This window comes from Enterobacter cloacae complex sp. IR5412 (genome assembly GCF_049237385.1).
In the GTDB taxonomy this organism is placed as follows: domain Bacteria; phylum Pseudomonadota; class Gammaproteobacteria; order Enterobacterales; family Enterobacteriaceae; genus Enterobacter; species Enterobacter intestinihominis.
Window position 1 is genome coordinate 1 of sequence record NZ_JBMKHQ010000002.1, and the last position, 55966, is coordinate 55966.

Below are 55966 nucleotides of genomic sequence, written 5' to 3' on the forward strand. Positions count from 1 at the left end.
ACCAAGTGCGACGGCTGCCACAGCCGCGTGGCGGACGGCAAAAAGCCCATCTGCGTCGAGTCCTGCCCGCTGCGCGCGCTGGACTTTGGCCCGATTGAAGAGCTGCGCAAAAAACACAGTCAGCTTGCTGCGGTCGCGCCGCTGCCGTCTGCGCACTTCACGAAGCCGAGTATTGTGATTAAACCTAACGCCAACAGCCGTCCGACGGGTGACACCACCGGCTACCTGGCAAACCCGAAGGAGGTGTGAGATGGGAAGTGGATGGCATGAATGGCCGCTGGTGATCTTCACCGTTTTCGGGCAGTGCGTGGCTGGCGCATTAATCGTGATGGGCTTCGCCTGGCTGAATGAACGTGATGACAAGGCCAGAATACGCATCGTGCGCAGCCTGTTTTTTCTCTGGCTGGTAATGGGTATTGGGTTTATGGCCTCGGTACTGCATCTTGGCTCCCCGCTGCGCGCCTTCAACTCGCTTAACCGCGTGGGAGCGTCAGCGCTGAGTAATGAGATCGCGGCGGGTTCGATCTTCTTTGCCGTGGGCGGTTTCTGGTGGCTGGTGTCGGTTATCGGTAAAATGCCCCCAGCTTTAGGCAAAATCTGGCTGGTTGTCAGCCAGCTCCTGGGTGTCGTTTTTGTCTGGGCGATGACCCGGGTCTATCAGATCGATACCGTTCCGACCTGGTATACGGGCTACACCACGTTGGCCTTCTTCCTGACGATGGCTCTTACTGGCCCGATGCTGGCCGCGCTGCTGCTGCGGGTCGCAAACGTGACATACAAAGGTACCCTTGCCGCGTCTGTCAGCGTACTGGCACTCATCGCCTGCGTGGCGGTCGTCGTGTTGCAAAGCAATACGCTGGGGACGATCCAGAGTTCTATCCAGCAGGCTAACGCCCTGCTGCCGGATTATGGTTCGCTTCAGGTATGGCGCATCGCGCTGCTGGCGGCGGGTTTAGGCTGCTGGATCTGTCCGCTTATTCGTCGTCAGGAACCGAAAACGCTCGGCCTGTTTGCAGGTTTCGTGCTGGTGGCGGTGGGTGAACTGATTGGCCGTGGGCTATTTTATGGTTTGCATATGACCGCAGGGTTAGCAATTGCAGGTTAACACAGGTGCGCGGGCTACCCCCGCGCACAAGTAAGGAAAGTTGTAATGAATGACGTCTCACACCGCGAATCGTTCGCGTTCAGCGCCCGGGTACTGGGCGCGCTGTTTTATTTTGCCCCTGACAGCGAGCAGACCGCACCGCTGGTGAGTGCCCTGACCGCAGGTGACTGGATGCAGGACTGGCCGCTGGCGCAGGAAAGCCTGCAGCCCGTGGCCAGTATGTTTAAGAACCCGTCGGACGAAGCGTTGAAAGACGCCTGGCAGCGTCTGTTTATTGGCCCGTATGCCCTGCCCGCCCCCCCGTGGGGCTCCGTCTGGCTCGATCGCGAGTCCGTGCTGTTTGGCGATTCGACCCTTGCATTGCGCCAGTGGATGCGTGAAAACCATATCGCCTTTGAGATACAGCAGAATGAGCCGGAAGATCACTTCGGAACGTTGCTGATGCTGGCGGCATGGCTTGCCGAGAACGGTCGCGACACAGAACGCGACCAGCTTATGGCCTGGCATCTGCTGCCGTGGAGCACGCGTTTCCTTAGCGTATTCGTTGAAAACGCGGCCCATCCGTTCTACACGGCGCTGGGTAAACTTGCCCAGCTGACGCTGGCAGAATGGCAGTCCACTTTGCTGATCCCGATTGCAGAAAAAACGCTGTACCGATAACAGCTCCTGGCTTGTACATCCGTTGTGTAAGCCAGGTTCGGACATTTTTGCTGCAACGCAGATCCGGAACTGCTATACTGTATATAATTACAGTATTGGAGGTGCAAAATGGCTGTTGAAACAAAATTCGTGGTCGTAAGAAAAGGTGAAGAGAAAATGACTTTTGCCAGTAAGAAAGAGGCTGACGCTCACGACAAACTGCTCGACATGGCAGAAGCGTTCACCGACTGGCTGCTGCAAAGCGGAATGCAGATGGATGAAACGCAGGCGGAAAACCTTGGTCTGTATCTTGCCGAGCAGAAAGAGTCCGTGCAGCATATCCTGCGTACCAGCAAGCTTCCCGAGCTCAATGCTGCAACGGATAAAACAGCGCCAGAGGCGGATAGCAGCAAAAAAATCCGGGCCGTCAAAGCCGCCTGATCGTCAGAACGACTCATCACCTGTCCTGCTGCCGCGGGCCGGAAACGGCTCGCGGCTTAATAGTGCGGTAAATTATCACACAACTCTTGCAACTCGTTGATTAGTCTGGCCACATGGAAACCATCACAGACAGAATGATGAACCTGAACGGCGAAAGGCAACAAGACTTTTCCATCCTGGTTAAAGTATTTTCCAAACGTGAACATGGGCGCAAAAAAGTTCTGCATGTTAGCCACGTTGATATTAAAACTGGTAAAACTGACCCACGGAATATCCGATATGAAGAATATATTTTCCCGGTACTCTTCTTTGGGCCAGTAGGCAAGATTATCACCATAGCGAGAAACGTCTTCTGCATAAACGTTCTGAAAGTGATGAATATTCCCGTCGAAGTGACTCCATAATGATGAAAACGTCTCCGTCTCTTTATGGAAAAGGGTATAGCTGGGATGCACCTCATTCCATATTACAAGCTCATTATTCTTCATAGCCATACGGAACTCAGAATGGCGGTTAACGACTGTCGAAATAAGGGAAATAATCGAAGGATAAAATTTCCAGCCAACCTGTTTGATATGCTTCAGCAGCGCAGTGATATCCAGCTGAACCGTTTGGTTAATCGTGCATTGAGCAAAGCTCTGAAAGACTTCAAAATGTTCTTTCCTTGCCCAACTCGATAAGTCTACAGCCGTATATTCTGGCGTTATTTTTGTCATTTCTTTGCCTTAATTAAGCAGCGCTATATAAAATAGTAGCGTACCACAAACCCAGGAGCTGTATAGACCGTCGAGCAGAGGCTGCCTTAAATTTTCAACGTATCAATAACCGCTCTCAGCGCCGGGGACACGTTGCGGTGCGGGTAATAGAGGTAAAGCCCGTCCATCCGCAGGCTGTAGCGCTGTAAGACGCGTATAAGCGTGCCACGCTCCAGATCGTCAGACACCAGCTCAACCGGGACATAGGCCAGCCCGAGTTCCAGCCGGGCCGCTTCGGCCTCCATGTAGCTGTCGGAAAAGGCCCATTGCCCCTCAGGCCGGTGCGTAACTCGTTTCCCGTCCTGAACAAGCTCCCATTGATAGTGGTTACCGTCTGCAAACTGGTAGGCAATGCAGGGATGAGCGTCCAGATCGGCGGGCGTCTGCGGGAAACCATAGCGCCGAAAATGCGCCGGGGCGGCAACCACAGCCATCTCCATATCGGGCGTGATGCGCACCGCAATCATTCCTTGTCCCACCTCCGGCCCCAGCCGGACGCCCGCGTCGAATCGCTCCGCAATGATATCCACGAACCGGCTCTCATTCATCAATTCCAGACGGATATCCGGGTAACGCTGTTTGAAGATAGCGAGCTTTGGCAGCAGACATTTCTCGATGGCGTGCTGGCTGGCATTAATGCGCACCGTGCCGGACGGCGTCTGGCGATAATGCGCCAGTCTGGTCAACCCGGTATCAAGCGCATCAAAGGCGGAGCCGGCGGTCTGGTAAAGCTGTTCCCCGGCGTGTGTCAGCGACAGCTTGCGCGTAGTGCGCACCAGAAGCTGAACGCCCAGCCGCTCCTCCAGCTCGCGAACCGATCGGCTGATCCCGGATTGCGCCAGCCCGAGCCGCTGTGCGGCTGCCGTGAAGCTTCCCTCCCGCACCACCTGGATAAAGAGATACAGCTCATTATAGTTTTCCCGCTTCGCCATCATGCCTCGTCAATTCATAACAAAATGATATTAATCCTAGCAGCTTTTGGCCTCTAATCAGCACTATTTCTGCTAACTATAATGGCCTCATTACAACAACACACGGTACCTCTTATGAAAACATTCACCCAAAAACTGCCCGTTGCGCTGCTGTTATGCGCATCATTAAGTGGAGTGACAACAATGAGTTATGCAGAAACGCTAAATCCTAACGCCCCCGTTTCGATGGTGACAACCTGGGATAAAACCTTCGCCGAGAGCAATAAAGTCAACCACCGCAAAGTGACGTTCCAGAACCGGTACGGGATCACTCTGGTGGGCGATCTGTACATTCCCAGGAACCACGGCGACCAGAAACTGGCGGCGATAGCCGTCAGTGGGCCGTTCGGTGCGGTTAAAGAACAATCCAGCGGTCTGTACGCCCAGACTCTGGCTGAGCAGGGGTTCGTGGCCCTGGCCTTCGACCCATCCTACACGGGGGAAAGTGGCGGCCAGCCGCGTAACGTTGCCTCCCCTGACATCAACACCGAAGACTTTAGCGCCGCTGTGGATTTCCTGGGGTTACAGAAAGAAGTCGACCGTAACCGTATCGGCATTCTTGGTATCTGCGGCTGGGGCGGTATGGCGCTGAACGCGGCATCCATGGATACCCGCGTGAAGGCGGTCGCCACCAGCGTAATGTACGATATGAGCCGCGCGATGGGTCACGGCGTGGGCAACGGGAAAGATCGCTATTCAGCGGCCGATCGTCGGGCCGTGTTGCAGTATTTGAACGCGCAGCGCTGGAAAGATGCTGAAAGCGGCACTTTCGCCCATGGCGGCCACGATATTAATGTCGATGAGAATGGCAAGGTGACGGCGGCCGAGCGCATTCTGCCGGAAGCACTGCCCACCGATCCGCATCCGGTACTGAAAGAGTTCTATGATTACTACCGTATGCCGCGCGGTTTCCATGCCCGTTCCGTAAACTCCACCGGCGCGTGGACTGCGACCATGCCGTTATCCTTTATGAATATGCCGCTGCTGAGCTATGCCGGGGAGATCACTATCCCAACGCTGATTGTGACCGGTGAAAACGCACACTCTCGTTATTTTGCGGAGGATGCGTTCAAGGCCGTCGGCAGCAAAGAGAAAGAGCTGGTGATTGTTCCCGGTGCAAACCATGTTGATCTCTACGATAACGTCGCAGGAAAAATCCCGTTCGCGCAGTTTGAGCAGTTCTTCAAAACCAGTCTGAAATAACACTTTAAGCCCCCGGAAATCACGGGGGCATCTCTTCTCATCGTCGTGAATGACACCTATGTCTACACTGAATCAAATCCCATCCCGCTACAGCGGGCGTGCACATTGGGACGGTATTTTTGCCCGTCAGTCTGCTCGTGGCATCTACAATAAGGCATTATATTAACAGGGTTATTTTATTTAATTACAAAACCTCGAATATCTCCCGTTGAAATAATAATTAAGCAATATCCTGGTCAGTCGGCGACATCGCTTTGTTAGCTTGAGAAGTCAGGCAAAGCTCAAACTGGAGGTATTCTTTGCTGATTAAATTAAAGAAAGAACGAACGCATCAGGAGGATCGTCGTCTTGCACTCTGGCTGGCGACCTCCGCGGGACTGCTGAATGCCATTGCGCTGGGCGCGTTCGGCTTTTTCCCCTCTCATATGACGGGTAATACATCGCAGTTATCCAGCGAAGTTTCCTCCACCGATCTCAGTGATATTCTTTTTTTTGGCGCCATTATTCTGTCGTTTGTCACTGGCGCCATTGTTGCGCGGATTATTGTTATCTGGGGAATTATCCATAACGTCAGGCTGATATTCAGCCAGGTTTTATTTGTTGAAGGGCTATTACTTGCCGGGGTATCCCTTTATGAAATGTATTTTCACTCCTTCGCCACGAATCAGGAGATTATTCTTTTCCTGTGCGGTTTGATGGGAATTCATAACTCCACCTCAACTCAGCTTTCCGGCGGTCGGGTGAGATCCACGCACATTACCGGCACGCTGACCGATGCCGGCATTTCGCTGGCCTCCGTTATGGTCGCCATGCTGCGCCGGGATTATTCCAAAGACACGGCCGCGCAAAAAAGCCAGCTCAAAACCCATTTAACCACCCTTTTCTCGTTTATTACCGGCGGGATTGCGGGGCTGATCCTCTTCAGAGAGTTTGGATTCCACGCGATGCTGGCACTGGGCCTGATGCTGGTGTTTATCGCCGCCTTTTCAATCGTTCGTATCTCGTGGCGCGTTCGAAAGGTACGCGCCGCGCTTAGTCGATAGGGTGATCAGCACGCCTCAAGTGACGTTGTCACTTGAGGCGTGCTTCTTTAAGACTATTCTGCCTTCCCACTGACAGCCCTTACGCCATAAGGCTTAACTCAGGTTGTCACTAATTTCATAGGGTTACTGTTTTACCCCCTTTGCTGGAACCCTTCCGTTTCGCTTGCTATAGGTGAAGTACCCCTGCCGAAACATGGCATAACAACAGGCAACCGCAACAGGTGGTTGCTATAACGCATGCGCACAGGGAGACACACCGCAATGCACCCATTACTTAAACGTTCGCTGCTTTTTGTCGGCGCGATTATCGTGGTCCTCGCTCTCCTCACCTGGGGAATTGGACTGGAGACGATTAAGGCGCGCCAGGTTGACCTGCTCTACCTCGGTCAACAGCACCTGATTCTGGTCTTTTCATCAATGTTCTTTGCCCTGCTGGTGGGCATTCCAAGCGGTATTCTGCTGAGCCGTCCGGCGGCACGGGGTATCGCCGAATACGTGATGCAAATCTTTAACGTGGGCAACACCCTGCCGCCGCTGGCCGTTCTGGCGCTGGCGATGGTGGTGATTGGCATCGGTGATAAACCGGCCATTATCGCCCTCTTTCTCGCTTCTTTGCTGCCAATTGTGCGTAACACCTATGCCGGGCTGTGCTCTGTTCCCGCGTCGTTGCTGGAAGCGGCAAACGGCATCGGCATGACCAAATGGCAGCGCCTGCATCAGGTCGAAATTCCTAACGCCTGGCCGGTGATGCTTTCCGGTATTCGCATTGCCACTGCGATTAACGTCGGTACCGCACCGCTGGCATTCCTGATTGGCGCCAGCAGCTACGGCGAGCTGATTTTCCCGGGGATCTATCTGAATGACTTCCCGACACTGATCCTGGGCGCGGCGGCCACCGCCCTGTTCGCCCTGATTCTGGATACGCTGCTGGCGGCACTGGGTCGACTACTGAGCCCGCATCTCGCGCGATAATTATAACAAGGAGCTTCTATGAGACTGTTTTCCGGCCTGACGGCGCTGTGCGCCGCCGCGCTCTTCACCAGCCAGGCGCTCGCCGCGCCGCTGATCCTGGCAACAAAGAGCTTTACCGAGCAGCACATTCTCTCGGCCATGACCGTACAGTATCTGCAAAAGAAAGGATTTCAGGTGCAGCCGCAGACTAATATTGCGACGGTGATTTCCCGTAACGCGATGATTAACAAGCAGATTGATATGACCTGGGAGTACACCGGCACGTCGCTGATCATCTTCAACCATATCAACAAACGCATGTCGCCGCAGGAGTCATACGAGACGGTGAAACGCCTCGACGCAAAGCACGGTCTGGTGTGGCTTAAACCTGCCGATATGAACAATACCTATGCCTTTGCCATGCAGCGCAAGCGCGCCGAGGCTGAACATATCAATACCATGTCTGAGATGGTGGCAAAGATTGAGCAGATCCGTAAAACCGATCCAGATAACAACTGGCTGCTGGGCCTTGACCTGGAATTTGCCGGGCGTAGCGACGGGATGAAACCGTTGCAGGCGGCCTACAACATGGAGCTGGACCGCCCGCAGATCCGCCAGATGGATCCGGGGCTGGTCTATAACGCGGTGCGCGACGGGTTTGTCGATGCCGGGCTGATCTACACCACCGATGGGCGCGTGAAGGGCTTCGATCTTAAAGTGCTGGAAGACGATAAAGGCTTCTTCCCGAGTTACGCCGTGACGCCAGTTGTTCGAAAAGACACGCTGGAGGCTAACCCGGGGCTGGAGGAGGCGCTGAACACCCTCTCAGCCCAGCTCAACAACGACGTTATCACCGAACTGAATAAAAAGGTGGATATCGACCATCAGTCACCGCAGCAGGTCGCCCGTGATTTCCTGCGTAGCAAACAGTTGCTGTAGGAGGCGCTATGGAGACGATTCACTATATTCTCGACAACTGGGACTATCTCTTAACCCTGACGCTGCAACACCTCTGGCTGGTGGCACTCGCCGTGGGCATGGCGATTGTTATTGGCGTGCCGCTGGGTATTTTAATTGTCCGCCATAAATGGCTGGCAACGCCGGTGCTGGGGATTGCCACCATTGTGCTCACCATCCCGTCAATTGCGCTTTTCGGCCTGATGATCCCGCTCTTTTCGCTGATCGGTCAGGGCATTGGCGCCCTGCCCGCGATTACGGCGGTGTTCCTCTATTCACTGCTGCCGATTGTGCGCAACACCCACACGGCGCTCGACAGCCTGCCACCCGGCCTGCGCGAAGCGGGACGCGGCATCGGCATGACCTTCTGGCAGCGTCTGCGCTGGGTGGAAATCCCAATGGCGCTGCCGGTGATTTTTGGCGGCATCCGCACCGCCGTGGTGATGAACATCGGCGTCATGGCGATTGCTGCCGTGATTGGCGCGGGCGGTCTGGGCCTGCTGCTGCTTAACGGTATTGGCGGGAGTGATATTCGTATGTTAATTGCGGGCGCGCTGATGATTTGTCTTTTAGCGATTGTGCTCGACTGGTTGCTGCACCGTTTGCAGGTGGTACTGACTCCGAAGGGGATTCGATAATGATAAAACTGGAAAACCTCACCAAACAATTTTCACAGAAGCACGGCCAGACGTTTAAGGCCGTCGACAACGTCAATCTGAACGTGCCTGAAGGGGAAATGTGCGTGCTGCTCGGCCCGTCCGGCTGCGGGAAAACCACTACCCTGAAGATGATTAACCGTCTCATTACGCCAAGCAGCGGGACGATCCTGATTAACGGCGAAGACACCAGCGGGATGGACACCGTGACCCTGCGCCGCAACATTGGCTACGTGATCCAACAGATTGGCCTGTTCCCGAACATGACTATCGAAGAGAACATTACCGTCGTGCCGCGCATGCTGGGCTGGGACAAAGCGCGCTGTAAATCCCGTGCCGAGGAGCTGATGGATATGGTGGCAATGGATCCACATAAATTCCTTCACCGCTATCCGCGCGAAATGTCCGGCGGTCAGCAGCAGCGTATCGGCGTCATCCGCGCGCTGGCAGCGGATCCTCCGGTCCTGCTGATGGACGAACCATTCGGCGCGGTTGACCCGATTAACCGTGAGGTGATCCAGAACCAGTTCCTGGAGATGCAGCGCAAGCTGAAAAAGACCGTGATGCTGGTGAGCCACGATATTGACGAAGCGCTGAAGCTGGGCGACCGTATTGCCGTCTTCCGCCAGGGGCGTATTGTTCAGTGCGCCAGCCCGGACGAGCTGCTGGCGAAACCCGCCAATGAGTTTGTCGGCTCGTTTGTTGGTCAGGACCGGACGTTGAAACGCCTGCTGCTGGTATCCGCGGGCGACGTCACCGACCAGCAGCCGACGATTACGGTACGCGAATCGACGCCGCTGCCAGAGGCCTTCGCCACCATGGATGACAACGATATTCGCGCCATTACCGTGGTTGATGATCTCGGCAAACCGCTGGGCTTTGTGAAGCGCCGCGAAGCGCGTAATGCCAGCGGCAGCTGCGGTGATATTCTGCATCCGTTCCGCATGACAGGTAAGGCCGAGGATAACCTGCGCGTGGTGCTTTCTCGCCTGTATGAGAGCAACACCAGCTGGATGCCGATTGTGGACGAGGACGGACGCTATAACGGCGAGATATCCCAGGATTATATTGCGGAGTATTTGAGTTCCGGGCGTACGCGCCGGGCATTGAATATTCATAGCGAGAGTTAAGCATTCAGGCCGGGTACTGCCCGGCCTTTTTCCGCACGCATACCTTTTGCTAACCTCACGTTTTCCCGCCACAATATCGTATTGTCCCCGTTAATCACGACTTCATGCAACGTCTTCACGCTTACCCCGACATCCGCGCGATGTTTCGCCGTCTCCTGATTGCTACCGTCACCGGCGTGCTGGCAGCGCTGGCCGTTGCGGTGTTCCGCCACAGCATGTATCTGCTGGAGTGGTTGTTTCTCAGCAACGAAAGCGGAAGCCTGGTGAACGCCGCTGCCGCGTTATCGCCCTGGCGGCGGGCGCTGACGCCTGCGCTGGGTGGTCTGGCCGCGGGAGTGCTACTGTGGGGATGGCAGCGCATGACGGCACAACGTCCCCACGCCCCGACCGATTATATGGAGGCGCTGGAGACGGGTGATGGCCAGTTTGATTACGGCGCCAGCCTGGTGAAATCCCTCGCCTCGTTGCTGGTGGTCGCCAGCGGCAGCGCCATCGGCCGGGAAGGCGCCATGATCCTGCTTGCCGCCCTCGCTGCCTCCTTTTTTGCACAACGTTGTACGCCGAAATCCGAATGGAAACTGTGGATCGCCTGCGGTGCCGCCGCCGGGATGGCCAGCGCCTATCATGCGCCGCTGGCGGGCAGCCTGTTTATCGCAGAGATCCTGTTTGGCACGCTGATGCTGGCCTCCCTCGGCCCGGTGGTGATTGCCGCTGTGGTGGCCCTGCTGACCACGCGCCTGTTAAGTCCCGGCGCGAATACACTTTATGATGTCCATCTCAGCGAGATGCTTACGGCGGTGGATTATTTCCTGATCGTTGGCGTGGGTCTGCTGGCTGGGCTGTGCGGCCCGCTTTTGATGTGGCTAATGGCTTTCAGCCATTCTCTGTTTCTGCGCCTCAAACTTTCACCGCCTTGGCAGCTGGCGCTGGGTGGTCTGATCGTCGGGCTGCTGTCGCTGCTGACGCCGAAGGTATGGGGGAATGGCTATAGCGTGGTTCAGGCGTTTTTGCAGTCGCCGCCGTTGCTGTCGGTAATTGCCGGCGTCTTTATCTGCAAGCTCCTGGCGGTGCTGGCAAGCAGCGGGTCCGGCGCACCGGGAGGCGTGTTTACGCCAACCTTGTTCGTTGGTATGGCAACGGGAATGCTGTTTGCGCAGATCTTTGCGCTGTGGTTTCCTGGCTCTGAGACGGCGCTCCTGCTTGGGCTGGCAGGAATGGCGACGCTGCTCGCCGCCACAACGCATGCGCCAATCATGTCGGCCTTGATGGTATGTGAGATGACCGGGCAGTATTTTTTACTTCCCGGTTTGCTGGTTGCCTGTGTTGTGGCGTCGGTATTGTCGAGAACGCTACGCCACGACTCGATCTACGGCCAGCATACCGCCGAAAGCCGAGAGATCGATATAGTGCGCTAATTCGCGCTGCTCGGCGCGGGGCAGATAAGGCAGTTCGCCTGCCAACGGGCCAGGCAGCTTTTTGCTCAGCACGTCGATGATTTCTGCGTAGTGCGCAAGGCCCGGGTTAATACGGTTCGCCACCCAACCAATCAGTGGCAGGCCGTCATTAGCGATAGCCTGCGCCGTCAGCAAGGCATGGTTGATGCACCCTTCCTGAATGCCCACGACCATAATCACCGGCAGCTGCTCCTGCACCACCCACTCGGAAAGGGGACGTAAATCGTTCATCAGGCTGCGCCAGCCACCGGTCCCTTCAACGACAACGTGGTCAACCTTTTCACTCAGATTTGCCAGGCCATCAGAGAGCAGACTGTAGTTGATAAGCCCACTGTGAGCGACGCTGCTTTCCTCTTCGCTTAACGCGATGGGATTGACGGCATCATAAGGCAGTTCCAGAGACGAGACGCTTTGCAGAACCAGGGCGTCCTTATTGCGCAGCCCTTCTGGCGTCTCTTTACTGCCTTTTGCTACCGGCTTGTATCCTGCAACGCGTTTACCGCTTGCCGCCAGGGCCTGAAGTAACGCGCGGGATACGACGGTCTTCCCGACAGACGTATCCGTACCAGTAATAAAGAAACGCTTAAGCATGACTCATTCCACCTCTTGGGTATGCTTCAAAAAATATAAACCAGGTAAATAATTCAGTGGGGAAAGTCTACGGGAAGCGTGCGCTACCCGGCTTGAGATAGCGCAATTTTTCGTACATCTATGGAAAAGAGTTAGCCCTGAAGCAAACGAATCAGTAACGAGCCGTTGTACATCGCATCTTTTACCAGCGCGGCGCCAGCCATCGTACCCTGGTTGGAAAATTGCGTACTTTCCACCACGATGTTTTTACTGTACGCGGGAAGCGCCTGCTGGTTGATGCAGGCGGAAATCGCCGGGAAGAGGATATCCGCCGCCTGGCTGAGCGGGGAGCCGATCAGTATTTTTTGCGGGTTAAACAGGTTCACCATAATGGCCAGAATGCGTCCGACATTATTGCCCACGCCGGTAATGATGTCCTTCGCCAGCAGATCGCCCTGCCTTGCCGCAGTGCACAATGCCTCGACGCTCAACGGTTGACCGTGCAGCGTGGAGCTCATTGACTGGCTGAGCCGCACCTGCGCCAGCTCCAGCACGCTTTCGACGCTGGCAATCGTCTCCAGACAACCATGATTACCGCAGTAGCAGCGTTTTCCGTACGGATCGACCTGCGTATGGCCAATCTCCACCAGGCTACTGCTGCCAGCATGCAACAGACGCCCGTCGGTGATCACACCTGCGCCAACGTTGTGATCAATCACCACCTGAATCACGTCGCGCGCGCCCCGGGAAGCGCCAAACAACGCCTCCGCCATCGTCCAGGCGCTGATATCATGCTGAATGTAGACCGGCACACCGGTGTGGTTTTCCAGCACGTCGCCCAGCGGCATCTCTTTGACGTTTTCATAAAACGGCATGCGGTGCACAATGCCATTTTCGGTATCAATAATTCCCGGCAGGGTGATCGCAATCGCCGTTAAACGTTCAAGGCGCTGCTGGTGACGAATAAAGAACTGGTCGATGTGGGTCAGAATGGCATCGAGGAGTGGTTGCTCTGCATCGAGCGGGAGTTCCAGCCGGTCTTCCACCACCAGCTTGCTGCTGAGGTCGCGCAGCGCGAGGAAGATTTCCCCGCGGCTAATTCGCAGCGACAGGTAGTGCCAGGCTTCCGTTTCCACCACCAGCCCTACCGCCGGACGGCCACGGCTGCCCGGCTCCTGAATTTCTGTCTCCTGAACCAGATGGGCTTCCAGCATTTCGCGGACAATCTTGGTAATACTGGCGGGTGCCAGTTGTGCCAGGCGCGAAAGATCGATACGCGAAACCGGACCCAGCTGATCAATCAGGCGATAAACGGCGCCCGCGTTGGTCTGCTTGATCTGATCGATATGCCCTGGCTGACTATCAGCAACCACCTCGTACTCCCTTATTTTCGAGCTTCGAAATAAACTGAGGGCTATGGTGAAGCACTTCAATGGCTGACGTCAAATTTTTACTTAGCCATGTGATTTACTGCACATTTTCGCCCGCTTTTCCCTATAAATAACGCCCGTGAGAAGCGGTAATTAATTGTTCTTTGAAACGCTGTGCCGCATGGCTCTGTTCATGATGTTTAGACCACACCAGCCACATCTCCGAGACCGCATCCTGCTCGGCTATCTTCACCCAGCGCATTTCCGGCAGTTGTACCCGTTTAAACGAGGCCGGAAGAATCGACACGCCAAGCCCTGCGGCAACGAGACCAATGATCGTCATGGCTTCCCCCACTTCCTGCGCGATAGTCGGGACAAGGCCATATCGCCGCATCAGACCAAGAATATCGTCATACAATCCGGTACCCACCTGTGGGTCAAAAAAGACAAAGGGTTCTTTCGCCAGTTCAGCCAGCGTGACGCTATGCTGCGCGGCGAGCGGGTGATCCCGGGGGATCATCGCCATCAGCGGTTCGCGGAGGATCACCTGCCACGCCAGGGTATCAGGCAACTGCGTGTTACGCATTAGCCCCAGGTCGAGCGATCCTTCATTAAGCGGCGATATTTGCTCCCGGGTATTTATTTCGCGCGTCTGAATATGCACATCCGGAAAGTTACTGCGAAACGAGGATAGCGTTTGTGAAACAGCGCTGATGAAGGGGGCCGACGAGGTAAACCCGATGCGCAGCTCTCCCGTCTCCCCGAGATGAAGCCGTTCCGCTCTGGCGGCGGCGTCCACCACCATACTCAGGATCTGTCGGCTATCGGCGAGAAACTGTTTTCCCGCCGCCGTCAGGCTCACGCTGCGGTTGGTTCGCGCCAGCAAACGCGCCCCAACCTGCTGCTCAAGGATCTGGATCTGTTGGCTTAGCGGTGGCTGGGAGATATTCAGCCTTGCCGCAGCACGACCAAAATGGAGCTCTTCGGCGACGGCGACAAAATAGCGCAGATGGCGCAGCTCGATATTCATATTTTTAAAGTATCATTTGAGATTATTAATATATTAGACAGATTATTTACATTTTCCTACCCTAATCTTGTGGTCATACCCGTCACCAGAAACCACGGGGAAGTTTAAGCAAGGATTATGTGTGAGCCGTACAACGACCGTTGATATCGCGCCGGCCAGCGACATTGATGATTTACCCGCAGTACCGCAGCCGGTTCAGTTTATAAAACGTGGTACCCCCCAGTTTATGCGCGTCACGCTGGCGCTCTTTTCAGCGGGTCTCGCCACTTTCGCCCTGCTCTACTGCGTTCAGCCGATCCTGCCGGTCCTGTCGCATGAATTTGGCGTGTCGCCAGCCAGCAGCAGTATTTCGCTCTCCATTTCAACCGGGATGCTGGCGATCGGTCTGCTGTTCACCGGGCCACTTTCAGATGCCATCGGGCGTAAGCAGGTCATGGTAACGGCGTTAATGCTGGCCTCCGTGTGTACCTTGCTGTCCACCATGATGACCAGCTGGCACGGCATTCTGGTCATGCGCGCGCTGATTGGGTTATCCCTCAGCGGCGTGGCGGCGGTCGGGATGACCTATCTCAGCGAGGAGATCCACCCGAGTTTCGTGGCCTTCTCCATGGGGCTGTACATTAGCGGGAACTCTATCGGCGGGATGAGCGGACGCCTGCTCAGCGGTGTGTTTACCGATTTCTTTAACTGGCGCATTGCGCTGGCCGTAATCGGCTGCTTCGCCCTCGCTTCGGCGCTGATGTTCTGGAAAATCCTGCCGGAATCGCGCCATTTCCGCCCGACTTCCCTGCGTCCGAAAACACTGTTTATCAACTTCCGTCTGCACTGGCGCGACAAAGGTTTGCCGCGACTGTTTCTGATGGGATTCCTGCTGATGGGGTCATTTGTCACGCTGTTTAACTATATTGGCTACCGGCTGATGCTCTCGCCGTGGCATCTTAGCCAGGCATTGGTGGGTTTGCTCTCTGTGGCGTATCTCACCGGGACGTGGAGTTCGCCAAAAGCGGGCGCCATGACCGCGCGCTTCGGCCGTGGTCCGGTGATGCTGGTGTCCACCGCTGTGATGTTGTTCGGACTGCTGATGACGCTTGTCTCTTCCCTGTGGCTGATTTTTGCCGGAATGCTGCTCTTCTCTGCGGGATTCTTTGCCGCGCATTCTGTTGCCAGCAGCTGGATTGGCCCACGCGCGCGCCGCGCTAAAGGTCAGGCTTCGTCTCTGTATCTGTTCAGTTACTATCTCGGTTCCAGCATTGCCGGGACTCTCGGCGGGGTGTTCTGGCATAACTACGGCTGGAACGGCGTGGGCGGATTTATCGCGCTGATGCTGTGCGCGGCACTGCTGGTGGGCGCGAGCCTGCATAAACGACTGCATTAACATTCAGCCCTCTTCGTGTTTAAATCGAGCCGATGCTAATTTTTGTCATCGGCTGATTCAGACACGAGGACTTCATGAAAAACAATAACTATCAACAACTCACCCGCACCTTCCAGCGTCTCTCCCGCTTCTCTCACCTCTCCTCCATCGCCAGCTGGGACATGTTTACCATGATGCCGCCCGGCGGCAGCGCCGCGCGCGGTGAAGCGCTGGCGGAGATGAGCGTCCTGCAACATCAGATCCTGACCGATAAAAAAGTGGGTGAATGGCTGGCGGCGGCGGCAGAAGAAGATCTGAACGACGTTGAGCAGGCCAACCTGCGTGAAATGACGCGCCACTACCAGCAGGCCACTTTACTTCCGGAATCGCTGGTGGAGGCCAAATCGCTGGCGGGCAGCAGGTGTGAACACGCGTGGCGCACTCAGCGTCCGGCCAACGACTGGCAGGGCTTTTCAGCCAACCTGAAAGAGGTGGTGAAACTCAGTCGTGAAGAAGCCCGCCTGCGCGCTGAGGCTAAAGACTGCACGCCTTACGACGCGCTGCTGGATATCTTTGAACCCGACATGACCAGCGCTCGCCTGGATGTGCTGTTCGGCGATCTGAAGTCCTGGCTGCCGGAGCTGCTGGCAAAGGTTGTGGAAAAACAGGCTCAACGATCGTTCGTTCCGCCACAGGGTCCCTTCCCGACCGCCACCCAGCGCGAGCTGGGCCTGGAAGCGATGAAAATGCTTGGCTTCGATTTTAACGGCGGTCGTCTGGACGTTAGCGCCCACCCGTTCTGCGGCGGCGTGCCGGAAGATGTGCGTATCACCACGCGTTACGATGAAGATGAACTGCTCAGCGCGCTTTTCGGCGTGATCCACGAAACCGGACATGCCCGCTACGAGCAAAACCTTCCGCGAGCGTGGGCCGGCCAGCCCGTTGCGCTGGCGCGCTCTACGGCGATCCATGAATCCCAGAGTCTGTTTTTTGAAATGCAGCTGGGCCGCAGTGAGGCTTTCCTGAAGCATCTGCTTCCGGCGGTCCATGCCCGTTTCGGCAGCCAGGCGGCATTCAGTGAAGATAATTTTATTGCCTGGAATCAGCGCGTGAAACCGGGCTACATCCGCGTTGATGCAGATGAAGTGAGCTATCCGGCGCATGTGGTATTGCGCTATGAGATTGAGCGCGCGCTGATCAATGGCGAAATTGAAGTGGATGATATCCCCGCGTTATGGGATGAGAAAATGCAGGCCTGGCTTGGATTATCCACCAAAGATAACTACCGCAACGGCTGTATGCAGGACATCCACTGGACCGACGGCGGTTTTGGCTACTTCCCGTCTTACACGCTGGGGGCAATGTATGCGGCACAGCTGTTTCATGCCGCCAAAACTGCGCTGCCCGGGTTGCAGGCATCCATTGCCGGGGGCGATTTCTCGGCGCTGTTTGACTGGCTGCGTCAGAATATCTGGCAGCACGGCAGCCGTTTCAGCACGTCGCAGCTCATCACCCAGGCCACGGGTGAAGATCTGAATATCCGCTACTTCCGCGAACACCTGACGTCCCGCTACCTGTAACCAAACGCGCCGGGGGCCACCCCGGCGTTGTACATATGGTTACACGCCGATACCAATCACTCACGGAAACCCCGAATTTACAGGGATATAGTTATTTCAACGGCCCCGCAGTGGGGTTAAATGAAAAACCAAATTCGAGGGTATGAAAATGAAAAAAGTATTAGCTCTGGTTGTTGCCGCTGCTATGGGTCTTTCTTCCGCTGCATTCGCGGCTGAAACTACCGCCACCGCAGCGCCTGCGGCATCCACCGCTGCTCCGGCCAAAACGGTTCACCATAAAAAACATCACAAAGCGGCTAAACCAGCGGCAGAACAGAAAGCCCAGGCCGCGAAAAAGCATCACAAAAAAGCGGCAAAACCTGCGGTAGAGCAGAAAGCCCAGGCGGCTAAAAAGCATCACAAAAAAGCGGCAAAACACGAAGCGGCTAAACCTGCTGCACAGCCAGCAGCGTAAGAGTACAAGCTTAACCGTGCCCTTCGGGGCACGTTGGTAAACCGGCGCTGAACGGGATTGCGGTCAGCGCCGGTTTTTTATCCGGAGGGCGTATGCTGCGGCGCTATCGGTTTGAGTTCATTCTTATCCTGCTAATTTTATGCGCGCTCATCGCCAGCCACTTTTATCTTTACTGAATGTAGCACGCTGATTTCACTCCCACTTTCTCGCCGTCGCGTCTATAGTATTTTCATAGGGTTCACTTTTAATAATCATAATTACCCCCACCAGAGTGTGATATGCGTAAATCTGTTGTGTTGTTACTGGGAACGTTTAGCCTTTTTGCAGGCTTTTCACATGCGGATGAGGGCGACGATGACGCCATCAGCGCCAAAGAGGTAAAGACGCTGTTTTTTGGTCATGACGATCGTACGCGTGTCACCGATCCTACCGAAGCGCCCTGGGATGCCATCGGGCAACTGGAAACCGCCAGCGGCAATCTATGTACCGCAACTCTCATAACGCCACGCCTTGCGCTGACGGCGGGTCATTGCCTGTTAATGCCGCCCGAAGGCAAACCGGATAAAGCGATCGCCCTGCGCTTTGTCTCGCAGAAAGGGATTTGGCGCTACGAAATTCACGGTATTGAGGGGCGGGTGGATCCGTCGCTCGGGAAACGCCTGAAACCGGATGGCGATGGATGGATTGTGCCGCCCGGGGCGGCATCCTGGGATTTCGGTCTGATCGTTTTACGTTATCCGCCGTCCGGGATCGCTCCGCTACCGCTCTTTGATGGTGACAAAGATGCGCTTACCGCCGCCCTGAAAGCCGCCGATCGAAAAGTGACGCAGTCAGGCTACCCTGTTGATCACCTCGATTCGCTGTACACCCATACGGACTGCGTGGTGACGGGCTGGGCGCAAAACAGCGTGCTTTCGCATCAGTGCGATACGCTACCGGGTGATAGCGGATCGCCCCTGATGTTAAAAACCGTTAATGGCTGGCAACTGATTGGCGTTCAGAGTTCTGCTCCGGCAGCGAAAGACCGCTGGCGCGCCGATAACCGAGCGTTAGCGGTGACCGGTTTTCGCGACCGGCTGGAAGCCCTGGCGCAGCAGTAGGTCACTCAGGCCAGTTTAATCATGATCATGCCAGCGAGCAGTAATACCAGCCCTATCCAGCCTTTATGGTTTAAACGCTGCCCGAACATAATCCAGCCTGCCGCCAGGGTGGCGGCAATACCGAAGCCGCCCCACAGCGCGTAGGCCACGGAAAGATCGATGCCTTTCACCGCCTGCGACAGGGCGCTAAACGCCCCCAGAACCGCGGCAATCGATAACAAGCCGTAGGCTTTGCGACGAAAGCCGTCGGAGAACTTCAGAAAGACGTTCGCAATAATTTCCAGAACGATGGCGAAAGCCAGCCAGGCCGCGTGGATCCATTCAAACTGCTGCATGGGTCTGCTCCTTCTGCTGTTTGGCTGGTTTGCGCGTACCCGATTTAATCAGCACGATACCTGCGACCAGGGTCGTCAGCCCGGCAATTTTCATTGTCGTCAGGGTTTCATCAAATATCATGACGCTGAACAGCGTAATCAATAAAATACCAACACCTTCCCACAAAGCGTATGCCACGCCCAGCGCGATTTTTTTAACCGCGAAAGAGAGGAATATATAGGAAAGCGTAATCATGACCAGCATCAAAATAAATCCGGTGCTGCCGTCACTCACGCTCGCCCATTTCATCGACAAGGTGCCGGTAATTTCAGCAACGATAGCCAGAGCTAATAAAATCCAGTAAAACATGTTTTTCTCCTGCTTGAGAATATAATCCATCGAGGCTCGCTGCGAACAGCAAACCAAATAAGTGGGAATTAAATCAGTTAGCTAAGCGCATAGCGCCAGCTCAGGCAGAAGACGTGACTATAGCGCGGAACGCCAGTGTTGTTCACCGGAAAGCGTGCAGAGGGAGGTAGAAAACAGAGCAGAGTTGTTTGAAAAATACGTCCTGAACAAATTGTCCATAAAATTACAATTATCCGCGGTGTTGCTTCTCGTCTTTGCGGATGAAAATTGTCCTCAGTAGTTGAACACGCCTGATTTGTATCATAAGCCAGGAATTTACTCAAAGCCTTTTCATTTCTTTACCCAGTCTGTTTGATTTTGGTTAGTTTTTTTAATCCGCTTTCCCCTCTATTATAAATAAAAAACTGTTCAGGAACGTCCATGGCCAAACCCATTATCACCCTCAACGGGCTTAAGATCGTCATCATGCTGGGCATGCTGGTGATCATTCTGACCGGCGTTCGTTTTGCGGCCGATATCATCGTGCCTTTTATCCTGGCGCTTTTTATCGCGGTGATCCTCAATCCACTGGTGCAGCGAATGGTGCGGCTGCGCATCCCGCGTGTGCTGGCGATAAGCCTGCTTATCAGTATTATTATCGTTGCGATGGTGCTGTTAGTCGCCTATCTGGGAACCTCCCTGAACGAGCTGGCGCGGACGCTGCCGACATACCGCTCTTCCCTGGCGACCCCGCTGCTGCAAATTGAACCCTGGCTGCAACGCGCGGGTATCGAAGTCTCGGTTGAGGAACTGCTTAAATACATCGATCCGAATGCCGCCATGACGATTGTCACCAGCCTGCTGGCACAGCTCTCCAACGCCATGACCTCGATTTTCCTGCTGTTCCTGACGGTTGTGTTTATGCTGCTGGAAGTTCCACAGCTGCCTGCAAAACTCCAGCACATCATGGTGCGTCCGGTAGAGGGAATGGGTGCTATTCAGCGCGCGCTCGACAGCGTTTCACGCTATCTGGTGCTGAAAACGGCCATCAGCCTGGTGACGGGATTAGTGGTCTGGGGGATGCTCGCCGCGCTGGATGTGCGTTTTGCCTTCGTCTGGGGACTGCTGGCCTTTGCGCTCAACTATATTCCTAACATCGGCTCCGTGCTGGCGGCGATCCCCCCTATCCTTCAGGTGCTGGTTTTCAGCGGTTTGTATGATGCCCTGATTCTGCTGGCAGGTTATCTGGTGATTAACCTTGTCTTCGGGAACATTCTCGAACCACGGATAATGGGACGCGGGCTGGGGCTTTCAACTCTTGTTGTGTTCCTGTCCCTGATTTTCTGGGGCTGGCTGCTCGGGCCTGTCGGCATGCTGCTTTCCGTTCCGCTGACAATTATTGTCAAAATTGGCCTGGAGCAGACCGCCGGTGGACAAAGTATCGCTGTACTGCTGAGCGACATGAGCCATAAGGCCGATTAATTGTCCATCGACAGCATAGGCTTGCCCGTTCTTCCCGCTTCGCGGTAGTTGCCCACTGCCCGCTGCCATTCCGACAGCGGGTAGAGGGTAACATCGCTGCACTGGCTGGCGCGCAGTTTAGGCCAGATGCGCCGAAACTCCGCCTGCCACGCCTCAGCGCTCAGCGCGTCCAGATAGTTACGAATGTGAAACCACGCCACGCGCGGCAACGGCCGCTGCTGCCGGAAGGTCTGCCCGGAGAGTAGCCCGTAGCAGACAAAGGTACCGGTTTCGGGCATCACGCTCAGGATCGCCTCCGCCAGGCTGCCGCCCGTGGCGTCGTACACCACCTCCGCTTGCGCGGCGGCAGCGTTGACGGCGGCCGTATCATCTTGCGCAATCGGGACGATCCCCATTTCAGCCAGACGTTGAGCGTGCACGGGCGAGCGATGGATCCCGTAAACCGCCCCTGCACCCGCCTGGCGTGCCCATTGCCCGAGCAAAACGGCGCAGTCAGAACCGGCAGCGGTGAGCAGCACCGTTTTCCCGACCGGAGGATAACGGTCCAGCATCATCTGAGCGGCAAGCGGGTTGATATACGCCCGCGCGGCAAGAAGCGAGTCGACGTAGTCCGGGACGGGAACCGCATACGCCACCGGGCAGTCGACATAGCGCTGCCAGGTTCCCTGCCCCCGTAACGGCAGGACCCGCTTGCCCAGCAGCGCCGGGTAAGCGGCGGGCGTTTCGGTCACTATTCCGACCCCTTCATAACCGGCTATTGCGGGCAGCGGCGTGCGATGGCGATATGCCCCGGTGATGGGGATGAGATCGGAGGCGTTCACCGGAGAAAAAAGCATGCGCACACGTATCTCTCCCGGCTGTCGCGGTGACAATGGTGTGGTTTCCGCTTGCAGTACCGATTCAGGCTCACCAAACCGGCGATACCAGAGGGCCAGATTACGCATTGCGATCGCGCCATCCCATTTCCGGTGCGACATGTTTCAGGATGGACTCGATCACATGTGCGTTGTATTCCACGCCCAGCTGATTCGGCACGGTAAGCAACAGCGTATCCGCTTCCGCGATCGCTTCATCCTTTTTCAACTGTTCAATCAGCTTGTCTGGCTCTGCGGCATAGCTGCGTCCGAAAATGGCCCGCGTTTTCGCATCCAGATAGCCAACGCTGTCGCTCTCATTGCGGCTTGAACCGAAATACATCCGGTCGCGATCGTCCATCAGGGCAAAAATACTGCGGCTGACCGAAACGCGTGGCTGACGGGTATGCCCTGCCTCGGCCCAGGCCTGTCGGTAGGCACGGATCTGTTTTGCCTGCTGAATATGGAACGGCTCGCCGGTTTCATCATCTTTCAGCGTTGAGCTTTGCAGGTTCATCCCCAGTTTTGCCGCCCATACTGCCGTTGCATTGGAGCCAGCCCCCCACCAGATACGATCGCGTAAGCCCTCTGAATGCGGCTCCAGACGCAACAATCCCGGCGGGTTTGGGAACATCGGCTGTGGGTTAGGCTTCGCAAACCCTTCACCGCGTAATACATCAAGCAGTACCTCAGTGTGACGGCGCGCCATATCAGATTCGTTTTCCCCGTCCTGCGGCACGTAACCAAAATAACGCCAGCCATCAATCACCTGCTCCGGGGAGCCCCGGCTGATACCAAGCTGTAATCGTCCACCGGAGATGAGATCTGCCGCGCCAGCATCTTCCGCCATATACAGCGGATTTTCATACCGCATGTCGATCACGCCCGTACCGATTTCGATGCGTTTGGTTTTCGCGCCTATCGCAGCCAGCAAGGGGAATGGCGAACTGAGCTGGCGGGCAAAGTGGTGCACGCGGAAATAAGCCCCGTCCGCGCCCAGCTCTTCAGCGGCGACAGCCAGATCGATGGACTGTAGCAGCGTGTCAGCTGCGGTTTGCGTGCCGGACTGGGAAGACGGCGTCCAGTGACCAAACGACAAAAATCCGATCTTTTTCATAGTGGAGTATCCTGATAAAGCATTGCGTTATCCCTACTCTACGCATTAACCGATGAGAATAAATGGTGATTATTTAACGGAATGCTTCAAATAAACTGACAGAAATACGCAAATCGCACGCTGCCTTCCCGCAGAGGAGGCATTCTCCTGGCATCTCAAAATGGGATATAGTGTGAACTATTCTCTTTTTTAACAGGTAACATCAGCAATGGCTCTGATCCCCAAAAACTACGCACGGCTGGAAAGCGGCTACCGTGAAAAAGCGCTAAAAATTTACCCGTGGGTCTGTGGACGCTGCTCGCGGGAGTTTGTGTATTCGAATCTTCGTGAACTCACGGTCCACCATATCGACCACGATCACACCAATAATCCGGAAGATGGCAGTAACTGGGAGTTGTTGTGCCTGTTTTGCCATGACCACGAACACTCAAAGTACACCGAAGCGGATCAGTATGGCACCACCGTTGTCGCAGGTGAGGATGCGCAAAAAGACGTGGGTGTCGCCACGTTTAACCCCTTTGCCGATCTCAAGGCGATGATGAACAAGAAGACGTAATATCGGCGGCTTTACTGCCCATACCTGCCGTATGGGCAGTCAGAAAGATAAAGGTAATGTATTCCAGTCACAGATTGAACAAGGAGACGGCCTTAATATCGGCTTCAGGATTCACGCGTTTTACAGCCTCTAAAAACGCAGCAAAGTTTTGATTAAACACCGTCAGATTATTATAAAATTGCACCTGTTTTTCACGGGTTCCCTCAAGATAGCTCACAGACCAGATCCGCCTGTTATTTACCACTGTCGAGCCCGGCTTAATTTTTACGATAGCCGCCAGCTCAATTTTACGGGTGACGCTATTTATGACCTCGTATAAATACTGCTCATCATAAAAGTAGGTTTTACCTGACGATCCGCCAAACCAGGAAGGATGGGTAGAGATTTTTTTCATTCCCCGGCTGTCGGCAACGATGCGCGTTGGATGCCGAATACGCCTGATGAAAAAGCGCATCAGCATAATCAGTGCCGTGAAAGACAGCACCACGAAAAGAAAATTAATGCTCTCCCGCATATTTCGTTACCTGCCACGCATAACTCAAAGTGGCGAAGTATAGCGTAGCCCGGTAGCTCAGGGAACGTACGCGATGCAATCGCAGATGGAACGGGAAATGCTCTTATCTCGCCACGCAACATGATGTGCGGATTTCCTCAGGGTTAAGTGATATTAACAATTGCTGCTAAGTTGTAAGTTTCTCCTTGCCGGACCGGACAAATCGGTTATCGTGCCAGGCAACTTTTTCAGCAATAAAAAACAGTGGGATGCGCTATGGCGATTTTTGATGGTCACAATGACCTGTTGCTTAATTTATGGCTTCACCATCGCCAGGATCCGGTAACGGCCTTCTTCTCCGGCATTGAGAACGGACACCTCGATTATCCGCGCATGCAGCAAGGCGGATTTTCCGGCGGGCTGTTCGCGCTGTTCGTGCCGCCGCAGGAGTATATCGCCCGCATGGCGCCGCACTACGCCAGCGAGCCGTGGCAACCGATCGACATTCTCTGGCAGCAGTTGACGATCCTCAAGCAGCTTGTCGCACACTCCGATGGGCGGGCGCGATTGTGCCTGAGCGCGGCAGATATCGAACGCTGCCGTCAGGATAAGGTGCTGGCGATGGTGGCGCATATTGAGGGTGCGGGCGGTTTTGACGGCGAGGGTGGCGATCTACAGGCTTTCTATGCCGCTGGCGTGCGCAGCATTGGGCCTTTCTGGAACATTGCTAACCGTTTTGGCACCGGCGTTAACGGGGCGTTTCCCGGCAGCCCGGACAGCGGCCCAGGGCTTACCGCAGAGGGTATCGCCCTCATTAAGCACGCTAACGCCCTGAACATGCTGATTGACGTTTCTCATATGAATGAAAAGGCGTTCTGGGATACTGCTCGTCATTCCTCTTCACCGCTGGTCGCCACCCATTCCAACGCCCATACGCTGTGCCCGCAACCGCGTAATCTGACCGATCGGCAACTGCTGGCTATCCGCGACAGCGGCGGCGTGGCAGGGGTCAATTTCGGCAACGCCTTTCTGCGCACCGACGGTAAACGCGATAGCGATACCCCACTGAGCACAATCGTTCGCCATATCGACTATCTTATTAACATCATGGGCGACGATCATGTTGCGCTGGGCTCCGATTTTGACGGCATCACGTTACCTGATGATTTGCATGATGTGAGTGGTTTACCGCGGCTAATCAGCGCGTTGCGTGACAGCGGCTATGATCAATTTGTGCTGAATAAGCTGCTGTGGGGCAACTGGCAAAAGGTATTGCAAAATGTTTGGCAACAATAGGTTACGTTGTAAACATTACGTTAATTCCTTACATCTTTCGGGTTGAGCTTTGCCCCACTGTGACGCATTATTTGATGACCATCACAAAACTGGCACAAACAATGGTGTTGGTGCTGCATTTTTAAAGAGGAAAAAACGATGTGGAAGAAACCTGCTTTTATTGATTTACGTCTTGGCCTGGAAGTGACGCTGTACATTTCCAACCGCTAATCGCTCAGCCCGCCATCCGTGCGGGCATTTTTGTTTTACTACCTGGCCTATCTTCATGTTTATTAAAGTCCTCGGTTCCGCCGCCGGCGGCGGTTTCCCTCAGTGGAACTGTAATTGCGCCAACTGTCAGGGTTTGCGCAACGGTACCCTTCAGGCGACCCCCCGCACCCAGTCGTCGATCATCGTCAGCGATAACGGCGAAGAGTGGATACTGTGTAACGCCTCGCCCGATATCAGCCAGCAGATTGCCCATACGCCAGAATTGAATAAGAAAGAGGTTCTGCGCGGCACGCATATTGGCGGCATTATTCTCACCGACAGCCAGATTGACCACACCACCGGGCTGCTCAGCCTGCGCGAGGGGTGTCCGCATCAGGTATGGTGTACGCCGGAGGTGCATGAAGATCTTTCCAGCGGATTCCCGATTTTTACCATGCTCCGGCACTGGAACGGCGGCCTGGTTCATCATCCGATTGCGCCGCTCACCGCCTTTAGCGTGGAAGCCTGCCCTGATTTGCAGTTTACCGCTGTCCCCATCGCCAGTAACGCACCGCCCTATTCGCCGTGGCGCGACCGCCCGCTACCGGGGCATAACGTGGCGCTGTTTATCGAAAACCGCCGCAACGGTCAGACGCTGTTCTACGCGCCGGGTCTCGGTGAACCCGATGACACTATCCTGCCGTGGCTTAAAAAAGCGGACTGTCTGCTGATTGACGGCACCGTCTGGCAGGACGATGAACTGCAGGCCGCTGGCGTCGGGCGCAATACCGGCCGCGATATGGGCCATCTGGCGCTCGGCGATGAACACGGCATGATGGCGCTGCTGGCCTCGCTGCCGGCAAAGCGCAAGATTCTGATTCACATTAATAACACTAACCCGATCCTTAACGAGCAGTCGCCGCAGCGTCACGCCCTCACGCAGCAGGGAATTGAAGTGAGCTGGGACGGGATGACCATCACGCTTCAGGACTAACTATGCACATTCGTGAAACGCTCTCGCCGCAAGAGTTTGAACACGCCCTCCGGGCGAAAGGCGCCTACTATCATATTCACCATCCGTACCATATCGCGATGCATAACGGCGAGGCCAGCCGCGAGCAGATCCAGGGCTGGGTGGCGAACCGGTTTTACTACCAGACGACGATCCCGCTGAAAGACGCGGCCATTATGGCGAACTGCCCGGATCCGCACACGCGTCGCAAATGGGTGCAGCGGATCCTCGATCACGACGGCAGCAACGGTCATGACGGCGGGATCGAAGCCTGGCTACAGCTGGGCGAAGCCGTAGGGCTTAGCCGCGACGACTTAATCAGCGAACGCCACGTGCTGCCCGGCGTTCGTTTTGCCGTGGACGCTTACGTTAACTTCGCCCGCCGCGCCAACTGGCAGGAGGCGGCATGCAGTTCGCTCACCGAACTGTTTGCCCCGCAAATTCATCAGTCGCGTCTCGACAGCTGGCCGCAGCACTATCCGTGGATCAAAGAGGAAGGCTATTTTTATTTTCGTAGCCGCCTCAGCCAGGCCAGCCGCGACGTTGAACACGGTCTGGAGCTGGCGAAGAGTTACTGCGATAGCGCAGAAAAGCAGAATCGGATGCTGGAGATCCTTCAGTTCAAACTCGATATCCTGTGGTCGATGCTCGACGCGATGACCATGGCCTACGCGCTACAGCGTCCGCCTTATCACACGGTCACCGACAAAGCGGCCTGGCACACAACCCGACTGGTATAAGCATGCAAAAAAACTCCATCGTCGCCTTTCGTCGCGGCTATCGCCTGCAATGGGAAGCCGCTCAGGACAGCCATGTCATCCTTTATCCGGAAGGCATGGCTAAACTCAATGAGACCGCGGCCGCAATCCTCGAACTGGTCGATGGCCAACGCGACGCGGCGGCCATCATTGCCATACTCAACGAACGGTTCCCGGAAGCCGGCGGCGTGGATGACGACGTCGTAGAATTCCTGCAAATCGCTTATCAACAGAAGTGGATTATTTTCCGTGAGCCAGAATAAACCCGCCGTCAATCCACCGCTGTGGCTGCTGGCGGAGCTGACCTATCGCTGTCCGCTACAGTGTCCTTACTGCTCTAACCCGCTGGACTTTGCCCGGCAGGATCAGGAGCTGACCACTGAACAGTGGATTGAGGTTTTCCGCCAGGCGCGGGCGATGGGCAGCGTGCAGATAGGTTTTTCCGGCGGCGAACCGTTGACGCGTAAAGATCTGCCGGAGCTGATCCGCGCCGCCCGCGATCTCGGTTTTTATACCAACCTGATCACCTCGGGAATTGGCCTGACGGAAAGCAAGCTCGACGCGTTCAGCGAGGCCGGTCTGGACCATATCCAGATTAGCTTCCAGGCTAGCGATGAAGTGCTCAACGCCGCGCTGGCGGGGAATAAAAAAGCCTTCCAGCAGAAGCTGGCGATGGCCAAAGCGGTCAAAGCGCGCGATTACCCGATGGTGCTGAATTTCGTCCTGCACCGGCACAACATCGACCAGATCGATAAAATCATCGAGCTGTGCATTGAACTGGACGCCGACGACGTCGAACTTGCCACCTGCCAGTTCTACGGTTGGGCGTTCCTTAATCGTCAGGGCCTTTTGCCGACGCGAGAACAGATCGCCCGCGCGGAACGCGTGGTTGCCGACTATCGGCAAAAAATGGCCGCCAGCGGCAATCTGACCAACCTGCTGTTCGTCACCCCTGATTATTACGAAGAGCGACCAAAAGGCTGTATGGGCGGCTGGGGGTCGATTTTCCTCAGCGTGACCCCGGAAGGCACGGCGCTGCCCTGCCACAGCGCGCGCCAGCTACCGGTGGAGTTCCCCTCGGTGCTTGATCAGAGTCTGGAATCCATCTGGTATGACTCTTTCGGCTTCAACCGCTATCGCGGGTTTGACTGGATGCCGGAGCCGTGCCGCTCCTGCGATGAAAAGGAGAAGGACTTCGGCGGCTGCCGCTGTCAGGCCTTTATGCTCACCGGGAATGCTGATAACGCCGATCCGGTGTGCAGCAAATCGCCGCATCATCATAAAATTCTGGACGCGCGACGCGAAGCAGCCTGTAACGACATGAAAATCGGCCAGCTTCAGTTCCGCAACCGTACCCGTTCGCAGCTTATCTATAAAACCCGGGAACTGTAGCGATAATGACCACCCGCATCGTGGAGCTGGCAGGCGGTTTACGCGCAACGCTGGTGCATCAGCCGCAGGCGACACGCGCGGCGGCGCTGGCGCGCGTGAGTGCCGGAAGCCATCACGAGCCACCGCGCTTCGCCGGTCTTGCGCATTTACTTGAGCACCTGCTGTTCCGCGGTAGCCAGCGCTATCAGGGCGACGATCGACTCATGGCCTGGGTCCAACGTCAGGGCGGTAGCGTCAATGCCACCACGCTGGCTCGCCACAGCGCATTTTTCTTCGATGTGGCCGCCGATAACTTGTCCGACGGCATCGCACGACTGCGGGATATGTTGCAGGCGCCGCTGCTTTCATGTGATGACATACAGCGCGAAGTGGCGGTCATTGATGCGGAAAACCGGCTCATCCAGCAGCATGATTCCGCCAGGCGCGAAGCGGCGGCACGCCACGCGATGGAAGAACCCACAGTTTTTCGCCGTTTTCAGGTAGGTAGCCAGGATTCTCTGGGGCAGGACACGGGATCGCTGCAAACCGCGTTGCGCGACTTTCATCGGCGCTATTATGTGGCCGGACACCTGCAATTGTGGCTGCAAGGGCCGCAAACGCTGGATGCGCTGGCCGAGCTTGCCCATACGTTTGCGTCCGGTTTTGCTTCTGGTGGCATGCCTGAAACCGCTCCCCCGTTGCGTCTTAGCGCTGAGGGAGATTTTCAGCTGGCAGTGACAGAGCGACCCGCACTGTGGCGTTGTCCGTTAATTCGAAAAAGTGACAACGTCACCTTATTTCGGGAGTTTTTACTGGACGACGCCCCCGGAAGCCTGATTGCCGGGCTGCGGGCGCGCGGGCTGGCAGAAGATGTCGCCCTGAACTGGCTTTATCAGGATAACGATAACGGCTGGCTGGCGCTAACGGTTGATAGCGAACGACCCGAGGAGGTTGACCCGCATATTACCCACTGGCTACGGGCGCTACAGCAAACGACGGATGAGCAGCAGCGGCATTATTATCGGCTGGCACAGCAGCGTTTCAGCGCCCTGCCGACGCTGGAGCAGCTGCGCCAGCGGGCGTTCGGTTTTGCGCCCGGTGCGGCGCCCGTAAGTTTTTCCGCCTTTTGTGCCGATTTACTGGCGGCGCCCACCTCGTATCTGGCCTGCAAAAAAATTGAAACCGCTGAAATTATCGCCAGCCAGGGGTTTGCTCTGCCGCTTAGCCATTGGCGTCGCCAGCCGGTTGCAGATGATAGCCCCATCGCGTTCTCCTTCTACCCGCAGACTGCCAGGTATGTTACGCCAGCCCCGACGTCAGAAGCCGCTCCGCTGCTGCATTTGTCGGCGCAGACACAACCGCCAACGCTGATCCTGCGCAGGCCTTTTTATTCGTGCGTGGAACGGGCGCAGGGGGTGGCGATGGGCAAACAGTTACGCCCTCTCCTTGCTGAACTGCGCCATATTGACGGCAGCGGCGAGTGGCAAACGGTTGACGGTAGCTGGCAGCTCACCCTGCGGCTTCCTGACGCCGTGGTGACGGCGGAACACATCATCGGGGCGATAATCGATCGCCTCTCCCACCCCGCCCCGGCTCTTACGCCAGTGCCAGAAGGCATTGCCATCCGTGAGCTGCTTCAGCAATTGCCTGAACGTCTGGCATCGGATCCGCCACGAGACGGCTGGCTGGCGGCGCTAGTTGGCGGCAGCGTCGCGCACGCGCACGGGTTAGCCCGGCAGCTTGGCCTGCTCCGGGCGCCGGTTAACGCTAAGCCGACGCCATTAAGCGGTTGTCCCAGCGGGATCGAACACATTCCGCACGCCAGCGCGGATTCGGCGCTGCTGGTGTTTATTCCCCTGCCGCCGGGCGCGTCGCTCGCCGCGCTGCGGCTGCTGGCATTATGCTGCGAACCGCAATTTTTCCAGCGCCTGCGCGTGGAACAGCAGATTGGCTACGTGGTCAGCTGTCGTTATCAGCGTATTGCCGATCGCGATGGCCTGCTGCTGGCGTTACAGTCGCCTGACCGCTCTCCCGTGAACCTGTTGGGTTGCTGCAAACAATTTTTGCGTGAGCTGACGCTGTGCGATGAGACGGCGTTCAGCGTATTGCGACAGCAGCTGGCGACGCAAATCCGGTCACCGATGAATGCCATCGCCACGGCAGTAGCCGCCCTGCGCCAGCGCTATGGTTTACCGGTGTTAACGCCGCAGGCTGTTGATGCCCTGCAACATGACGAGATAATCGCACTATGGCGCGAGATGACTCGCCATCGCCGTCGCTGGCGGGTGCTTTTCACGGGCTGACCGGACCCGCCGCTTTCTTCATATCCGTGGTTTTTAGTCAAAAAAAAGCCCCGTACTACGACGGGGCCAGGTTGCTTATTTCGCTGTTATTTATCCAGCGCGTAGGCAATCACGTAGTCACCACGATCCGGCGACTGGCGTGCACCGCCAGCAGAGATCAGAATGTACTGTTTGCCGGTTTTCGGTGATACATAGCTGATAGGTCCGCCCTGGCTACCCACCGGAAGACGCGCTTTCCACACTTCTTCCCCCGTAGAGGAATCAAAGGCGCGCAGGTAGTAATCCTGGGTTCCCGCAATGAAGACCAGACCGCCCTGCGTGGCCAGCGTACCGCCCAGCGTCGGCATACCGACAGGCATTGGCATACGCATTTTTACCCCAAACGGACCGGTATCCTGTACGGTACCGACCGGCACCTGCCAGACGATTTTCTGCGTTTTCAGGTTAATGGCGGAGAGAGAGCCAAACGGTGGTTTCTGGCACGGAATGCCCAGCGGTGACATGAAACGGTTTTTGTTGACCGAATACGGCGTTCCTTTCATCGGAACGGCGCCCATCCCGGCGTTCACGGCTTCACCGCCCGTGTTTGCCACCGCGCTCTGCGGATCTTGCTTAATCAGCTGAACCCACAGGCCCAGACGCATGTCATTGACGAAGATATACTGGTTGTTCGGATCGGTGGACAAACTGCCCCAGTTCATTCCCCCCAGCGAGCCCGGGAAGCTCAGGGAAATATCGGTTCCCGGCATCGTGTACAGACCGTCATAACGCATTGATTTGAAGCTGATACGACAGGCCAGCTGGTCAAACGGCGTCGCCCCCCACATATCCGATTCTTTCAGGGTTTCTGCGCCAATCTGCGGCATCCCCACAGAGCGAGGCTGCGTTGCCGGGTACTGTTCACGTGGAATATCCGCTGGTTTTACCGGAACCTCTTTCACTTCAGTGAGCGGTTTACCCGTCAGGCGATCGAGAACGTAAATTTGCCCCGCTTTAGTGCCAACCACCACCGCGGGCTTGTTGCCCTCTTTCGTTGGGAAATCAACCAGGCTCGGCTGCATCGGGATATCGAAATCCCAGAGGTCGTTATGCACGGTCTGGTATACCCACTTCTCTTTCCCGGTAGTCGCATCCAGCGCGAGAATTGAGGTGGCGTATTTGTGATCTTCCGGAATACGGTCAGCGCCCCACAGGTCGACAGAGGAACTTCCCATCGGGATAAACACGGTATTCATCGACGCATCCCAGGACATAGGGGCCCAGGAGTTTGCGGAGCTGCGTTTGTAGTGTTCGCCGGGCTTCAGAACATAGTTTGGATCCGGATTACGCGGATCGAACGCCCAGCGCAGCTGGCCGGTGATCACGTCATAACCACGTATTACGCCGCCCGGCATATCGGTGCTGACGTTATCCGCAACGCGGCCGCCAACCACGACCGTGGTACCCGCCAGCGTCGGGGCCGACGTCAGCACGTAGGTGGGATCTGACGCGTCGCCCATTCCTTCATGCAGGTTAACGCTGCCGTCAGTACCGAAGTCCGGGCAGAATTTGCCGTTATCGGCGTCTAACGCGATCAGCTTACCGTCAATGGTATTCATCAGGATACGGCGCTGGCATGCCGCGCCCGGTGCGACCTGCGCTGGCAGAACCGGTGTGGAGCCGGCTACCGTTGGCTGTGCCAGCGGTTTGGTGGCATCAAAGTACGCCAGGCCACGGCAGCGCATCCAGATGGCAGACTTAGCGTTGATTTCCGCTTTCCAGATCTCTTTCCCGCTATCGGCATCCACGGCGATCACGTTGTTATGCGGCGTACAGAGGAAGACACGATCGCCTACCTGTAGCGGCGTTTGCTGATCTTCTGCGCCATTGCCATCCGGACTTTGCGGAATATCACCGGTATGGTAGGTCCAGACCGGTTTCAGGTTTTTCACGTTGTCACGGGTTATCTGGTCCAGCGCCACAAAGCGACTACCGCCAGCCGTATTACCGTAGTGATCCCAGTTCTGCTGTTTCGCCTCTTCTTTTACCGGCACCAGCGGGCGCTTTTCGCCGCTAAACGGCACGGTCGGATGGGGTTGAAACATCTGAACAAAGGTGACGCCCATGCCGATAATAAGGACCGCGCAGACCGCCATCGCCCCTTTCGTGGAGGACGGTTTTCCTTCACGCTTACGCAATGCAGGCCAGGTGGCTGCTGCCAGCACCATCAGCCCGGCGGGTACCATTAATCGGGAAACCAGGGGCCAGAAGTCGAGTCCGGCATCGAAAAATGCCCAAATCAGGGTGCCAAGAAACACCAGAGCAAACAGCCCTACGGCAGAGGATTTGCGGCGGAAAAACTGAATTGCAGAGAGCAGCGTGAAAACCCCGGCAATGAGAAAGTACCAACTCCCCCCAAGGGAAACCAGTTTAAAACCGCCGATGGCAAAAAACAGCCCCGTCACAAGAAGTACCACACCCACCAGCAGGCACCACGGGCCTAACCAGCCCAATGGGCGGGGATTATTGTCTGACATAAAAATGAATCTCCTGATTACTTTATATAAAGCAGGGTTTTATTAACTGCCACGATGTTAAAACCCTGCACAACGCTAATTGTTCGTATGCGAAGCATAAATTAAAAAGAGAACGTAGACAAAATCTATTATGTCGGAAGAAATGAAAACCAGCGCAATTGCATGGTTTTAACAGGGTTAAAATAGCGAATATCGCTAACTACGTCACCGATGCTGGAATATATGACCAGCCGAAAGTTGCTTAAAGGATTAATATCAGGATTCCCCCAAGGCCGGTCTTATAGCGTCAGATTTTTACAGCTGAGCCTTCAAACAGAAGTTTTAATTAAGCAATAACCATGAATAAGCACAGGGATAAACCTGAGTTCAGTTTCAGGAAGAAATTATCAATAATTTTAGAGCGTCTGGTGCGTTGAACATTCCGTCATTATCAGCACTGAAAATGTGACTTTCCGCATCAAAGCGGACTCACAGCGTGACAATACAAACACTATCAAATCACTTAATGAAGTCTTGAATCGCAGAAAAGCCAAACAATAATTCACTGTGCTTTCACTACACGTTGACTTTACACTAAGACTAGCGCATATTTTACAGCACAAATTAACAAGACAATTTTTGGAGGACGTTTTCTATGCCAGCCCGTGATTATCCCGACAAGCGTGTTGCTCGCGGTGTAGCAAAGGAGGCCGATCTCAGGATGTTAAGTGCGCGCATCGATCCAGCGCTGATGGAGTACATCCGCATTACTGCGTATGAAACACGGAAAAGTAAGCAGGAAATCGTGGCGGAAGCGTTAGCACTTCACCGCCAAAGGAATCAGATTGTGTCATAAACACCAAAAGCCCGAACAATCCCCCGGGCTTTTGCTGCTGTCTGGATTACTCCACCAGCGTATTTAACGTCTCCAGCGCCTCAGGCGGCAATACCAGATCGGCTGCCGCCAGGTTTTCACGCAGATGCGCCACCGAAGAAGTACCCGGGATCAAGAGGATATTTGGCGAGCGTTGCAGCAGCCATGCCAGCGCCACCTGCATAGGCGTCGCATCCAGTGAATCCGCCACCGCCTGTAGCCCGGAAGATTGCAATGGCGTGAAACCACCCAGTGGGAAGAACGGCACCCAGGCAATCCCCTGCTGCGCCAGCGAATCTACCAGCGCATCGTCACCGCGATTCACCACGTTGTACATGTTCTGTACGCATACCACGGAAACCGTCTTCTGCGCTTCAGCCACCTGCGAAGCAGTGACGTTGCTCAGCCCAATATGGCGAACCAGCCCCTGTTGTTGCAGCTCCGCGAGGGTGCTTAGCGGCGCGGCAATCGAGCCTTCCGCTGGTCCGTGGGCGCTAAACATGATCCGCAGGTTAACCACGTCCAGCACATCTCGCTTCAGGTTGCGCAGGTTGTCATGCACCGCCTGCGTCAGCTCCTGGGCGGAAAACGCCGGCAGCCAGGAGGCGTCCTCGCCGCGTCGGGCTCCGATCTTAGTCACAATCGTAAGGTCGTCCCGGTACGGATGAAGCGCCTCGCAAATAAGCTGGTTGGTCACATGGGGGCCGTAAAAATCGCTGGTATCAATGTGATTTACCCCCGACTCTACCGCTTCACGCAACACCGCCAGCGCCGCATTTTTGTCTTTTGGCGGACCAAAAACGCCAGGTCCGGCAAGCTGCATCGCGCCATAGCCAAACCGTTTAACCGTACGCGTTCCGAGCGTGAATGTTCCGCATTTATCTATGCTGCTCATGCTGACCTTCCTCATAAAAATTATCCGGGTTTACAACAGGTTCCGCAACGAAACCATTAGTTAAGCAATAGTAAAATTAAAGTTTAAATTCGCTACGACGATAGTATTGATGTAACCCTGCCTCTTCTATTACGGATGACCGCCATGCTGAAAAATCTGCACGTGATTACCGGTATTATCTTTGCCCTCACCATATTCTGTCTGCTGCAAGTTGTCACGGGAGGGTTGTTCTACTCTGCCGTTAACAACGATCGTCACAACTTTCAGAACACCGGGTTGCTTAATGCCCAGCAGGAGAGCCTGAGCGACAGTGTGAACACCCTGGTGAAAACGCGCGTTACCGTCACCCGCGTGGCGATCCGCTACCTGAAAAACCAGCGTGACCCGGCCTCTCTCGCGGCAATCAATACGCTGCTGGGCACCGCGAACGGTTCGCTGGCCAAAGCCGAAGACTATTACAAAAACTGGCAGGCGATTCCGCAGGTGAAGGGGCAAAATGCCGCACTCACCGAAGAGATGCAGAAAGCCTGGAAGAACATGCACGAGGTAATGCGCTTGTCCATTGCGTACTTGCGCGCCGATAACTATCAGGCCTATGGCGACCTGGACGCCCAGCAGGCGCAGGATGAGATGGAGGCGGTCTATACCCGCTGGCGCGCGGAAAACAACGTGCTGCTGAAAGCCGCCGCCGAAGAGAACCAGAACAGCTTTACCCAGATGCAGTGGACGCTGGCGGCGATCTTCCTGACCGTTATCGCCGTGCTGGTGGTGATCTGGCAGGGTTTACAGCACCTGCTCCTGAGACCGCTCAACGCCATCATGAACCATATTCGCACCATCGCGAGCGGCGATCTGACGCAAAACGTCGCGATTACCGGGCGCAACGAAATGGGCCAGCTGGCCGCCGGTCTGCATGAGATGCAACAGTCGCTGGTCAGCACCGTCAGCGCCGTGCGCGGCAGCACAGATTCTATCTACACGGGCGCAGGAGAAATTGCCGCCGGGAGTAACGACCTTTCGGCCCGAACCGAGCAGCAGGCAGCCTCGCTGGAAGAGACCGCCGCCAGCATGGAAGAGCTGACGGCCACGGTAAAACAGAACTCGGATAACGCTCGTCAGGCGACGCTGCTGGCAAAGAATGCGTCTGAAACCGCCGCACGCGGCGGCCAGGTGGTGAATAATGTAGTGCGTACCATGAATGACATTGCCGACAGTTCTCAGCAAATTGCGCATATCACCGGCGTTATCGATAGCATTGCCTTCCAGACCAACATTCTGGCGCTCAACGCGGCGGTTGAAGCCGCCCGTGCCGGCGAACAAGGCCGCGGCTTTGCGGTGGTGGCAGGCGAAGTACGGACGCTGGCCAGCCGCAGCGCGCAGGCGGCAAAAGAGATCAAAGGGCTTATTGAAAACTCCGTCAGCCGGGTGAATACCGGCTCGGAACAGGTGAGCGAGGCGGGTGCGACCATGAAAGAGATCGTCGCGGCCGTGACACGCGTAACCGACATTATGGCTGAAATCTCGTCGGCGTCTGACGAGCAAAGCCGCGGTATTGAACAGGTCAGCCTGGCGGTCTCGCAGATGGACAGCGTAACGCAGCAAAACGCCGCGCTGGTACAGGAGTCGGCAACGGCGGCGGCGGCGCTGGAAGATCAGTCTGAACAGCTGCGCCAGGCCGTGGCGGCATTCCGGCTGAACATGCAGGAAAACACCGCTCCGCGGCCAAAAAATACAAAAGCACCGCAACTGTTGCGTCCCGCCACGGTCAGTGCCTCAGGTGACACAAACTGGGGGACGTTCTAGGCCTTACCGTTAACGGCTGCGCTTGGCGTGACGTTCCCAGTTCTCCTGTTTCGCCTCATCGGATTTTCGGAGTGAAACATAACATGCCCCGCTGCCGCCGTGATGCGGCAGCGCCACGCAGAAAGCCTGCACGTCCTCGAACTCAGTTAACCAGCGGGCAAGATAACTGCGCACCACGTTCGGGTGCGAATTCTGCTCGCGGCCCTTCCCGTGAATGATAATCAGGTTACGTAAACCGTCGCGGCTGGCCTGGCGAATGAAGGCGTACAGCATCTGGCGGCAGCGTTCGGCGGGCTGACGCAACAGATTTAAGCTGGCCTGTCGGGCGTATTTACCCGAGCGCAGCTTGTCAATAACGCCCTGCTGAACGCCCTCGCGCTGGAACATCAGCGGCTCTTCAAGCGGCAAGAGTTCCAGGAAACCCAGTGTGAGAAAGTTGTCGAGCTGCTCGGTATCGATCTCCTGGCGAACCCGGGTATTACGGCTTTGCTGCCAGTGGATATCGGTGCAGCGTTTCAGGGGCTGGACATCCTCCATGGCGTCAAGAAAAAGTGATTTGTCGTCAGGGTTCATGGAAATCCTCCGGGCACATCGGGGCTTGTACTATACCTGCACCGGGCAGGGGCCTCAATAACCCTTACCGCAAGGGGCAAGATAAATATTAATCTGATGAATATATATAGCTACCATTAAAGTTATTTAAATATTACTTAACTAAAACTACAGCAGAGTTAAAATAAGTGATTTGCGTTGAAATTTTGTAAAACCAATGACGTGCCGCCTTTCTTTTTTCAGGAAAGATGTTATACCTAAATATACCTGCCTCATGGATATAATACCCAGGATTTGCGAAAGGACGCACTGCTGTGTGTACTGTAGGGTCTGTCTGATGTCGGACAGGCTCTATTTTTTCTTTGGCAATTTCACGATAAAACTATTTTTCTCGCTTCCCTTCTGAATTGTGTAATTAATGATTCAGCCAGGGGCGTCTGGCGTGCATCACGGCGCTGAATTAAATAATAGGCCGCTCTGGGAAGTGTTTCCACAACCGGCAGCATGACCAGCCGGTGCGCCAGCAGCGGGTCGCAGCCCAGCTCCTGCGGCAGCACGCTCAGGAAGTCACTTTGTGCGACAAGGCTAATACAGGACGAAAAGGTTTCGCAAACGACGCCAATACGCGGTATCTGCGAGCGATGATGAAATATATCCTCAAGCTGCTTATAATAACTTCCCCGCGGCGTTGGCATTGTCCAGTTATAATGAAGAAGTTCATTAATAGAGGTAGCCCCCAACGCCGGATGTCCTTCCCGACAAAATACCGCAAAAGGTTTCTCAAAGAGTTTTTCAAACGTAAATTCGTGATCGTAAGGCCCCTGATAATAGGTGTTGATGGTAAAGTCCAGCTCACCCTGGCGTAATTCATTGATCATTGATACCAGCTGACCTTCCATAATCCGCACCTTGATCTGAGGATGCTGCGCATGAAAACGGGAGATAACCGCGGGCATCAGGCTGCGCGCCACGCTGGCACCCATCCCAATATTGATCTGCCCGGTCAGCTCCCCCTGACGCTGACGGATATCATCCTGCGCTGCGCGAAGCTCTTCCAGAATCAAATTAGCGCGGTGATAAAACCCTTCCCCGCATTCGGTCAGGGCGACACCTTTACTCCGGCGCACAAACAGCTGTGCCGCCATGCCCTCTTCCAGCTCTTTAATGGATTTAGTCAGCGCGGGCTGCGAAAGATTCAGCACCCGGCTGGCTCCGCGAATACTGCCCTGACGCGCCACTTCAACAAAAGCCCGAATTTGATGAAATTTAATCTGAAATGACATAACCCGACCGATAACCGTTGTTTATCAGAGTAAAGAAACTGTCATCTACTTTAATGGAATTGGATGTGCGAGGGTAATTCCTGAACGGTTAAAACTGTGAAAAATCGCTTAGTGATAAGTAAAAACTATCACAGCGTGAAGCAGTTCACATATTTTAATGATGACAGGAAAAGATATGAACGCACTGGCGCAGTACATCCACACATTAGCCCCCCAACTGAGCGCATGGCGTCGCGATTTTCACCATTTCGCGGAATCCGGCTGGGTGGAGTTTCGCACTGCCGCGAAAGTCTCGGAGATCCTGGACTCGCTGGGTTACGAGCTGGCGATGGGTCGCGATGTCGTGGATGCCGAAAGCCGGATGGGGTTGCCCGATGACGCAACCCTGGCGCGGGAATTTGCCCGCGCCCGCGCGCAAGGCGCACCGGAAAAATGGCTCGCGCCGTTCGAAGGCGGGTTCACCGGCATTGTCGCGACCCTGAATACTGGTCGCCCCGGCCCGACGCTGGCCTTTCGCGTGGACATGGATGCGCTTGATCTGAGCGAAGCGCATGACGACAGCCACCGGCCGTACCGCGACGGTTTTGCCTCCTGCAACCCGGGCATGATGCACGCCTGCGCGCACGACGGCCACACCACCATTGGTCTGGGGCTGGCGCAGGTGCTTAAGCAGCATGAAGCCCAGCTCAACGGCACCATCAAACTGATCTTCCAGCCTGCCGAAGAGGGTACGCGCGGCGCCCGCGCTATGGTCGCTGCAGGGGCGCTGGACGACGTGGACTACTTTACCGCCATTCATATTGGAACCGGCGTTCCGGAAGGGACGGTGATCTGCGGCAGCGATAACTTCATGGCGACCACTAAATTTGACGTGCGCTTTACCGGCGTTGCCGCACACGCTGGCGGTAAACCGGAAGAGGGCCGTAACGCCCTGCTCGCGGCGGCCCAGGCCGCTATCGCGCTGCATGGCATCGCGCCCCACAGCGAAGGCGCGTCCCGGGTTAACGTCGGAGTCATGCAGGCGGGCAGCGGACGCAACGTGGTTCCGGCTGATGCGTTGCTTAAGGTTGAAACCCGCGGTGAAAGCGAGGCCATTAATCAGTATGTCTTCGATCGCGCGCAGGCGGTGATTACCGGCGCGGCAGCGCTCTACGGCGTAACAGCCGGGATAAACCTGATGGGGGCGGCGACCTCCAGTGCCCCCTCCCCGGCCTGGGTCGATTATCTGCGCGAACAGGCAAGCCAGGTGCCCGGCGTGACTCATGCCATTAATAAGGTCAAAGCGCCTGCGGGCTCCGAAGATGCCACGCTAATGATGGCCCGCGTGCAGCAGAACGGCGGCATGGCCTCGTATATGGTCTTCGGCACCGAACTGAGCGCCGGACATCACAACGAAAAATTCGATTTTGATGAGCAGGTGATGAGCGTTGCCATCGAAACACTGGCGCGAACTGCGCTTAATTTCCCGTGGACGCGAGGTGTGTAATGCAGGAGAACTACGCTTTTATCGCTGATGCCATCGACACGCGATGTCAGACGTTTACCGATATTGCCGACGACATCTGGGATCATCCCGAAACGCGCTTTGAAGAGTTCTGGTCCGCCGAACGGCTTGCCAGCGCGCTGGAAGCCGAGGGCTTTACCCTGATGCGGGAAGCCGGAGGCATTCCCAACGCCTTTATTGCCAGCTACGGCAGCGGCAAGCCCGTTATCGCCCTTCTGGGCGAATACGACGCCCTGGCCGGGTTGAGCCAGCAGGCGCACTGCGCGACGGCGCAATCCGCCACCCCGGGGGCTAACGGCCATGGCTGCGGGCATAACCTGTTGGGTACTGCTGCCTTTGCCGGTGCGGTGGCGGTGAAAAGCTGGCTGGAACAGCACGGCGGCAGCGGAACGGTACGATTTTACGGCTGCCCCGGCGAGGAAGGCGGCTCTGGTAAAACCTTTATGGTGCGTGAAGGATTATTTGACGACGTGGACGCTGCCGTGACCTGGCATCCGGAAGCCTTTGCCGGGATGTTTAACGTCAGCACGCTGGCCAATATTCAGGCCGCCTGGCGGTTTAAGGGGATCGCCGCCCACGCCGCAAACTCCCCACATCTGGGACGTAGCGCGCTGGATGCCGTGACGTTGATGACCACCGGCACAAACTTCCTCAACGAACACATCATTGAAAAAGCGCGCGTTCATTACGCCATCACCGATACCGGCGGAATTTCGCCTAACGTGGTGCAGGCTCAGGCAGAAGTGCTGTACCTGATCCGCGCTCCGGAGATGGCCGATGCGCAGCAGATCTACGCGCGCATCGAGAAAATCGCCAAGGGCGCGGCGATGATGACCGAAACCACTGTCGAGTGTCGCTTTGATAAAGCCTGCTCCAGCTATCTGCCGAACCGTACGCTCGAAGCGGCCATGTACCGCGCATTGCAGCATTACGGCACGCCGGACTGGACGGAAGAAGAACGCGAATTTGCCCGTGAAATCCGCGCCACGCTCACGGCAAACGACCTGCAAAACAGCCTGAAAAACATTGCCGCAACGGGAGCCGAAGAGGGAAAAGCCTTTGCCCGACGCCATCACGAAACGCTACTGGTGGATGAAGTTGCCCCTTACGCCATCACCGATAACGTGCTGGCAGGCTCCACCGACGTGGGGGATGTCAGCTGGAAGATGCCTGTCGCACAGTGCTTTAGCCCCTGTTTTACCGTCGGCACCCCGCTGCATACCTGGCAATTGGTGGCGCAGGGGCGTACCTCTATTGCCCATAAAGGCATGCTGCTGGCTGGAAAAGTGATGGGCGCGACCGCGCTGCATCTGCTTCAGGATGCCGACCTGCTGCGAAAATGTCGGGAAGAATTCGAACAACACATAACAGAAAAACCGTACGAGTGTCCGATCCCGCAGGACGTGACACCGTCACCTTTAAAATAAAAAAACACAACACAACACAACACAACAACAGTCCCGAGGAACGCCCATGAGTATGTCTTCCATACCTTCGCATTCCCCATCCGGTAAGCTCTATGGCTGGGTTGAAAGGATCGGCAATAAAGTGCCGCACCCTTTCCTGCTTTTTATCTATTTAATTGTCATCCTGATGGTCGCGACAGCCGTGCTGTCCGCCTTTGATGTGAGCGTGCGCAGCCCGGCCGACGGCAGCATGGTGGCCGTAAAAAATCTGCTCAGCGTGGAGGGGTTGCACTGGTTTTTGCCGAACGTGATTAAAAACTTCAGCGGTTTTGCGCCGCTGGGCGCCATCCTGGCGCTGGTGTTAGGCGCGGGTCTGGCCGAACGCGTGGGTCTGCTGCCCGCGCTGATGGTGAAAATGGCCTCGCACGTCAGCGCGCGTTATGCCAGCTATATGGTGCTGTTTATTGCCTTCTTCAGCCATATCTCGTCCGACGCGGCGCTGGTGATCATGCCGCCGATGGGGGCGCTGATTTTCCTCGCCGTTGGCCGTCATCCTGTTGCGGGCCTGCTGTCGGCGATCGCAGGCGTCGGCTGTGGGTTTACCGCTAACCTGCTTATCGTGACCACCGATGTGCTGCTCTCCGGCATCAGCACGGAGGCTGCCAGCACCATCGATGCGGCCATGCACGTCAGCGTGATCGACAACTGGTACTTTATGGCCAGTTCGGTGATTGTCCTGACGATTGTCGGGGGGCTGATTACCGATAAGATCGTTGAGCCGCGCCTGGGTAAATGGGAAGGCCGGAGCGATGAAAAGCTGGAGACGCTGAGCAAAGAGCAGCAGTTCGGCCTGCGCGTCGCCGGGATCGTCTCGCTGGCGTTCATTGCGGCTGTGGCGCTGATGGTGGTGCCGGAGAATGGCGTGTTGCGCGATCCGATCAAACACACCGTACTTCCCTCGCCGTTTATTCAGGGTATTGTGCCGCTGATAATTCTCTTCTTCTTCGTCGTTTCGCTCGCCTACGGCATCGCTACCGGTAAAATCCGCCGTCAGGGAGATCTGCCGCACCTGATGATCGAGCCGATGAAGGAGATGGCGGGTTTTATCGTGATGGTGTTCCCGCTGGCGCAGTTTGTGGCCATGTTTAACTGGAGCAACATGGGCAAGTTTATGGCCGTGAGCCTGACGGACGCGCTGGAGGCGGCGGGGTTGAGCGGGGTTCCGGCGTTTGTCGGCCTGGCGCTGCTGTCGTCCCTGCTGTGCATGTTTATTGCCAGCGGGTCGGCCATCTGGTCGATTCTGGCCCCCATTTTTGTCCCCATGTTTATGATGCTCGGCTTTCATCCGGCATTCGCCCAGATCCTGTTCCGTGTCGCCGATTCTTCGGTGATCCCGCTGGCGCCCGTGTCACCCTTCGTTCCGCTGTTTTTAGGCTTCCTGCAACGCTACAGACCGGAGGCTAAGCTGGGTACCTACTATTCGCTGGTTCTGCCCTATCCGCTTATCTTCTTAGGGGTATGGCTGGTGATGCTGGTGGCGTGGTATCTTGTCGGCCTGCCGATTGGACCGGGTGTTTACCCGAGGCTGAACTAAGGAGTACTGATGCTGAGATTACTCGAAGATAAGATTGCGACGCCGCTGGGGCCGCTGTGGGTTATCGCGGATGAAGCGTTCAATCTGCGCGCTGTTGAGTGGGAAGAGCACAGCGACCGGATGGTTGAGCTGCTCAACATCCATTATCGCGCCGAGGGTTACGAGCGTATTACTGCCCGTAATCCTGGCGGGCTGAGCGATAAACTGGCGGCCTACTTCGAGGGCGATCTCAGCATTATTAATACCCTGCCAACCGCCACGGCGGGTACCCCTTTTCAGCGCGAGGTGTGGCAGGCGCTACGTAACATTCCCTACGGGCAGGTGATGCCCTACGGTCAGCTGGCAGAGCAGCTTGGCCGTACCGGCGCGGCGCGCGCAGTCGGTGCGGCGAATGGCTCAAATCCCGTCAGCATTGTGGTGCCTTGCCATCGCGTGATCGGGCGCAACGGCACCCTCACCGGCTATGCCGGGGGCGTACAGCGTAAAGAGTGGCTGCTGCGTCACGAAGGGTATTTTCTGCTGTAATCCCCAGGCTTTTTGTGCTTAATTTTCTTCCTGTTAGGCTAATAATCCTTAATCATTCTGTGGAATTTCAAGGAGATGGCAGCTCGCTGCCGTCTCTTGTCTTTATTGGGGGTTTGCCAGACTTACGTCCTTACCAAAAAGATGTTAAAATTGACCAATATCAATTAAGGCTTGAGCAAACCTATGATCCCGGAAAAGCGAATTATACGACGCATTCAGTCTGGCGGTTGTGCTATCCATTGCCAGGATTGCAGCATCAGCCAGCTCTGTATCCCGTTTACTCTGAATGAGCATGAACTCGATCAGCTTGACAATATCATCGAGCGCAAAAAGCCTATTCAGAAAGGGCAGACGCTGTTTAAAGCGGGAGACGAACTGAAATCGCTCTATGCTATCCGTTCTGGCACCATCAAAAGCTACACCATTACCGAACAGGGCGACGAGCAGATCACTGGCTTCCATCTGGCGGGCGATTTAGTCGGCTTTGACGCCATCGGCAGTGGCCATCACCCGAGCTTTGCTCAGGCGCTGGAAACCTCTATGGTTTGTGAAATCCCGTTTGAAACGCTGGACGATCTGTCCGGTAAGATGCCGAACCTGCGTCAGCAGATGATGCGTCTGATGAGCGGTGAGATCAAAGGCGACCAGGATATGATCCTGCTGCTTTCCAAAAAGAATGCCGAAGAGCGTCTGGCCGCCTTTATCTATAACCTCTCCCGCCGTTTCGCGGAACGTGGCTTCTCCCCACGCGAATTCCGTCTGACCATGACGCGTGGCGATATTGGTAACTATCTGGGCCTGACCGTGGAAACCATCAGCCGTCTGCTGGGTCGTTTCCAGAAGAGCGGAATGCTGGCGGTTAAAGGTAAGTACATCACCATTGAAAACGGTGAAGCGCTGGCCATTCTGGCGGGTCACTCACGTAACGTGGCATAACTCTCCCGGATATCTTATGCCAGGTCGATAAATTTTCATGATTATTGATCTGGCAAAAACTTCCCCCCTGTTTCATTCAAGATATATAGGTTACTCTTTTACTTACAGACTGTGGTGACAGTAGTAAGGAGACCTGTATGGCAAAGTATCAAAATATGCTGGTGGCTATCGATCCGAATCAGGACGATCAGCCAGCATTACGACGTGCTGTGTATTTACATCAACGGATTGGTGGCAAAATTAAAGCCTTTTTGCCGATTTATGACTTCTCATACGAGATGACCACCCTTCTGTCGCCTGACGAGCGCACCGCTATGCGTCAGGGAGTGATCAGCCAGCGTACCGCGTGGATCCGCGAGCAGGCGAAGTATTATCTGGAAGCGGGCGTACCTATCGATATCAAGGTGGTCTGGCACAACCGTCCTTTCGAAGCCATTATTCAGGAAGTGGTGGCCGGTGGGCATGACCTGCTGCTGAAAATGGCGCACCAGCATGACAAACTGGAATCCGTGATTTTCACCCCGACCGACTGGCACCTGCTGCGCAAATGCCCTTGTCCGGTATGGATGGTGAAAGATCAGCCGTGGCCTGAGGGCGGGAAAGCCGTCGTGGCGGTCAATCTGGCCAGCGAAGAGGATTATCACAATTCGCTGAACGAGAAGCTGGTGAAGGAGACCCTTCAGCTTGCCGACCAGGTAAACCATACCGAAGTCCATCTGGTGGGAGCCTATCCGGTTACGCCAATCAATATCGCCATCGAGCTGCCTGAATTTGACCCGAGCGTGTATAACGATGCGATTCGCGGTCAGCATCTGCTGGCCATGAAAGCGCTGCGCCAGAAATTCAGTATCGATGAGAACATGACCCACGTAGAAAAAGGGTTACCGGAAGAGGTTATTCCGGATCTGGCGGAGCATTTGCAGGCCGGGATTGTGGTGCTGGGCACCATTGGCCGGACCGGTATTTCTGCCGCGTTCCTGGGTAATACCGCCGAGCAGGTGATCGACCATCTTCGCTGCGACCTTCTGGTTATCAAGCCGGATCAGTATCAGACGCCGGTTGAACTGGACGATGAGGAAGACGATTGACCCCAAAATGAAAGCCCGCCGGTAACGGCGGGCTTTTTTTATTGCGCTTCGCTCAACCGTTGCGCCGGTGCCTCGTCGCCAGCATTCATCCAGGGCGCGTGCAGAACCATGCTCGGCAGCGCCAGCTTGATCTCCTGCTGGTTCAGCCCCTCCAGAATACGAATATTGATCTCCTGCTGAATATCCATGTACTTGTTGTAATCCGCCGTATTAACGATATGGACCACCTCGAAGGTCAGGCGATCGCGATCGAAGCCCAGGAAATGGGCGCGGTCAAACTTCGTTTCCCCGACGTCGGTAATGATCTGTTTGACCATATCACCCACTGAACGCAGTTTTTCCGGCGCCGTGTCGCTGGCGACCCCGAAGGTAAAGACGATCCGGCGCGTTTGCATCCGCTTGTAGTTATGCAGCGTCTGTTGCAGCAGGATGGCGTTCCCGCAGACAATCTGCTCCCCGCTCAGGCTACGGATACGGGTGGTTTTCAGGCCGATGTGCTCTACCGTCCCGGCGACATCGTTAAACACCACAAAATCGCCGATTTCGAACGGCTTATCAAAACCGATGGAGAGCGATGCAAACACGTCGCTCAGGATCGTTTGCACCGCGAGGGCGATAGCAATACCCCCTACCCCAAGGCTGGCAACCAGAGCAGTGATGTTGACGCCCGCGTTAGCAAGGATAGACAGCAGCATCACTGACCAGACAATGGCACGGAGGATAAGCCCCGTGATCACCAGCGTCACCGGGTTTTTATGGCTTCCCGGCGCCAGCATGACGTGACGAAGCCACGACACCACCCCCTGATCCATCCACAGCGCCACCTGGATAGCGAAGACCAGGAACCAGGCGTGGCTCACGGTACCAAAGAGATGATCCGGTAAGTCGACGAAACGCAGGCTGAACAGCAGCGCCACGACAAAAAGCAGGAAGCGGCTGGTGCGGTTAAGCATATCCGTCAGGATAAAACGCATCCGGTTGGTGGTGGGATGCTTGTCGCCCCAGGTGGTGATCCCTTTCTTAACAAAGGCGATCAGGCGCGTCAGCAGCCAGTACACCAGCAGAGTTACAAAGACTACCGTGGCGACGCCAATCCAGAATGATGGCGTCATCATCAGCGCGATGATGTCAAAGCGGGACAGAAATTGCATTACACCTCCTCGTATTACACAAAGGGTAAAGTATAGACAGAGGAGAATGGCTGACCGCAGAAATAAGAAAACCGCCCCCAGGGGCGGTTTGACAGGATGAAGCGGAATTAAAGAGATTTCAGAATCGCATCCACGCTGGCCTTGGCGTCGCCAAACAGCATGTGGGTGTTATCTTTAAAGAACAGCGGGTTCTGCACGCCAGCATAGCCGGTGTTCATAGAGCGTTTGAAGACAATGACGTTCTGCGCCTTCCACACTTCGAGAACAGGCATACCCGCAATCGGGCTGCGCGGATCGTCCTGCGCCGCCGGGTTAACGGTGTCGTTGGCGCCAATCACCAGCACGGTGTCGGTGTCGGCGAAATCATCGTTGATCTCGTCCATTTCCAGCACGATGTCGTAAGGCACCTTCGCTTCCGCCAGCAGCACGTTCATGTGGCCTGGCAGACGCCCCGCCACCGGGTGAATACCAAAGCGAACCTTGATACCGCGCGCGCGCAGTTTCTCGGTGATTTCCGCCACCGGATACTGCGCCTGCGCCACCGCCATGCCATAGCCCGGGGTGATGATAACGGAATGCGAGTTTTTCAGCATCTCTGCGGTGTCTTCCGCACTGATTTCACGGTGTTCACCCACTTCCTCATCAGAACCGGTTGATGAACCGTCAGAACCGAAGCCACCCGCGATGACGCTGATAAACGAGCGGTTCATCGCCTTACACATGATGTAAGACAGGATCGCACCGGAAGAACCGACCAGCGCACCGGTGACAATCAGCAGGTCGTTGCTCAGCATAAAGCCTGCTGCTGCCGCTGCCCAACCGGAGTAGGAGTTCAGCATGGAGACGACTACCGGCATATCTGCCCCGCCGATAGACGCCACCAGATGCCAGCCGAAGGCTAGCGCGATGATGGTCATCACCAGTAACGCCAGCACCTGCAAGCCTACGCTTTCGGTACGCACGAAGACTACCAGCAGCACAAAGGAAACGACCAGCGCCGCCAGATTCAGCTTATGGCGGTTAGGCAGCATCAGCGGTTTGGAAGAGATCTTCCCGCGCAGTTTGCCGAACGCCACAATTGAGCCGGTGAAGGTCACCGCACCAATGAAGATGCCGAGGAACACTTCGGTCAGGTGGATGTTCACCAGAATCGGTTCCAGACCCGGTTCGTGGTACAGATAGCTGTTGAAGCCCACCAGCACCGCGGCCAGACCCACGAAGCTGTGCAGAATAGCAACCAGCTCCGGCATCTCGGTCATTTCAACGCGTTTCGCCAGACGAATACCAATCGCACCACCGATGATCATCGCCACCAGGATCCACGCCACGTTGCCGGTGTCCGGCCCAAAGATGGTGGCAATCAGCGCAATCGCCATCCCGGCGATACCAAAGTTATTTCCCTGCTGAGACGTTTCGTGTTTGGAAAGCCCCGCCAGACTGAAAATAAACAGGATTGCAGCAACAATGTATGCGGCTGTAACTAATCCTCCAGACATATGCTACCCCTTAGCCTTTACGAAACATTTTCAGCATGCGCTGAGTCACGGTGAAACCACCGAAAATATTGATACTGGCGATCAGCACTGCAATGAAGCTCAGGAAGCTGATCCAGCCGCCATGACCAATTTGCAACAATGCCCCAACCACGATAATCCCGGAGATGGCATTGGTAACCGACATCAGCGGGGTATGCAGCGCATGGGAAACGTTCCACACGACGTAGTAACCCACCACGCAGGAGAGCGCGAAGACGGTGAAGTGGCCAAGGAACTCTTTTGGCGCGACGTCCGCCAGCCAGCCAAACAGGATAATGACCAGCGCCATGATGGCGTATTTGCGCCACGGCGACGCAGGTTTCGCTGGTTCTGCAGGCTCAGGCGCCGCTTTCGGCGCAGCCTGAGGCTGAGCGGAAACCTGTATCGGCGGTGCAGGCCAGGTGATTTCCCCTTCACGCACCACGGTCACGCCGCGCACCACCACATCATCAAAATCAACGGTGATGTTGCCGTCTTTCTCTTTGCAGAGCAGCTTCAGCAGATTAACGAGGTTCGTGCCGTACAGCTGAGAGGACTGGGTTGGCAGACGTCCTGGCAGGTCGGTATAACCGATCACCTTCACGCCGTTCGCGGTCGTCGTGACCTGATTTGGCACGGTATACTCACAGTTACCGCCGTTTTGCGCCGCCAGATCGACAATCACGCTGCCCGGCTGCATGGAATCCACCATCTCACGGGTGATCAGCTTCGGTGCCGGTTTACCCGGAATAAGCGCGGTGGTGACAATGATGTCCACCTCTTTTGCCTGCGCCGCAAAGAGCGCCATTTCCGCCTTAATAAAGGCTTCAGACATGACCTTCGCGTAACCATCACCGCTGCCCGCTTCTTCCTTGAAGTCCAGCTCAAGGAATTCGGCGCCCATACTCTGCACCTGCTCCTTCACTTCCGGCCGGGTATCAAACGCACGAACAATAGCGCCCAGGCTGTTTGCGGCCCCAATAGCGGCAAGACCTGCCACACCGGCACCAATTACCATCACCTTCGCGGGTGGTACTTTGCCTGCGGCCGTAATTTGACCGGTAAAGAAGCGACCAAACTCATGCGCAGCTTCGACAATGGCGCGATAGCCGGCAATGTTTGCCATAGAACTCAGCGCATCCAGAGACTGCGCGCGCGAAATACGCGGCACGGAATCCATCGCCATCACGGTGACACCGCGTGCCGCCAGCTTCTCCATCAGCTCCGGGTTTTGGGCTGGCCAGACAAAGCTCACAAGCGTCGTGCCCGCGTTCAGCAGTTCAATTTCACTCTCTTCCGGTGCGTTTACCTTCAGAATAATGGGTGATTGCCAGACCTCAGCACCGTCCACTACGTCCGCGCCAGCCTGAGTAAAGGCCTCGTCATCGAAACTCGCCAGTTTGCCCGCGCCGCTTTCAATCGCGACGGTAAAACCCAGTTTAAGCAGTTGCTCCACCGTTTTTGGTGTTGCCGCTACGCGGGTTTCATTGGCTAACCGTTCTTTTGGTACCCCAATACGCATAGTTTTCCCTTCCATCGGTTTGTGATGATGGTTTGTCGATAATTGCCCGCGGTTCGTATCAATTTTCACCATCGCGATAACGACGGAGAATGATTAACCCCGGAAAATAAAACAGTAACAAACTTTCTATAACCTACTGAAAATAGCGCCCGTGATCTACCGCCAGAAAACACTATTTCTTATTTTATCTGTGAAAAATAAGCGATCGGGGTCACTGACAGAGATATTTACCTTAAATTCGCCTTCAGGACCGATAAATCGCGCAAGCGAAGCGGTAAAAACATGATATAGCGCCATAAAAGAACAACTCATTAACATTAAATTAACTTGTAAAAGTCATATGCTTAATCAGTTTTTCTTGTGAAACGCCTGTTTTTTCCACATATCACAAAATGTTATCGAATCAGGTCCTTTGCTGAGCACAGGCTGTGAAAAATGCCGCAGACAGCGACGGGTGTTAAATGCCATAATCGGGACCGTCTCAAATTAACAACAACACCAGTACATGGTTTGCGCAAGGCGAAGGATTATTTTTATGAAGCTTAAGAACACACTCCTGGCGTCCGCACTTCTTTCCGCGACCGCCCTGTCAGCGAATGCTGCGACAGAGTTGACGCCGGAGCAAGCGGCAGCGTTAAAACCTTTTGACCATACGGTCATTGTGGGTCGGTATAATTCCATTGGCGATGCCGTCGCCGCCGCATCAAAAGCCGCCGATAAAAACGGCGCTGCCTCGTTTTACGTTGTTGACCAGTCCGATCAGGGCAACAGCGGTAACCAGCGCGTGACTGTTGCGCTGTACAAAGAGAATGCCCCAAAGGCAGATGAACAGAAAAACCGCGTGATTAACGGCATTGTTGAACTGCCGAAAGATCAGGCTGTTCAGCTGGAACCGTATGACACCGTGACCGTTCAGGGCTTCTACCGCAGCCAGCCTGAAGTTAACGATGCCATCACCAAAGCCGCGAGAGAAAAAGGCGCTTACGCGTTTTATATCGTGCGTCAGGTTGATGCCAACCAGGGCGGAAACCAGCGCATTACCGCCTTCATCTATAAGCAAGATGCGAAAAAACGCGTAGTGCAAAGCCCGGATGCGATTCCAGCGGATTCAGAAGCCGGTCGTGCTGCGTTAGCAAAAGGCGGTGAAGAAGCGAAGAAAGTTGAAATTCCGGGCGTAGCAACGTCTGCGGCACCAAGCGCAGAAGTGGGTCGTTTCTTTGAAACCCAATCCACCAAAGGCGGTCGTTATACCGTTACGTTACCAGACGGCACGAAAATTGAAGAGCTGAACAAAGCCACTGCCGCGCAGATGGTGCCGTTCGACAGCATCAAGTTTACGGGCAACTATGGCAACATGACAGAAATCTCCTATCAAGTGGCGAAGCGTGCTGCGAAGAAAGGCGCGAAGTATTACCACATCACCCGCCAGTGGCAGGAACGTGGCAACAACCTGACCATCAGTGCCGATCTGTACAAGTAACAAAACGGTTTCATAAAGGCGGCGCAGTGCCGCCTTTTTTGTTACTTTTTTTCTGATTTCTGCCCCATGTCATTGCATGCATCCGTCACACTCCGTAAAATCCCGCGCCTTAGCGTGATCCACCATTTTTATGCGCCTTAGCGAAATAATTATTCTGGATTTGGACTTTTCATAACAGGAAGCCAATGGAAAAGAAACTTGGCCTGAGTGCGTTAACTGCACTTGTATTGAGCTCAATGCTGGGCGCGGGCGTATTCAGTTTGCCGCAGAACATGGCGGCCGTCGCCAGCCCGGCCGCATTATTGATTGGCTGGGGCATCACCGGCGTCGGGATTTTGTTGCTGGCGTTCGCCATGCTGCTGCTGACGCGTATCCGACCGGATCTGGACGGCGGAATATTCACTTACGCCCGTGAAGGTTTTGGCGAGCTGATTGGCTTCTGCTCCGCCTGGGGCTACTGGCTGTGCGCGGTGATCGCCAACGTCTCCTATCTGGTTATCGTCTTCTCGGCGCTCAGTTTCTTTACCGATACGCCCGAACTGCGCCTGTTTGGTGACGGCAATACCTGGCAGTCCATCGTCGGCGCCTCGGTGCTGCTGTGGATTGTTCACTGGTTGATTTTGCGCGGTGTTCAGACCGCGGCCAGCATTAACCTGGTGGCGACGCTGGCCAAGCTGGTGCCGCTTGGCCTGTTCGTCGTGCTGGCCTTCCTCGCCTTCCGTCTCGATGTCTTTACGCTCGATTTCAGCGGTATTGCGTTGGGCGTTCCCGTCTGGGAGCAGGTGAAAAATACCATGCTGATTACCCTGTGGGTGTTCATCGGTGTTGAAGGTGCCGTCGTGGTCTCTGCCCGCGCGCGTAACAAACGCGACGTGGGACGCGCCACACTGCTGGCCGTCCTGGCGGCGCTGGGCGTTTATCTGCTGGTGACGCTGCTGTCGCTCGGTGTGGTGGCCCGCCCTGAACTGGCGGAGATGCGTAATCCGTCCATGGCCGGGCTGATGGTGAAAATGCTCGGTCCCTGGGGTGATGTGGTTATCGCGGCAGGTTTGATTGTCTCCGTCTGCGGCGCGTACCTGAGCTGGACCATTATGGCGGCGGAAGTTCCGTTCCTGGCCGCCACGCACAAAGCGTTCCCGCGCCTGTTTGCCCGTCAGAATAAAAACAGTGCGCCATCGGCTTCTCTGTGGCTCACCAACATCAGCGTGCAGGTCTGTCTGGTGCTGATCTGGCTCACAGGTTCGGACTATAACACGCTGCTGACCATCGCCTCCGAGATGATTCTGGTACCCTATTTCTTAGTGGGCGCATATCTGTTAAAAATTGCGACCCGCCCGGCACACTATGCGGTAGGCGTAGGTGCCTGTATTTACGGTCTATGGTTATTGTATGCTTCCGGCCCGATGCATCTGCTGCTGTCCGTGGTGCTCTACGCGCCAGGCCTGCTGGTATTTATCTACGCTCGCCGTACGCATCAGCTTGATAATGCCCTTAAGCGCCGCGAAATGGCGTTGATAGGTTTGCTGTTAGTCGCTGCCGTACCGGCAACGTGGATGTTAATGGGATAGCGCCGCCTGTCCCATTGTTGAACTGAAAAGGAGATTACGATGGGACACACGCAGCAACGCCCAATATTGATCACTGGCGCAGGCCGTCGCATCGGCCTCGCCCTCGCCCATCACTTTCTCAATCTTCGCCATCCGGTTATCGTCAGTTACCGCACGGAATATCCCTCCATTGAAGGGCTACGACATGCCGGAGCCGTCTGCATTCAGGCGGATTTCTCCACGGATGAAGGTATTCTTGCTTTCGCGGAAAAAGTGAAATCGACCACCCCCGGGCTGCGGGCGGTTATTCACAACGCCAGTACCTGGCTTCCTGAAAAAGCAGGACATTCGCTCAGCGAAACGCTCGCCTGCATGATGCAGATCCACGTTAATGCGCCTTATCTGCTCAACCATGCCCTACAGGATCTGCTACGCGGACACGGCCATGCCGCAGGCGACATTATCCATTTCACCGATTACGTGGTGGAGCGAGGCAGCGATAAACACATTGCCTACGCGGCCAGCAAAGCCGCGCTGGATAATATGACTCGCTCGTTCGCGCGCAAGCTGGCCCCCGAGGTAAAAGTCAACGCGATTGCCCCGGCGATGATTTTATTTAACGAGGGCGATGATGCCGAGTATCGTCAGCAGGCGCTTAACAAATCGTTGATGAAAATTGCGCCCGGCGAGAAAGAGGTGATCGACCTGATCGATTATCTGCTGACCAGCTGTTACGTTACGGGAAGGACGTTTGCCGTGGACGGTGGCCGCCCGCTGCGCTAGTGAAAGCGGCTCCAGAAGAAGATGAGCACCCAGGCGCTGAGGCTCCAGCAGACCACCGCCCCGCCCAGCGCCAGGGGCAGACGCAGAAAACCGGTGAAGTACCACAGCGACAGCAGATAGATGAAATACGGGATGATTGACCACATCCCGAATACAATGGTGGCACGCAGCGCCTCTATACCCCGCTCAGAGGCCACAATATAGTGCGCGATTAACGCAAAGGTGGGAAACAGCGGGATAAGCCCGGCAATGTAGTAGTTCTTCGTTTTAGCCAGCACCCCAATCAGCAGCACGACCAGCGCACCCAGCGCGGCTTTGATCAACAGCCCCATTCTTTTCCCTTAACAATCAAATAACATTCCCGTGCAGGATAACGGAACTCCGGCTAATTATGAAAGATTAATGGAAGGTTAAGGTTGTGCGGTGTATGTTGACGTTTTTCGCGATGACAGACGTAGTATGAATAAGATTGTTTATGTTGAAGATGAACCCGAAGTGGGTCAATTGATCGCCGCTTATCTGGGTAAACATGATATTGAAGTGGTTGTCGAACCTCGTGGCGATCGCGCTGAAGACGTCGTCACCCGCGAAAATCCGGACCTGGTGTTGCTGGACATTATGCTGCCCGGAAAAGATGGCATGACGCTTTGCCGGGATCTGCGCGCGAAATGGGACGGCCCGATCGTGCTGCTGACCTCTCTCGACAGCGATATGAATCATATTCTGTCCCTTGAGATGGGCGCGAATGACTACATCCTGAAAACCACGCCGCCGGCGGTCCTGCTTGCCCGTTTGCGCCTTCATCTGCGTCAGCGTGCCAGCGCTGAGCGTGAAGCGCCTGCGCCCTCTTTAACGCCGCATAAGGCGATGCGGTTCGGCACGCTTTCTATCGACCCGGCCAACCGACAGGTTATGCTTTCCGGGGAGCTGATTGCGCTCTCAACCGCAGATTTTGACCTGCTGTGGGAGCTGGCAACTCATGCCGGGCAAATTATGGACCGGGATGCATTGCTGAAAAATCTGCGCGGCGTAAGTTACGACGGAATGGATCGTAGCGTTGATGTGGCGATTTCTCGCCTGCGAAAAAAACTGCAGGACAGCGCCACCGAGCCCTACCGCATTAAAACCGTACGTAATAAGGGCTACCTGTTTGCCCCGCACGCATGGGAAACCTGAAAAAAAACTACACAGTAAATTTCGAAAAATAACTTGCGATGCATAAGGATTGTTATCGGTATACGTCGTAAGTTTTCGATTATATGCATCGTTAGTCATGAAATATCCCTTGATCACATTCCTCTTACCTGTTCAATTTCGATGTGCATTTTTCGCGTAAACAAAAGTAGCTCTAATGTATTTCATTGCTATAGTACAATATATATTCAGCAGTTCAGGAACCATTATCGATCAAAAATCCGTCACTTAAATGCACATTGTGTTAAAAATGAACTTTACAATTGACTAAATTATTATCTTATCCTTATGAAAACAAAGGGGATATAGTTAGCATATAAATAATATCGATCTTTTTCAATAGCTTACGCGTTTGCAGAAATCTAATTCTCATGCTAAACCTTATACTCTCTCAATTATTTAATGAACGAGGTATAGCAATGTCATGGAGAGTCATTAGCTCGGTAATTTGTCCTAACACGGGAATCGTTTATTCAAGCATCTTGGGACTCAAGTTCTTGAAACTCATCATTTGGTATGAAAGCGATGTCTATTTGTACCCCGGCGATAGGATATATCCGACAAAGAATGGCGTCTTCATTAATGGCGTTTTCAAGCCAATATCGATATACAACATCTCCCCTTACAACGAGATGTTATGGAGTGAAATTAAAAACAAGATGGCCTGCCCATACAATCGAAACCAGGAAGAGGAGATATGTACCTACGCGGTGCATTGCAACGCGCGTAAGTGTCCGCATGGGTTTATCACGAATCCACTGATTGTCAGCACAGTCAAATCCAGACATTAACGAATGTTGGTAATGTTCAGGTTACAAAGATAAGTATCTTTGTCGCACCGTTTGCGCCGGATACCTCTCACTGGTAAACGCCATAAATAAAGCCACCCGCAGGTGGCCTTTGTCATTGTTATTCTGATTCACAAATACTCTCAATCGCAAATAAACTCGTATAGCGAAGCGT

Annotated in this window: 56 protein-coding genes and 1 pseudogene; 38 read left to right on the plus strand and 19 right to left on the minus strand. The window is 55.3% G+C overall.

Annotation, left to right across the window (positions count from 1 at the left end; all coding sequences use genetic code 11):
* The 4 genes from ACOTX2_RS03285 to ACOTX2_RS03300 form a co-directional block, all read left to right on the plus strand.
* The coding region (locus ACOTX2_RS03285) for a 4Fe-4S dicluster domain-containing protein (RefSeq protein ID WP_421625875.1) at positions 1 to 249 on the plus strand (249 nt) is incomplete at its 5' end.
* A gap of 1 nt (position 250) precedes the next feature.
* Complete coding sequence (locus ACOTX2_RS03290) at positions 251 to 1105, plus strand: dimethyl sulfoxide reductase anchor subunit family protein (protein ID WP_063148132.1); 855 nt, start codon at positions 251 to 253, stop codon at positions 1103 to 1105.
* Between the two features lie 45 nt (positions 1106 to 1150).
* The gene (gene dmsD, locus ACOTX2_RS03295; RefSeq protein ID WP_063148133.1) at positions 1151 to 1765 is read left to right on the plus strand and encodes a Tat proofreading chaperone DmsD; all 615 of its coding nucleotides are present in this window, start codon (positions 1151 to 1153) and stop codon (positions 1763 to 1765) included.
* A gap of 108 nt (positions 1766 to 1873) precedes the next feature.
* A complete protein-coding gene (locus tag ACOTX2_RS03300) occupies positions 1874 to 2185 on the plus strand; it encodes a YebG family protein (protein WP_022647976.1) in 312 nt (103 codons plus the stop codon).
* Between the two features lie 56 nt (positions 2186 to 2241).
* On the opposite strand, the gene catA is transcribed toward ACOTX2_RS03300, so the two are convergent.
* Both catA and ACOTX2_RS03310 read right to left on the minus strand, forming a co-directional pair.
* Positions 2242 to 2901: a type A chloramphenicol O-acetyltransferase gene (gene catA / locus ACOTX2_RS03305; protein WP_063148134.1), complete on the minus strand. Its 660-nt coding sequence runs from the start codon at positions 2899 to 2901 to the stop codon at positions 2242 to 2244.
* Between the two features lie 86 nt (positions 2902 to 2987).
* Positions 2988 to 3872 (minus strand): LysR family transcriptional regulator, encoded by an 885-nt coding sequence (locus tag ACOTX2_RS03310; protein WP_046620166.1) that lies wholly within the window; start codon positions 3870 to 3872, stop codon positions 2988 to 2990.
* 114 nt (positions 3873 to 3986) lie between these two features.
* On the opposite strand from ACOTX2_RS03310, the gene ACOTX2_RS03315 reads away from it, so the two are divergent.
* From ACOTX2_RS03315 to clcB, 7 genes are all read left to right on the plus strand, one after another.
* Entirely contained in the window at positions 3987 to 5114 is a 1128-nt protein-coding gene (locus ACOTX2_RS03315; RefSeq protein ID WP_071881490.1) for an alpha/beta hydrolase, read from the plus strand.
* Between the two features lie 299 nt (positions 5115 to 5413).
* A complete protein-coding gene (locus ACOTX2_RS03320) occupies positions 5414 to 6157 on the plus strand; it encodes a YoaK family protein (RefSeq protein ID WP_045621656.1) in 744 nt (247 codons plus the stop codon).
* Positions 6158 to 6418: 261 nt separating this feature from the next.
* The gene (gene osmY / locus ACOTX2_RS03325) at positions 6419 to 7129 is read left to right on the plus strand and encodes an osmoprotectant ABC transporter permease OsmY (RefSeq protein WP_022647971.1); all 711 of its coding nucleotides are present in this window, start codon (positions 6419 to 6421) and stop codon (positions 7127 to 7129) included.
* Positions 7130 to 7147: 18 nt separating this feature from the next.
* On the plus strand, positions 7148 to 8047 hold the full coding sequence (gene osmX / locus ACOTX2_RS03330) for an osmoprotectant ABC transporter substrate-binding protein OsmX (RefSeq protein ID WP_017694085.1): 900 nt from the start codon (positions 7148 to 7150) through the stop codon (positions 8045 to 8047).
* A gap of 8 nt (positions 8048 to 8055) precedes the next feature.
* Positions 8056 to 8703, plus strand: coding sequence for an osmoprotectant ABC transporter permease OsmW (gene osmW, locus ACOTX2_RS03335; protein WP_063148135.1), 648 nt, complete (start codon positions 8056 to 8058; stop codon positions 8701 to 8703).
* On the plus strand, positions 8703 to 9851 hold the full coding sequence (gene osmV / locus ACOTX2_RS03340) for an osmoprotectant ABC transporter ATP-binding protein OsmV (protein ID WP_022647969.1): 1149 nt from the start codon (positions 8703 to 8705) through the stop codon (positions 9849 to 9851). Before osmW ends, osmV begins: the two co-directional genes overlap by 1 nt.
* 104 nt (positions 9852 to 9955) lie before the next feature.
* Positions 9956 to 11266, plus strand: coding sequence for a voltage-gated ClC-type chloride channel ClcB (gene clcB / locus ACOTX2_RS03345; RefSeq protein ID WP_063148136.1), 1311 nt, complete (start codon positions 9956 to 9958; stop codon positions 11264 to 11266).
* Here the strand turns inward: clcB and bioD are convergent.
* The 3 genes from bioD to ACOTX2_RS03360 form a co-directional block, all read right to left on the minus strand.
* A complete protein-coding gene (bioD, locus tag ACOTX2_RS03350) occupies positions 11201 to 11896 on the minus strand; it encodes a dethiobiotin synthase (RefSeq protein WP_038415982.1) in 696 nt (231 codons plus the stop codon). The two genes, clcB and bioD, sit on opposite strands and share 66 nt — an antisense overlap.
* Before the next feature lie 131 nt (positions 11897 to 12027).
* Positions 12028 to 13248 (minus strand): sugar metabolism global transcriptional regulator Mlc, encoded by a 1221-nt coding sequence (mlc, locus tag ACOTX2_RS03355; RefSeq protein ID WP_022647966.1) that lies wholly within the window; start codon positions 13246 to 13248, stop codon positions 12028 to 12030.
* A 121-nt stretch (positions 13249 to 13369) separates the two neighbouring features.
* Positions 13370 to 14275: a LysR family transcriptional regulator gene (locus tag ACOTX2_RS03360; protein ID WP_063148137.1), complete on the minus strand. Its 906-nt coding sequence runs from the start codon at positions 14273 to 14275 to the stop codon at positions 13370 to 13372.
* 121 nt (positions 14276 to 14396) lie between these two features.
* Here ACOTX2_RS03360 and ACOTX2_RS03365 point away from each other — a divergent pair, with 121 nt between their 5' ends.
* From ACOTX2_RS03365 to ACOTX2_RS03385, 5 genes are all read left to right on the plus strand, one after another.
* A complete protein-coding gene (locus tag ACOTX2_RS03365; RefSeq protein ID WP_022647964.1) occupies positions 14397 to 15650 on the plus strand; it encodes an MFS transporter in 1254 nt (417 codons plus the stop codon).
* 74 nt (positions 15651 to 15724) lie between these two features.
* Complete coding sequence (locus ACOTX2_RS03370) at positions 15725 to 17209, plus strand: carboxypeptidase M32 (protein WP_063148138.1); 1485 nt, start codon at positions 15725 to 15727, stop codon at positions 17207 to 17209.
* Between the two features lie 148 nt (positions 17210 to 17357).
* Complete coding sequence (gene asr / locus ACOTX2_RS03375; RefSeq protein ID WP_003857459.1) at positions 17358 to 17663, plus strand: acid resistance repetitive basic protein Asr; 306 nt, start codon at positions 17358 to 17360, stop codon at positions 17661 to 17663.
* Positions 17664 to 17755: 92 nt separating this feature from the next.
* On the plus strand, positions 17756 to 17839 hold the full coding sequence (locus ACOTX2_RS03380) for a hypothetical protein (RefSeq protein WP_100148715.1): 84 nt from the start codon (positions 17756 to 17758) through the stop codon (positions 17837 to 17839).
* A gap of 102 nt (positions 17840 to 17941) precedes the next feature.
* Positions 17942 to 18763 carry a trypsin-like serine peptidase gene (locus ACOTX2_RS03385; RefSeq protein ID WP_023299991.1) on the plus strand — a complete coding sequence of 274 codons (822 nt, stop codon included), beginning with the start codon at positions 17942 to 17944 and terminating at the stop codon, positions 18761 to 18763.
* 5 nt (positions 18764 to 18768) lie between these two features.
* Here the strand turns inward: ACOTX2_RS03385 and mdtI are convergent, their stop codons facing one another.
* The 3 genes and pseudogenes from mdtI to ACOTX2_RS03400 form a co-directional block, all read right to left on the minus strand.
* On the minus strand, positions 18769 to 19098 hold the full coding sequence (gene mdtI / locus ACOTX2_RS03390) for a multidrug/spermidine efflux SMR transporter subunit MdtI (RefSeq protein ID WP_022647960.1): 330 nt from the start codon (positions 19096 to 19098) through the stop codon (positions 18769 to 18771).
* Positions 19085 to 19447 carry a multidrug/spermidine efflux SMR transporter subunit MdtJ gene (gene mdtJ / locus ACOTX2_RS03395; RefSeq protein ID WP_032624865.1) on the minus strand — a complete coding sequence of 121 codons (363 nt, stop codon included), beginning with the start codon at positions 19445 to 19447 and terminating at the stop codon, positions 19085 to 19087. The genes mdtI and mdtJ overlap by 14 nt, the downstream gene beginning before the upstream one ends.
* Positions 19448 to 19564: 117 nt before the next feature.
* A pseudogene (locus tag ACOTX2_RS03400) lies at positions 19565 to 19735 on the minus strand (hypothetical protein).
* Between the two features lie 132 nt (positions 19736 to 19867).
* On the opposite strand from ACOTX2_RS03400, the gene ACOTX2_RS03405 reads away from it, so the two are divergent.
* Positions 19868 to 20908, plus strand: coding sequence for an AI-2E family transporter (locus ACOTX2_RS03405; RefSeq protein WP_003857467.1), 1041 nt, complete (start codon positions 19868 to 19870; stop codon positions 20906 to 20908).
* Here the strand turns inward: ACOTX2_RS03405 and ACOTX2_RS03410 are convergent.
* Entirely contained in the window at positions 20905 to 21852 is a 948-nt protein-coding gene (locus ACOTX2_RS03410; RefSeq protein ID WP_063148139.1) for a zinc-dependent alcohol dehydrogenase family protein, read from the minus strand. The two genes, ACOTX2_RS03405 and ACOTX2_RS03410, sit on opposite strands and share 4 nt — an antisense overlap.
* Entirely contained in the window at positions 21845 to 22879 is a 1035-nt protein-coding gene (locus ACOTX2_RS03415; protein ID WP_058678024.1) for an LLM class flavin-dependent oxidoreductase, read from the minus strand. Before ACOTX2_RS03415 ends, ACOTX2_RS03410 begins: the two co-directional genes overlap by 8 nt.
* 208 nt (positions 22880 to 23087) lie before the next feature.
* Here ACOTX2_RS03415 and yajD point away from each other — a divergent pair, with 208 nt between their 5' ends.
* A complete protein-coding gene (gene yajD / locus ACOTX2_RS03420) occupies positions 23088 to 23435 on the plus strand; it encodes an HNH nuclease YajD (protein ID WP_038415976.1) in 348 nt (115 codons plus the stop codon).
* Between the two features lie 67 nt (positions 23436 to 23502).
* Here yajD and ACOTX2_RS03425 read toward each other — a convergent pair whose 3' ends face one another.
* Entirely contained in the window at positions 23503 to 23949 is a 447-nt protein-coding gene (locus ACOTX2_RS03425; RefSeq protein ID WP_063148140.1) for a hypothetical protein, read from the minus strand.
* A gap of 255 nt (positions 23950 to 24204) precedes the next feature.
* On the opposite strand from ACOTX2_RS03425, the gene ACOTX2_RS03430 reads away from it, so the two are divergent.
* The 7 genes from ACOTX2_RS03430 (at position 24205) to pqqF (ending at position 30857) form a co-directional block, all read left to right on the plus strand.
* The gene (locus ACOTX2_RS03430) at positions 24205 to 25224 is read left to right on the plus strand and encodes a dipeptidase (protein ID WP_063148141.1); all 1020 of its coding nucleotides are present in this window, start codon (positions 24205 to 24207) and stop codon (positions 25222 to 25224) included.
* Positions 25225 to 25362: 138 nt separating this feature from the next.
* Complete coding sequence (gene pqqA / locus ACOTX2_RS03435) at positions 25363 to 25434, plus strand: pyrroloquinoline quinone precursor peptide PqqA (RefSeq protein ID WP_002905689.1); 72 nt, start codon at positions 25363 to 25365, stop codon at positions 25432 to 25434.
* 55 nt (positions 25435 to 25489) lie between these two features.
* Positions 25490 to 26407: a pyrroloquinoline quinone biosynthesis protein PqqB gene (gene pqqB, locus ACOTX2_RS03440; protein ID WP_063148142.1), complete on the plus strand. Its 918-nt coding sequence runs from the start codon at positions 25490 to 25492 to the stop codon at positions 26405 to 26407.
* Positions 26408 to 26409: 2 nt separating this feature from the next.
* Complete coding sequence (pqqC, locus tag ACOTX2_RS03445; RefSeq protein ID WP_023306095.1) at positions 26410 to 27165, plus strand: pyrroloquinoline-quinone synthase PqqC; 756 nt, start codon at positions 26410 to 26412, stop codon at positions 27163 to 27165.
* A 2-nt stretch (positions 27166 to 27167) separates the two neighbouring features.
* The gene (pqqD, locus tag ACOTX2_RS03450) at positions 27168 to 27446 is read left to right on the plus strand and encodes a pyrroloquinoline quinone biosynthesis peptide chaperone PqqD (RefSeq protein ID WP_003857508.1); all 279 of its coding nucleotides are present in this window, start codon (positions 27168 to 27170) and stop codon (positions 27444 to 27446) included.
* Positions 27433 to 28575 carry a pyrroloquinoline quinone biosynthesis protein PqqE gene (pqqE, locus tag ACOTX2_RS03455; protein WP_063145983.1) on the plus strand — a complete coding sequence of 381 codons (1143 nt, stop codon included), beginning with the start codon at positions 27433 to 27435 and terminating at the stop codon, positions 28573 to 28575. Before pqqD ends, pqqE begins: the two co-directional genes overlap by 14 nt.
* 5 nt (positions 28576 to 28580) lie before the next feature.
* A complete protein-coding gene (gene pqqF / locus ACOTX2_RS03460; RefSeq protein ID WP_063148143.1) occupies positions 28581 to 30857 on the plus strand; it encodes a pyrroloquinoline quinone biosynthesis protein PqqF in 2277 nt (758 codons plus the stop codon).
* A gap of 86 nt (positions 30858 to 30943) precedes the next feature.
* Here pqqF and ACOTX2_RS03465 read toward each other — a convergent pair whose 3' ends face one another.
* Entirely contained in the window at positions 30944 to 33373 is a 2430-nt protein-coding gene (locus ACOTX2_RS03465) for a glucose/quinate/shikimate family membrane-bound PQQ-dependent dehydrogenase (RefSeq protein ID WP_063148144.1), read from the minus strand.
* 634 nt (positions 33374 to 34007) lie between these two features.
* On the opposite strand from ACOTX2_RS03465, the gene ACOTX2_RS03470 reads away from it, so the two are divergent.
* A complete protein-coding gene (locus ACOTX2_RS03470) occupies positions 34008 to 34208 on the plus strand; it encodes a hypothetical protein (RefSeq protein ID WP_023299982.1) in 201 nt (66 codons plus the stop codon).
* 46 nt (positions 34209 to 34254) lie between these two features.
* Here the strand turns inward: ACOTX2_RS03470 and ACOTX2_RS03475 are convergent, their stop codons facing one another.
* On the minus strand, positions 34255 to 35121 hold the full coding sequence (locus tag ACOTX2_RS03475) for an aldo/keto reductase family oxidoreductase (RefSeq protein ID WP_063148145.1): 867 nt from the start codon (positions 35119 to 35121) through the stop codon (positions 34255 to 34257).
* A 144-nt stretch (positions 35122 to 35265) separates the two neighbouring features.
* Between ACOTX2_RS03475 and tcp the strand changes: the two genes are divergently transcribed.
* Positions 35266 to 36924 (plus strand): methyl-accepting chemotaxis citrate transducer, encoded by a 1659-nt coding sequence (tcp, locus tag ACOTX2_RS03480; protein WP_100148714.1) that lies wholly within the window; start codon positions 35266 to 35268, stop codon positions 36922 to 36924.
* A 9-nt stretch (positions 36925 to 36933) separates the two neighbouring features.
* Here tcp and smrA read toward each other — a convergent pair whose 3' ends face one another.
* Both smrA and ACOTX2_RS03490 read right to left on the minus strand, forming a co-directional pair.
* The gene (gene smrA, locus ACOTX2_RS03485) at positions 36934 to 37497 is read right to left on the minus strand and encodes a DNA endonuclease SmrA (protein ID WP_023299979.1); all 564 of its coding nucleotides are present in this window, start codon (positions 37495 to 37497) and stop codon (positions 36934 to 36936) included.
* A gap of 350 nt (positions 37498 to 37847) precedes the next feature.
* Positions 37848 to 38759 (minus strand): LysR family transcriptional regulator, encoded by a 912-nt coding sequence (locus tag ACOTX2_RS03490; protein ID WP_046620072.1) that lies wholly within the window; start codon positions 38757 to 38759, stop codon positions 37848 to 37850.
* 175 nt (positions 38760 to 38934) lie between these two features.
* On the opposite strand from ACOTX2_RS03490, the gene ACOTX2_RS03495 reads away from it, so the two are divergent.
* The 6 genes from ACOTX2_RS03495 to uspE all read left to right on the plus strand — a co-directional run bounded on the left by ACOTX2_RS03495 (position 38935) and on the right by uspE (position 45812).
* A complete protein-coding gene (locus ACOTX2_RS03495) occupies positions 38935 to 40245 on the plus strand; it encodes a M20 family metallo-hydrolase (protein WP_063148147.1) in 1311 nt (436 codons plus the stop codon).
* A complete protein-coding gene (locus ACOTX2_RS03500; protein ID WP_063148148.1) occupies positions 40245 to 41690 on the plus strand; it encodes a M20 family metallopeptidase in 1446 nt (481 codons plus the stop codon). The genes ACOTX2_RS03495 and ACOTX2_RS03500 overlap by 1 nt, the downstream gene beginning before the upstream one ends.
* 46 nt (positions 41691 to 41736) lie before the next feature.
* Positions 41737 to 43263, plus strand: coding sequence for a p-aminobenzoyl-glutamate transporter (gene abgT, locus ACOTX2_RS03505; RefSeq protein WP_045622841.1), 1527 nt, complete (start codon positions 41737 to 41739; stop codon positions 43261 to 43263).
* A gap of 9 nt (positions 43264 to 43272) precedes the next feature.
* The gene (gene ogt / locus ACOTX2_RS03510) at positions 43273 to 43788 is read left to right on the plus strand and encodes a methylated-DNA--[protein]-cysteine S-methyltransferase (RefSeq protein ID WP_100148713.1); all 516 of its coding nucleotides are present in this window, start codon (positions 43273 to 43275) and stop codon (positions 43786 to 43788) included.
* Between the two features lie 183 nt (positions 43789 to 43971).
* Positions 43972 to 44724, plus strand: a complete 753-nt coding sequence (gene fnr, locus ACOTX2_RS03515; protein WP_000611906.1) for a fumarate/nitrate reduction transcriptional regulator Fnr — start codon at positions 43972 to 43974, stop codon at positions 44722 to 44724.
* 137 nt (positions 44725 to 44861) lie between these two features.
* Positions 44862 to 45812, plus strand: coding sequence for a universal stress protein UspE (uspE, locus tag ACOTX2_RS03520; protein WP_003857535.1), 951 nt, complete (start codon positions 44862 to 44864; stop codon positions 45810 to 45812).
* Between the two features lie 38 nt (positions 45813 to 45850).
* Here uspE and ACOTX2_RS03525 read toward each other — a convergent pair whose 3' ends face one another.
* The 3 genes from ACOTX2_RS03525 to pntA all read right to left on the minus strand — a co-directional run bounded on the left by ACOTX2_RS03525 (position 45851) and on the right by pntA (position 49999).
* Positions 45851 to 46963, minus strand: a complete 1113-nt coding sequence (locus ACOTX2_RS03525) for a mechanosensitive ion channel family protein (protein ID WP_022647940.1) — start codon at positions 46961 to 46963, stop codon at positions 45851 to 45853.
* Positions 46964 to 47070: 107 nt separating this feature from the next.
* Entirely contained in the window at positions 47071 to 48459 is a 1389-nt protein-coding gene (gene pntB, locus ACOTX2_RS03530) for a Re/Si-specific NAD(P)(+) transhydrogenase subunit beta (RefSeq protein ID WP_022647939.1), read from the minus strand.
* Between the two features lie 10 nt (positions 48460 to 48469).
* Positions 48470 to 49999 carry a Re/Si-specific NAD(P)(+) transhydrogenase subunit alpha gene (pntA, locus tag ACOTX2_RS03535; RefSeq protein WP_017384575.1) on the minus strand — a complete coding sequence of 510 codons (1530 nt, stop codon included), beginning with the start codon at positions 49997 to 49999 and terminating at the stop codon, positions 48470 to 48472.
* 535 nt (positions 50000 to 50534) lie between these two features.
* Here pntA and ydgH point away from each other — a divergent pair.
* The 3 genes from ydgH to folM all read left to right on the plus strand — a co-directional run bounded on the left by ydgH (position 50535) and on the right by folM (position 53809).
* A complete protein-coding gene (gene ydgH / locus ACOTX2_RS03540; RefSeq protein WP_022647937.1) occupies positions 50535 to 51479 on the plus strand; it encodes a DUF1471 family protein YdgH in 945 nt (314 codons plus the stop codon).
* 185 nt (positions 51480 to 51664) lie between these two features.
* Positions 51665 to 53047, plus strand: coding sequence for an amino acid permease (locus tag ACOTX2_RS03545; protein ID WP_023306086.1), 1383 nt, complete (start codon positions 51665 to 51667; stop codon positions 53045 to 53047).
* A 39-nt stretch (positions 53048 to 53086) separates the two neighbouring features.
* Positions 53087 to 53809: a dihydromonapterin reductase gene (folM, locus tag ACOTX2_RS03550; RefSeq protein ID WP_022647935.1), complete on the plus strand. Its 723-nt coding sequence runs from the start codon at positions 53087 to 53089 to the stop codon at positions 53807 to 53809.
* Here folM and ACOTX2_RS03555 read toward each other — a convergent pair.
* A complete protein-coding gene (locus tag ACOTX2_RS03555; RefSeq protein WP_022647934.1) occupies positions 53806 to 54141 on the minus strand; it encodes a GlpM family protein in 336 nt (111 codons plus the stop codon). The two genes, folM and ACOTX2_RS03555, sit on opposite strands and share 4 nt — an antisense overlap.
* Before the next feature lie 127 nt (positions 54142 to 54268).
* Here ACOTX2_RS03555 and rstA point away from each other — a divergent pair, with 127 nt between their 5' ends.
* Positions 54269 to 54985: a two-component system response regulator RstA gene (gene rstA / locus ACOTX2_RS03560; protein WP_063148150.1), complete on the plus strand. Its 717-nt coding sequence runs from the start codon at positions 54269 to 54271 to the stop codon at positions 54983 to 54985.
* 437 nt (positions 54986 to 55422) lie between these two features.
* Positions 55423 to 55794: an anti-adapter protein IraM gene (gene iraM / locus ACOTX2_RS03565; RefSeq protein ID WP_023299972.1), complete on the plus strand. Its 372-nt coding sequence runs from the start codon at positions 55423 to 55425 to the stop codon at positions 55792 to 55794.
* Positions 55795 to 55966: the final 172 nt, after the last annotated feature.

Excerpts from the sequence above, each read along its gene's own strand:
- ACOTX2_RS03290 (WP_063148132.1), top strand. The coding sequence starts at position 251 with ATGGGAAGTGGATGGCATGAATGGCCGCTGGTGATCTTCACCGTTTTC.
- dmsD (WP_063148133.1), top strand. The coding sequence starts at position 1,151 with ATGAATGACGTCTCACACCGCGAATCGTTCGCGTTCAGCGCCCGGGTA.
- ACOTX2_RS03300 (WP_022647976.1), top strand. The coding sequence starts at position 1,874 with ATGGCTGTTGAAACAAAATTCGTGGTCGTAAGAAAAGGTGAAGAGAAA.
- catA (WP_063148134.1), bottom strand. The coding sequence starts at position 2,901 with ATGACAAAAATAACGCCAGAATATACGGCTGTAGACTTATCGAGTTGG.
- ACOTX2_RS03310 (WP_046620166.1), bottom strand. The coding sequence starts at position 3,872 with ATGGCGAAGCGGGAAAACTATAATGAGCTGTATCTCTTTATCCAGGTG.
- ACOTX2_RS03315 (WP_071881490.1), top strand. The coding sequence starts at position 3,987 with ATGAAAACATTCACCCAAAAACTGCCCGTTGCGCTGCTGTTATGCGCA.
- osmY (WP_022647971.1), top strand. The coding sequence starts at position 6,419 with ATGCACCCATTACTTAAACGTTCGCTGCTTTTTGTCGGCGCGATTATC.
- osmX (WP_017694085.1), top strand. The coding sequence starts at position 7,148 with ATGAGACTGTTTTCCGGCCTGACGGCGCTGTGCGCCGCCGCGCTCTTC.
- osmW (WP_063148135.1), top strand. The coding sequence starts at position 8,056 with ATGGAGACGATTCACTATATTCTCGACAACTGGGACTATCTCTTAACC.
- osmV (WP_022647969.1), top strand. The coding sequence starts at position 8,703 with ATGATAAAACTGGAAAACCTCACCAAACAATTTTCACAGAAGCACGGC.
- clcB (WP_063148136.1), top strand. The coding sequence starts at position 9,956 with ATGCAACGTCTTCACGCTTACCCCGACATCCGCGCGATGTTTCGCCGT.
- bioD (WP_038415982.1), bottom strand. The coding sequence starts at position 11,896 with ATGCTTAAGCGTTTCTTTATTACTGGTACGGATACGTCTGTCGGGAAG.
- ACOTX2_RS03360 (WP_063148137.1), bottom strand. The coding sequence starts at position 14,275 with ATGAATATCGAGCTGCGCCATCTGCGCTATTTTGTCGCCGTCGCCGAA.
- ACOTX2_RS03370 (WP_063148138.1), top strand. The coding sequence starts at position 15,725 with ATGAAAAACAATAACTATCAACAACTCACCCGCACCTTCCAGCGTCTC.
- asr (WP_003857459.1), top strand. The coding sequence starts at position 17,358 with ATGAAAAAAGTATTAGCTCTGGTTGTTGCCGCTGCTATGGGTCTTTCT.
- ACOTX2_RS03380 (WP_100148715.1), top strand. The coding sequence starts at position 17,756 with ATGCTGCGGCGCTATCGGTTTGAGTTCATTCTTATCCTGCTAATTTTA.
- ACOTX2_RS03385 (WP_023299991.1), top strand. The coding sequence starts at position 17,942 with ATGCGTAAATCTGTTGTGTTGTTACTGGGAACGTTTAGCCTTTTTGCA.
- mdtI (WP_022647960.1), bottom strand. The coding sequence starts at position 19,098 with ATGCAGCAGTTTGAATGGATCCACGCGGCCTGGCTGGCTTTCGCCATC.
- mdtJ (WP_032624865.1), bottom strand. The coding sequence starts at position 19,447 with ATGTTTTACTGGATTTTATTAGCTCTGGCTATCGTTGCTGAAATTACC.
- ACOTX2_RS03405 (WP_003857467.1), top strand. The coding sequence starts at position 19,868 with ATGGCCAAACCCATTATCACCCTCAACGGGCTTAAGATCGTCATCATG.
- ACOTX2_RS03410 (WP_063148139.1), bottom strand. The coding sequence starts at position 21,852 with ATGCGTAATCTGGCCCTCTGGTATCGCCGGTTTGGTGAGCCTGAATCG.
- ACOTX2_RS03415 (WP_058678024.1), bottom strand. The coding sequence starts at position 22,879 with ATGAAAAAGATCGGATTTTTGTCGTTTGGTCACTGGACGCCGTCTTCC.
- yajD (WP_038415976.1), top strand. The coding sequence starts at position 23,088 with ATGGCTCTGATCCCCAAAAACTACGCACGGCTGGAAAGCGGCTACCGT.
- ACOTX2_RS03425 (WP_063148140.1), bottom strand. The coding sequence starts at position 23,949 with ATGCGGGAGAGCATTAATTTTCTTTTCGTGGTGCTGTCTTTCACGGCA.
- ACOTX2_RS03430 (WP_063148141.1), top strand. The coding sequence starts at position 24,205 with ATGGCGATTTTTGATGGTCACAATGACCTGTTGCTTAATTTATGGCTT.
- pqqB (WP_063148142.1), top strand. The coding sequence starts at position 25,490 with ATGTTTATTAAAGTCCTCGGTTCCGCCGCCGGCGGCGGTTTCCCTCAG.
- pqqC (WP_023306095.1), top strand. The coding sequence starts at position 26,410 with ATGCACATTCGTGAAACGCTCTCGCCGCAAGAGTTTGAACACGCCCTC.
- pqqD (WP_003857508.1), top strand. The coding sequence starts at position 27,168 with ATGCAAAAAAACTCCATCGTCGCCTTTCGTCGCGGCTATCGCCTGCAA.
- pqqF (WP_063148143.1), top strand. The coding sequence starts at position 28,581 with ATGACCACCCGCATCGTGGAGCTGGCAGGCGGTTTACGCGCAACGCTG.
- ACOTX2_RS03465 (WP_063148144.1), bottom strand. The coding sequence starts at position 33,373 with ATGTCAGACAATAATCCCCGCCCATTGGGCTGGTTAGGCCCGTGGTGC.
- ACOTX2_RS03470 (WP_023299982.1), top strand. The coding sequence starts at position 34,008 with ATGCCAGCCCGTGATTATCCCGACAAGCGTGTTGCTCGCGGTGTAGCA.
- ACOTX2_RS03475 (WP_063148145.1), bottom strand. The coding sequence starts at position 35,121 with ATGAGCAGCATAGATAAATGCGGAACATTCACGCTCGGAACGCGTACG.
- tcp (WP_100148714.1), top strand. The coding sequence starts at position 35,266 with ATGCTGAAAAATCTGCACGTGATTACCGGTATTATCTTTGCCCTCACC.
- smrA (WP_023299979.1), bottom strand. The coding sequence starts at position 37,497 with ATGAACCCTGACGACAAATCACTTTTTCTTGACGCCATGGAGGATGTC.
- ACOTX2_RS03490 (WP_046620072.1), bottom strand. The coding sequence starts at position 38,759 with ATGTCATTTCAGATTAAATTTCATCAAATTCGGGCTTTTGTTGAAGTG.
- ACOTX2_RS03495 (WP_063148147.1), top strand. The coding sequence starts at position 38,935 with ATGAACGCACTGGCGCAGTACATCCACACATTAGCCCCCCAACTGAGC.
- ACOTX2_RS03500 (WP_063148148.1), top strand. The coding sequence starts at position 40,245 with ATGCAGGAGAACTACGCTTTTATCGCTGATGCCATCGACACGCGATGT.
- abgT (WP_045622841.1), top strand. The coding sequence starts at position 41,737 with ATGAGTATGTCTTCCATACCTTCGCATTCCCCATCCGGTAAGCTCTAT.
- ogt (WP_100148713.1), top strand. The coding sequence starts at position 43,273 with ATGCTGAGATTACTCGAAGATAAGATTGCGACGCCGCTGGGGCCGCTG.
- fnr (WP_000611906.1), top strand. The coding sequence starts at position 43,972 with ATGATCCCGGAAAAGCGAATTATACGACGCATTCAGTCTGGCGGTTGT.
- uspE (WP_003857535.1), top strand. The coding sequence starts at position 44,862 with ATGGCAAAGTATCAAAATATGCTGGTGGCTATCGATCCGAATCAGGAC.
- ACOTX2_RS03525 (WP_022647940.1), bottom strand. The coding sequence starts at position 46,963 with ATGCAATTTCTGTCCCGCTTTGACATCATCGCGCTGATGATGACGCCA.
- pntB (WP_022647939.1), bottom strand. The coding sequence starts at position 48,459 with ATGTCTGGAGGATTAGTTACAGCCGCATACATTGTTGCTGCAATCCTG.
- pntA (WP_017384575.1), bottom strand. The coding sequence starts at position 49,999 with ATGCGTATTGGGGTACCAAAAGAACGGTTAGCCAATGAAACCCGCGTA.
- ydgH (WP_022647937.1), top strand. The coding sequence starts at position 50,535 with ATGAAGCTTAAGAACACACTCCTGGCGTCCGCACTTCTTTCCGCGACC.
- ACOTX2_RS03545 (WP_023306086.1), top strand. The coding sequence starts at position 51,665 with ATGGAAAAGAAACTTGGCCTGAGTGCGTTAACTGCACTTGTATTGAGC.
- folM (WP_022647935.1), top strand. The coding sequence starts at position 53,087 with ATGGGACACACGCAGCAACGCCCAATATTGATCACTGGCGCAGGCCGT.
- ACOTX2_RS03555 (WP_022647934.1), bottom strand. The coding sequence starts at position 54,141 with ATGGGGCTGTTGATCAAAGCCGCGCTGGGTGCGCTGGTCGTGCTGCTG.
- rstA (WP_063148150.1), top strand. The coding sequence starts at position 54,269 with ATGAATAAGATTGTTTATGTTGAAGATGAACCCGAAGTGGGTCAATTG.
- iraM (WP_023299972.1), top strand. The coding sequence starts at position 55,423 with ATGTCATGGAGAGTCATTAGCTCGGTAATTTGTCCTAACACGGGAATC.